The 56,941-nt window shown below is 68.7% G+C and carries 51 protein-coding genes and 7 tRNA genes (2 of these 58 cut by a window edge); 31 read left to right on the top strand and 27 right to left on the bottom strand.

The features are described from left to right. The 9 genes from EGK76_RS08065 to EGK76_RS08025 all read left to right on the top strand — a co-directional run. Positions 1-947 carry the 3' portion of an AAA family ATPase gene (locus EGK76_RS08065; RefSeq protein ID WP_123832253.1) on the top strand. The gene continues 478 nt to the left of window position 1, outside the view, so only the last 947 of its 1,425 coding nucleotides appear in the window; its start codon lies off the left edge, out of view; it ends in the stop codon at positions 945-947. Next, positions 934-2,640, top strand: a complete 1,707-nt coding sequence (locus EGK76_RS08060) for a type II/IV secretion system protein (RefSeq protein WP_233580218.1) — start codon at positions 934-936, stop codon at positions 2,638-2,640. Before EGK76_RS08065 ends, EGK76_RS08060 begins: the two co-directional genes overlap by 14 nt. Continuing rightward, positions 2,637-3,893 carry a type II secretion system F family protein gene (locus tag EGK76_RS08055; RefSeq protein ID WP_123832252.1) on the top strand — a complete coding sequence of 419 codons (1,257 nt, stop codon included), beginning with the start codon at positions 2,637-2,639 and terminating at the stop codon, positions 3,891-3,893. Before EGK76_RS08060 ends, EGK76_RS08055 begins: the two co-directional genes overlap by 4 nt. A gap of 14 nt (positions 3,894-3,907) precedes the next feature. Continuing rightward, positions 3,908-4,603: a type II secretion system protein gene (locus tag EGK76_RS08050; protein WP_199730881.1), complete on the top strand. Its 696-nt coding sequence runs from the start codon at positions 3,908-3,910 to the stop codon at positions 4,601-4,603. 9 nt (positions 4,604-4,612) lie between these two features. Beyond that, entirely contained in the window at positions 4,613-7,507 is a 2,895-nt protein-coding gene (locus tag EGK76_RS08045; RefSeq protein WP_148087425.1) for a hypothetical protein, read from the top strand. Next, positions 7,504-8,610: a type II secretion system protein gene (locus tag EGK76_RS08040; RefSeq protein WP_123832249.1), complete on the top strand. Its 1,107-nt coding sequence runs from the start codon at positions 7,504-7,506 to the stop codon at positions 8,608-8,610. The genes EGK76_RS08045 and EGK76_RS08040 overlap by 4 nt, the downstream gene beginning before the upstream one ends. 173 nt (positions 8,611-8,783) lie before the next feature. Next, positions 8,784-10,097 (top strand): type II secretion system protein, encoded by a 1,314-nt coding sequence (locus EGK76_RS08035; protein WP_123832248.1) that lies wholly within the window; start codon positions 8,784-8,786, stop codon positions 10,095-10,097. Positions 10,098-10,219: 122 nt separating this feature from the next. Next, the gene (locus tag EGK76_RS08030; RefSeq protein WP_158613465.1) at positions 10,220-11,062 is read left to right on the top strand and encodes an FHA domain-containing protein; all 843 of its coding nucleotides are present in this window, start codon (positions 10,220-10,222) and stop codon (positions 11,060-11,062) included. A 145-nt stretch (positions 11,063-11,207) separates the two neighbouring features. Then, positions 11,208-11,912 (top strand): protein phosphatase 2C domain-containing protein, encoded by a 705-nt coding sequence (locus tag EGK76_RS08025; protein ID WP_096297684.1) that lies wholly within the window; start codon positions 11,208-11,210, stop codon positions 11,910-11,912. A 17-nt stretch (positions 11,913-11,929) separates the two neighbouring features. On the opposite strand, the gene dnaQ is transcribed toward EGK76_RS08025, so the two are convergent. The 3 genes from dnaQ to EGK76_RS08010 are packed head-to-tail and all read right to left on the bottom strand — an operon-like array spanning position 11,930 to position 13,792. Beyond that, positions 11,930-12,658 carry a DNA polymerase III subunit epsilon gene (gene dnaQ / locus EGK76_RS08020; RefSeq protein ID WP_123832246.1) on the bottom strand — a complete coding sequence of 243 codons (729 nt, stop codon included), beginning with the start codon at positions 12,656-12,658 and terminating at the stop codon, positions 11,930-11,932. A gap of 11 nt (positions 12,659-12,669) precedes the next feature. After that, positions 12,670-13,116 carry a ribonuclease HI gene (gene rnhA, locus EGK76_RS08015; RefSeq protein WP_096297681.1) on the bottom strand — a complete coding sequence of 149 codons (447 nt, stop codon included), beginning with the start codon at positions 13,114-13,116 and terminating at the stop codon, positions 12,670-12,672. 22 nt (positions 13,117-13,138) lie between these two features. Continuing rightward, positions 13,139-13,792 (bottom strand): methyltransferase domain-containing protein, encoded by a 654-nt coding sequence (locus tag EGK76_RS08010; RefSeq protein WP_123832245.1) that lies wholly within the window; start codon positions 13,790-13,792, stop codon positions 13,139-13,141. 164 nt (positions 13,793-13,956) lie between these two features. On the opposite strand from EGK76_RS08010, the gene gloB reads away from it, so the two are divergent. Together gloB and EGK76_RS08000 are read left to right on the top strand one after the other, a co-directional pair. Next, positions 13,957-14,721 carry a hydroxyacylglutathione hydrolase gene (gene gloB, locus EGK76_RS08005; RefSeq protein WP_123832244.1) on the top strand — a complete coding sequence of 255 codons (765 nt, stop codon included), beginning with the start codon at positions 13,957-13,959 and terminating at the stop codon, positions 14,719-14,721. Continuing rightward, positions 14,718-15,908, top strand: coding sequence for a lytic transglycosylase domain-containing protein (locus EGK76_RS08000; RefSeq protein ID WP_096297675.1), 1,191 nt, complete (start codon positions 14,718-14,720; stop codon positions 15,906-15,908). Before gloB ends, EGK76_RS08000 begins: the two co-directional genes overlap by 4 nt. 547 nt (positions 15,909-16,455) lie before the next feature. Here the strand turns inward: EGK76_RS08000 and EGK76_RS07995 are convergent. Further along, a complete protein-coding gene (locus tag EGK76_RS07995; protein WP_123832243.1) occupies positions 16,456-18,441 on the bottom strand; it encodes a peptidyl-prolyl cis-trans isomerase in 1,986 nt (661 codons plus the stop codon). 260 nt (positions 18,442-18,701) lie between these two features. Here EGK76_RS07995 and EGK76_RS07990 point away from each other — a divergent pair, with 260 nt between their 5' ends. The 9 genes from EGK76_RS07990 to arsC all read left to right on the top strand — a co-directional run bounded on the left by EGK76_RS07990 (position 18,702) and on the right by arsC (position 25,209). Continuing rightward, positions 18,702-18,983: an HU family DNA-binding protein gene (locus EGK76_RS07990; protein WP_096297669.1), complete on the top strand. Its 282-nt coding sequence runs from the start codon at positions 18,702-18,704 to the stop codon at positions 18,981-18,983. A gap of 20 nt (positions 18,984-19,003) precedes the next feature. Beyond that, a tRNA-Val gene (locus EGK76_RS07985) sits at positions 19,004-19,078 on the top strand. A 15-nt stretch (positions 19,079-19,093) separates the two neighbouring features. Next, positions 19,094-19,170 (top strand) — tRNA-Asp (locus tag EGK76_RS07980). Positions 19,171-19,579: 409 nt separating this feature from the next. Further along, positions 19,580-19,656 (top strand) — tRNA-Asp (locus tag EGK76_RS07975). A 345-nt stretch (positions 19,657-20,001) separates the two neighbouring features. Next, positions 20,002-21,405, top strand: a complete 1,404-nt coding sequence (locus tag EGK76_RS07970; protein WP_096297665.1) for an SH3 domain-containing protein — start codon at positions 20,002-20,004, stop codon at positions 21,403-21,405. A gap of 13 nt (positions 21,406-21,418) precedes the next feature. Then, positions 21,419-22,516 (top strand): dipeptide epimerase, encoded by a 1,098-nt coding sequence (locus EGK76_RS07965; RefSeq protein ID WP_096297663.1) that lies wholly within the window; start codon positions 21,419-21,421, stop codon positions 22,514-22,516. A 131-nt stretch (positions 22,517-22,647) separates the two neighbouring features. After that, positions 22,648-23,430: a hypothetical protein gene (locus EGK76_RS07960; RefSeq protein ID WP_096297661.1), complete on the top strand. Its 783-nt coding sequence runs from the start codon at positions 22,648-22,650 to the stop codon at positions 23,428-23,430. Positions 23,431-23,569: 139 nt separating this feature from the next. Then, positions 23,570-24,856 (top strand): dicarboxylate/amino acid:cation symporter, encoded by a 1,287-nt coding sequence (locus EGK76_RS07955; protein WP_096300429.1) that lies wholly within the window; start codon positions 23,570-23,572, stop codon positions 24,854-24,856. Continuing rightward, positions 24,853-25,209 (top strand): arsenate reductase (glutaredoxin), encoded by a 357-nt coding sequence (gene arsC, locus EGK76_RS07950; RefSeq protein ID WP_096297659.1) that lies wholly within the window; start codon positions 24,853-24,855, stop codon positions 25,207-25,209. The genes EGK76_RS07955 and arsC overlap by 4 nt, the downstream gene beginning before the upstream one ends. A 7-nt stretch (positions 25,210-25,216) precedes the next feature. Here the strand turns inward: arsC and EGK76_RS07945 are convergent, their stop codons facing one another. After that, positions 25,217-26,848 carry an FMN-binding glutamate synthase family protein gene (locus EGK76_RS07945; RefSeq protein WP_123832242.1) on the bottom strand — a complete coding sequence of 544 codons (1,632 nt, stop codon included), beginning with the start codon at positions 26,846-26,848 and terminating at the stop codon, positions 25,217-25,219. Between the two features lie 213 nt (positions 26,849-27,061). Between EGK76_RS07945 and EGK76_RS07940 the strand changes: the two genes are divergently transcribed. After that, a complete protein-coding gene (locus EGK76_RS07940) occupies positions 27,062-27,328 on the top strand; it encodes a hypothetical protein (RefSeq protein ID WP_123832241.1) in 267 nt (88 codons plus the stop codon). After that, a complete protein-coding gene (locus tag EGK76_RS07935; protein WP_123832240.1) occupies positions 27,325-27,636 on the top strand; it encodes a hypothetical protein in 312 nt (103 codons plus the stop codon). The genes EGK76_RS07940 and EGK76_RS07935 overlap by 4 nt, the downstream gene beginning before the upstream one ends. A gap of 15 nt (positions 27,637-27,651) precedes the next feature. Here EGK76_RS07935 and EGK76_RS07930 read toward each other — a convergent pair whose 3' ends face one another. The 16 genes from EGK76_RS07930 to EGK76_RS07855 all read right to left on the bottom strand — a co-directional run bounded on the left by EGK76_RS07930 (position 27,652) and on the right by EGK76_RS07855 (position 42,437). Further along, on the bottom strand, positions 27,652-28,755 hold the full coding sequence (locus EGK76_RS07930) for a GGDEF domain-containing protein (RefSeq protein ID WP_123832239.1): 1,104 nt from the start codon (positions 28,753-28,755) through the stop codon (positions 27,652-27,654). Between the two features lie 31 nt (positions 28,756-28,786). Further along, positions 28,787-28,873, bottom strand: a tRNA-Leu gene (locus EGK76_RS07925). Between the two features lie 108 nt (positions 28,874-28,981). Continuing rightward, positions 28,982-29,057: transfer RNA gene (locus tag EGK76_RS07920), tRNA-Gly, on the bottom strand. Between the two features lie 46 nt (positions 29,058-29,103). Next, positions 29,104-29,177 (bottom strand) — tRNA-Cys (locus EGK76_RS07915). Positions 29,178-29,255: 78 nt separating this feature from the next. Next, positions 29,256-29,331: transfer RNA gene (locus EGK76_RS07910), tRNA-Gly, on the bottom strand. 36 nt (positions 29,332-29,367) lie between these two features. Beyond that, entirely contained in the window at positions 29,368-29,967 is a 600-nt protein-coding gene (gene pgsA, locus EGK76_RS07905) for a CDP-diacylglycerol--glycerol-3-phosphate 3-phosphatidyltransferase (RefSeq protein WP_096297651.1), read from the bottom strand. Positions 29,968-29,985: 18 nt separating this feature from the next. Then, positions 29,986-31,908 carry an excinuclease ABC subunit UvrC gene (uvrC, locus tag EGK76_RS07900; RefSeq protein ID WP_123832238.1) on the bottom strand — a complete coding sequence of 641 codons (1,923 nt, stop codon included), beginning with the start codon at positions 31,906-31,908 and terminating at the stop codon, positions 29,986-29,988. Further along, positions 31,905-33,332: a thioredoxin-like domain-containing protein gene (locus EGK76_RS07895; protein WP_123832237.1), complete on the bottom strand. Its 1,428-nt coding sequence runs from the start codon at positions 33,330-33,332 to the stop codon at positions 31,905-31,907. Before EGK76_RS07895 ends, uvrC begins: the two co-directional genes overlap by 4 nt. Continuing rightward, positions 33,329-33,826: a low molecular weight protein-tyrosine-phosphatase gene (locus EGK76_RS07890; protein ID WP_123832267.1), complete on the bottom strand. Its 498-nt coding sequence runs from the start codon at positions 33,824-33,826 to the stop codon at positions 33,329-33,331. Before EGK76_RS07890 ends, EGK76_RS07895 begins: the two co-directional genes overlap by 4 nt. Continuing rightward, complete coding sequence (gene kdsB, locus EGK76_RS07885; protein ID WP_123832236.1) at positions 33,826-34,599, bottom strand: 3-deoxy-manno-octulosonate cytidylyltransferase; 774 nt, start codon at positions 34,597-34,599, stop codon at positions 33,826-33,828. The genes EGK76_RS07890 and kdsB overlap by 1 nt, the downstream gene beginning before the upstream one ends. Positions 34,600-34,950: 351 nt before the next feature. Then, complete coding sequence (lpxK, locus tag EGK76_RS07880) at positions 34,951-35,922, bottom strand: tetraacyldisaccharide 4'-kinase (RefSeq protein ID WP_123832235.1); 972 nt, start codon at positions 35,920-35,922, stop codon at positions 34,951-34,953. Further along, positions 35,919-37,727, bottom strand: coding sequence for a lipid A export permease/ATP-binding protein MsbA (gene msbA, locus EGK76_RS07875; RefSeq protein WP_096297645.1), 1,809 nt, complete (start codon positions 37,725-37,727; stop codon positions 35,919-35,921). The genes lpxK and msbA overlap by 4 nt, the downstream gene beginning before the upstream one ends. 1 nt (position 37,728) lies before the next feature. Continuing rightward, the gene (locus EGK76_RS07870; RefSeq protein WP_096297644.1) at positions 37,729-38,178 is read right to left on the bottom strand and encodes a biopolymer transporter ExbD; all 450 of its coding nucleotides are present in this window, start codon (positions 38,176-38,178) and stop codon (positions 37,729-37,731) included. A 3-nt stretch (positions 38,179-38,181) separates the two neighbouring features. Then, positions 38,182-38,823, bottom strand: a complete 642-nt coding sequence (locus EGK76_RS07865; RefSeq protein ID WP_096297643.1) for a MotA/TolQ/ExbB proton channel family protein — start codon at positions 38,821-38,823, stop codon at positions 38,182-38,184. 27 nt (positions 38,824-38,850) lie between these two features. Next, positions 38,851-41,271, bottom strand: a complete 2,421-nt coding sequence (locus EGK76_RS07860) for a DNA internalization-related competence protein ComEC/Rec2 (protein WP_233580217.1) — start codon at positions 41,269-41,271, stop codon at positions 38,851-38,853. Positions 41,272-41,906: 635 nt separating this feature from the next. Further along, positions 41,907-42,437 carry an outer membrane beta-barrel protein gene (locus EGK76_RS07855; RefSeq protein ID WP_123832234.1) on the bottom strand — a complete coding sequence of 177 codons (531 nt, stop codon included), beginning with the start codon at positions 42,435-42,437 and terminating at the stop codon, positions 41,907-41,909. Positions 42,438-42,822: 385 nt separating this feature from the next. On the opposite strand from EGK76_RS07855, the gene EGK76_RS07850 reads away from it, so the two are divergent. The 3 genes from EGK76_RS07850 to EGK76_RS07840 all read left to right on the top strand — a co-directional run bounded on the left by EGK76_RS07850 (position 42,823) and on the right by EGK76_RS07840 (position 44,820). After that, positions 42,823-43,335 carry a DNA-deoxyinosine glycosylase gene (locus EGK76_RS07850; protein ID WP_123832233.1) on the top strand — a complete coding sequence of 171 codons (513 nt, stop codon included), beginning with the start codon at positions 42,823-42,825 and terminating at the stop codon, positions 43,333-43,335. 95 nt (positions 43,336-43,430) lie between these two features. Next, the gene (locus tag EGK76_RS07845) at positions 43,431-44,291 is read left to right on the top strand and encodes a pirin family protein (protein ID WP_123832232.1); all 861 of its coding nucleotides are present in this window, start codon (positions 43,431-43,433) and stop codon (positions 44,289-44,291) included. Positions 44,292-44,397: 106 nt separating this feature from the next. Further along, on the top strand, positions 44,398-44,820 hold the full coding sequence (locus tag EGK76_RS07840; protein ID WP_123832231.1) for a hypothetical protein: 423 nt from the start codon (positions 44,398-44,400) through the stop codon (positions 44,818-44,820). A 130-nt stretch (positions 44,821-44,950) separates the two neighbouring features. Here EGK76_RS07840 and EGK76_RS07835 read toward each other — a convergent pair whose 3' ends face one another. The 4 genes from EGK76_RS07835 to EGK76_RS07820 form a co-directional block, all read right to left on the bottom strand. Next, on the bottom strand, positions 44,951-45,805 hold the full coding sequence (locus EGK76_RS07835; protein ID WP_123832230.1) for a pirin family protein: 855 nt from the start codon (positions 45,803-45,805) through the stop codon (positions 44,951-44,953). Between the two features lie 330 nt (positions 45,806-46,135). Further along, positions 46,136-48,343: a bifunctional 23S rRNA (guanine(2069)-N(7))-methyltransferase RlmK/23S rRNA (guanine(2445)-N(2))-methyltransferase RlmL gene (gene rlmKL / locus EGK76_RS07830; RefSeq protein WP_123832229.1), complete on the bottom strand. Its 2,208-nt coding sequence runs from the start codon at positions 48,341-48,343 to the stop codon at positions 46,136-46,138. 196 nt (positions 48,344-48,539) lie between these two features. Next, complete coding sequence (locus EGK76_RS07825) at positions 48,540-49,070, bottom strand: hypothetical protein (RefSeq protein WP_123832228.1); 531 nt, start codon at positions 49,068-49,070, stop codon at positions 48,540-48,542. After that, positions 49,067-49,567, bottom strand: coding sequence for an MOSC domain-containing protein (locus EGK76_RS07820; protein WP_233580216.1), 501 nt, complete (start codon positions 49,565-49,567; stop codon positions 49,067-49,069). Before EGK76_RS07820 ends, EGK76_RS07825 begins: the two co-directional genes overlap by 4 nt. A 23-nt stretch (positions 49,568-49,590) precedes the next feature. Between EGK76_RS07820 and EGK76_RS07815 the strand changes: the two genes are divergently transcribed. The 4 genes from EGK76_RS07815 to EGK76_RS07800 all read left to right on the top strand — a co-directional run bounded on the left by EGK76_RS07815 (position 49,591) and on the right by EGK76_RS07800 (position 53,230). Continuing rightward, positions 49,591-50,163 (top strand): N-acetylmuramoyl-L-alanine amidase, encoded by a 573-nt coding sequence (locus EGK76_RS07815; protein ID WP_096297635.1) that lies wholly within the window; start codon positions 49,591-49,593, stop codon positions 50,161-50,163. A gap of 89 nt (positions 50,164-50,252) precedes the next feature. Then, positions 50,253-51,140, top strand: a complete 888-nt coding sequence (gene tesB / locus EGK76_RS07810; protein WP_123832227.1) for an acyl-CoA thioesterase II — start codon at positions 50,253-50,255, stop codon at positions 51,138-51,140. Continuing rightward, a complete protein-coding gene (locus EGK76_RS07805; protein ID WP_123832226.1) occupies positions 51,140-51,973 on the top strand; it encodes a DUF2007 domain-containing protein in 834 nt (277 codons plus the stop codon). Before tesB ends, EGK76_RS07805 begins: the two co-directional genes overlap by 1 nt. A gap of 75 nt (positions 51,974-52,048) precedes the next feature. Continuing rightward, positions 52,049-53,230 carry an RNA polymerase sigma factor gene (locus tag EGK76_RS07800; RefSeq protein WP_233580215.1) on the top strand — a complete coding sequence of 394 codons (1,182 nt, stop codon included), beginning with the start codon at positions 52,049-52,051 and terminating at the stop codon, positions 53,228-53,230. A gap of 150 nt (positions 53,231-53,380) precedes the next feature. Here the strand turns inward: EGK76_RS07800 and EGK76_RS07795 are convergent, their stop codons facing one another. After that, entirely contained in the window at positions 53,381-54,049 is a 669-nt protein-coding gene (locus EGK76_RS07795) for a hypothetical protein (RefSeq protein ID WP_158613464.1), read from the bottom strand. A gap of 148 nt (positions 54,050-54,197) precedes the next feature. On the opposite strand from EGK76_RS07795, the gene EGK76_RS07790 reads away from it, so the two are divergent. Beyond that, on the top strand, positions 54,198-54,950 hold the full coding sequence (locus EGK76_RS07790) for an arginyltransferase (RefSeq protein ID WP_123832224.1): 753 nt from the start codon (positions 54,198-54,200) through the stop codon (positions 54,948-54,950). Between the two features lie 65 nt (positions 54,951-55,015). Then, entirely contained in the window at positions 55,016-56,179 is a 1,164-nt protein-coding gene (locus EGK76_RS07785) for an endonuclease/exonuclease/phosphatase family protein (protein ID WP_233580225.1), read from the top strand. A gap of 51 nt (positions 56,180-56,230) precedes the next feature. Here EGK76_RS07785 and EGK76_RS07780 read toward each other — a convergent pair whose 3' ends face one another. Further along, positions 56,231-56,941, bottom strand: the final stretch of a protein-coding gene (locus tag EGK76_RS07780) for an AarF/UbiB family protein (protein WP_123832223.1). The gene runs 978 nt beyond the window's last position; 711 of the gene's 1,689 nt are visible here — the last part of the coding sequence; its start codon lies beyond the right edge, outside the window; the stop codon is at positions 56,231-56,233.

Here is a 56,941-nt window from a genome sequence, read left to right as displayed (position 1 = left end):
AACTGCTGCAGATCGTGCTGGCGGGCCAACCGGAGCTGCACGCTCACCTGGCCCGACCCGGCATCCGGCAACTGACCAGCCGCATCTGCACTCACGTACGTCTGGACACGATGACCGCGTCCGAACTGGATCGCTACGTGGCGTTCCGCCTGGCCGCGGCCGGCGGGTCGGACATTGAGCTCGAGCCCGCCGCCCTGGCCGCGCTACACCGTGCCAGCGACGGCAACCCGCGCCGGGCGCATCTGATCATGGATCGCTGCCTGTACGGTCTGTACGGCCATGGCGAGGGCCAGCGCCGGATCGGGGCTCCGCTGGTGCGCCAGGCCGCCGCGCAGGCGGGCGTACGTCCCCTGCACCGGCGGCCGCGAGTGCCACTGGCCCTGGCCGCGACGGTTTTCGGCGCGATCGGCTTGAGCACACTGGCTCTGCTTCCACGGGACGCCGACTCCCGCCATGCCCCTCCGCCATCGGTTGCCGCGCAGCCTGCGCAGATCGAAGCCGGCGCCCTGCCCAGTGACGAGGCGCGCTGGCAGGCATGCCTGCAGGCGTTTGCCGGACAGGCCTTCCATGTACAGCCGGTCGATGCCGCGTTCGCGGCACGCCTGTCGACACTGGATGCTTCCTGCCTGCGAAACGACGCCGGACACTGGCGTGCGGCGTGGCGCATCGGTCTGCGACCGAAAGATTTCCTGCCCGGCACCGACGAGACACCGCTACGCCGCGTGCAGGCGCTGCTCCTCACGCAGGGGCTCTACGACGGAGCCGTCGACGGCCGCTTCGGTCCCCGCATGCGCGCGGCGTTGCGCCTGTTCCAGGCCCGCCATGGACTCCCTGCCGATGGTGTGCCCGACCCTGCCACCCTCCTGCTGATCGATGCATTGCTGGCCAATGCCGGGCAGCCGCCGTCTTCCCCTTCTCCTGAATCTGTCGCCCATGTCCATGGCTGAATCCACACCGATCCGTCCGTCCGCACCTACGTCCCTGCAGAAGGAAGGCACGCGCCTGGGCGAGCTGATGCTCGAGCGAGGGCTTCTTGATGCAACCCAGCTGCAGTACGCACTGCAGAAGAACGAGGTCGAGAAACAGCGGCTCGGGCGGGTCCTGATCCGCCATGGGCTGGCCAACGAATCGGACATCGTGCGCGCGCTGGCCGAAATGAACGGCGTTGACTACGTCCAGGTCGACACGTTGACGCAGTCCGATCCGCAGGTGCTGGCGATGTTCAATCGCGAACTGTGCCAGCTGCGGCAGTTCCTGCCACTGCGTCGGGCCGACGATGCTCTGGAAGTGCTGATCGGCGACGCGGATCCGGCCACCGTGCAGCAGCTGGTCCTGCAGCGCTGCGGCCTGCGCTGCCGCTTCGTGCAGGGCGAATACGGCAAGGTCGCGCGCCTGATTCGCCACACCTATTACTTCGCACAGAATCCTGTCGAGAGTCTGCTGGAACGGGAGATCAAGCGGCTCTCGTCCGACAACGACCATGCCTACAGCCCGGAGCGCCTGCTCGATTATCTGCTGCACTACGCGGTGCGTGAGCGGACTACCGACATCCATCTGGCGCCGTCCGACGACAGCCTCCATGTGCTGTTCCGCGTGGACGGCGTGCTGCGTCCGATGTTCGCAATGCCCACTTCGCTGACCCGCCTGCTGGGCTACATCAAGCTGGCGGCAGAGATGGACATCTCCGAGCAGCGCCGGCCGCAGGACGGCAGCTTCCGTGCCACGGTGCTCGATTCGGGCCTGACCGTGCGTGTGTCCACGATCATCACCGACTCGGGCGAACGCACCGTCCTGCGCTTACTGCCCGAACACAGCGAACTCGCGGGCCTGCGCGAGCTCGGCTTCTTTCCCGAGGACGTCGCGGTCCTCGAACGTCTGTTCGCCAAGCCCGCCGGACTGGTCCTGATCACGGGACCAACCGGTTCGGGCAAGAGCTCTTCGCTGCATGCAGCGCTGCGCATGCAGTCACTGATCGAGCGCAACGTGCTGACCGTCGAAGATCCGATCGAATACCGCGTGCCTGGCGCCGGCCAGACCGAGGTCAATCGCCGCTCCGGTTACGAGTTCGGATCGGCACTGCGCCATTTCCTGCGTCACGACCCCGACGTGATCCTGCTGGGCGAGATGCGCGACGCCGAGACCGCGCAGGCCGCGCTGGAAGCCGCCGCAACCGGCCATCTCGTACTCTCCACGCTTCACGTGACCACGGTATTCGGCGTGGTCCCGCGTCTGCGTCCATTGGGCCTGGAAGCCCAGGTGATCGCCGACAACCTGCTGGCGGTTGTCAACCAGCGCCTTGTGCGCCAGAACTGCCCGTTCTGCACCCAGGAAGTGCCCTTCACGGAGGCCGAGGCCACGTGGCTCGGTGTCGCCCCGGGGGCGTCGGGCAAGCGGGGCGCCGGATGCGATCGCTGCCGCGGCAGCGGTTTCTACGGCCGCCTGCCGGTCTACGACATCATGGTCGTCGACGAAGCGCTGGCGAACGGCATCGCCGACGACGCCGGCCGCGAAGCGTTGCGCAACCTGGCGATGAACGCGGGCTTCCGCGGGATCGAAGACGTCGCACGCGCGCGCATCCTCGCGGGGCAGACGACCAGCGAAGAAGTGTTGCGCGTGGTCGGCGTGGGCCCGGCGCCATGAACGTCTATTACTACCGCCTGCTCCTCTCGAGCGGCCGCGTGCGCGCGGGAATCACCCAGCTGTCGGTCGAGCGCGACTCCTCGGCGCGGATGTGGCTGGAAAAGAACTTCGACGCAGTGGTGCTCTCGCTGGTGCGGCTGCCCGGTTGGCTCGCCGAAAGCCAGCGTTCGATCTCCCAACTGGTCAAGCCGAGCATCCGCCCCGCGGAACTCGCCGGCATGCTTCGCGACCTCGGCGTGATGACCAGCAGCGGCATCCCGATCATGGAAGCACTGCGCGCCGTGGCGAACGAGGTCGGCCAGGGCAGCGCCACCAATGCCGCGAAGCTCGCGCGCCGCCTGCTCGAGGAACTCGACGCTGGCGCATCCCTGAGCGACGGTGTCGCCCGCTATCCGGACGCGTTCCCTGAAACCGTTCGCAACCTCGTCATGATCGGCGATGAGACCGGCACGATGGACAAGATGCTGATGGAAGCGGCCGACCACGTCGAACGCATCAGCAAGATGACCGCTGACACCCGCCAGGCGCTGATCTATCCCGGTTTCGTGTTCTCGGCCATCTTTGCCGCCGGCGGTTTCTGGATCTACTACGTGATTCCGAACCTGTCGGATCTCTTCAAGCAGATGAATGCCGATCTGCCCCCGCTCACCATCGCGGTGATGGCAGGGTCGGAGTGGCTGATCGCGCATATGGGGCTCATGCTCGGACTGATGGCGGTGGCTGCCTTCGTACTCTGGGTGACGTGGCGTTACAGCCGGCCCTTCCGACGGATGATCCATTACGGCCTGCACCGGGTACCCATCGCGCGCACGATCATGAATTCCTCGGGGCTCGCGTTCTTTACCGAGTACATGGCGCTGCTGATCCGTGCGGGTGTGGACATGGTCAGCAGCCTGCAGGTGATGGAGCGGGCGATGCGCGACGAGTATTACCGCGACCGCATCATCGCGATCCGCCAGGTGCTCGAACGCGGTGACCGCATCTCCTCCGCGATGCGCCAGGTCGGCGGCTTTCCTTCGATGATGGTGCGCATGATCGCGGTCGGCGAGGAAACCGGCACGCTCGATTCGCAGTTCGGCCGGCTCTCCTCCGAATACAGCACGCGTCTGCAGCGGCTGATCACCAACCTTTCCGAAGTCATCAAGCCCGTGGTCGTGCTGCTGGCCGGCGGGATGTTCGTATTCCTGATCGTTGCCCTGCTGCTACCGGTCTATGACCTGGTCAAGCAGGCGATCGCATCGCCGCAGTTCTGATGGAGATTCGCCTCATGCAGATAGTCGTCCGCCACCCGATGCGCGGTTTTACGATCCTGGAAATGTCGGTGGTGCTGGTGGTGATCGCGCTCATCCTCGGGGCGGTGACCGTCGGACGCGACGTCTACCGCAGTGCCGTGGCCGAGCGCATCGGCAGCGAGTTCGTCCAGGGCTGGATGATCGCCTACGACCGTTACGTCCAGCAGACCGGGACGGTGCCCGGCGACGAACTCGCCAATCCCACAGGTCGTGTAAACGGATCGCCAGGAGCTGCACTGTGCGGCAACGAGTTGCGTGGCGCGATGATCGCCCGTGGCGTCGCGCTGCCACCCGGTCGCGCCGAAGGTATGGAGACGCGTCACGTTTATCAGGACAGCCGCGGCCTGCCGCGTGAGGTCGAGGTGTGTTTCATGAACCTCCCCGACTGGGCTGAGCCGGCGACCGGGACCAGCTACGCGCAGCGGCCCCGCAACGTGATGCGGTTGAGCGGCCTGACCCCTGAACTGGCCGGCCAGCTGGACCTGCGGATCGACGGGCGCATCGACGCGCGTTTCGGGCGCATGCGCGAGAGCACCCGGCACTCGATGGTGGCGGCGATCGGCAGCACGCCGGTCGACAACCCCTGGACCCTCAACGAAAGCGAAGGGATCAACAGCAACCCGGACGCCCAGGTCGCCGCAATGACCGGCTACATCCGGATGAACCAGTAACCGTCGCCCATGCAGGAGTTCGACATGGACACACCGGCGATTCCGCGCCGCGGTCATCACTTTCCACCTGCGCGCCGGGGCATGGCGGGCTTCGGCGTCGTCCAGGCTGCGCTGGCGCTGATGCTGGTCGCGGCGGTGCTCGGTGCCGGTGCGCTGGTCCTGCACGCCAAGCGTGCTCCGGCGCAAGCCAGTGGACAGGAACAGGCGCTGCGCTGGGCCGACGAGGCAGTCGCCGCCTTCGCTTCCGCCAATGCACGGCTGCCCTGCCCTTCGACGACGGTACACGGCACCGAGGACTGCAGCAGTGATCGCCAGCAGGGTTGGCTGCCGCTGCGCTCGCTGGTCGGCGCATCAGGCATCGCGCCACAGCTCGGGCCGATGGCCTACATGGTGTATCGCGGCGACGAAGGCGCGCATCTCGACCTGACCAATCCGGGCAACGCCTGGCAGCCCAGGCTCACCGACGGCACTATCCGCACGATCGCGACAACTGACGACGCGGGCGCCAGCACCAGCCGCGCCTTCGACTCGGTCAACGGTCTCGACCTGTGCAGGGCGCTGGAACTGGCGGATGCCGCGGCGCCCGACCCTTCCCGCGCGCGCATCACGGAGCCCGGCAGCGCACCGCGCAATGTGGCCTACGGCATTGCCGCTGCCGGTCCGCAGGCGGGGACCGGCACCCGCTTGGACAGCGCCAATGCCGGTACCGACGCGTCGATGGCCGCCCCCTCGCAGAACTGGAACGCCGACTACGACGATCGGGTGCGGATACGCACTTTCGATGGCATGGCGCAGACCCTGGGCTGCCGTCTGTTGTCAGGCGGATTGGCCAGCGCACCTGCCGCGCGTACTTTCTCGGGCATTCCATTCCTCGACGCTGCGGCCACGCCGGCGGCCTGGAACGTCCAGCACGCGTCGATGGACGCCTTGGCCGCCGCCGTCACCCTGCACGACAGCCTCAAGGCGCTTCAGGAGGCCAACGTCGAAACCACGAACGGGGCGGTGCTCGGCGCCGCGATGGCGCAGGCAGGCGAGGTCATCAAGGTACTCATGGCGGCAGCGTCGGTGTCCGGCGCGGTGACCAGCCTCACGAACAACGCGGCGAGCCTGGCCCGGTCGGTCGCAACCTGCATCGCATCGCTTGGCGTGATGTGCTGGGAAGTGCCGCTCAAGGCCACTGCTGTTGGACTGTCGGTCGCGTCCGTGGTGACCAGCGCCGTGGCGCTCGGCCTGAATATCGCCGCCATTCCGCCGACTGCGCTGGCTCTGGCCAAGACCGTGGAGGCCCGTGACCGTGCCAAGAACGCCGCGCGCGAGCGTCCCAGGGATCTCAAGGCCACGATCGACGATATGGCATGCCAGCTTTACGGGCGCGATCCGCCCGAGCCGCCGGACGGCAGCAGCACGCCCTACAACCCCTGCACTGCCGAAAACGACATCAGGACCGGTGCCGACGGCAAGCCGGTGCTGAAGAAAGACGAGTTCGGCGCACCGATCCCGGTGGTCGACGGGGCCGGCCGCCAGGTGTTCGACGGCGACGGAACGCCGTTGTACCACTACGAGTACATCACCGATACCGACCCCAAGGGGCTTGACGAGAAGCGGGACGAAGCGCGCACGGAATGGGAGTTCCTGCTGGCGCAGGTGACGCTGCTCGAAGAGAAGCGCCTGGCACATTGGGACGACCAGAACATGCGGGCCCGCATCGACGAGAGCGGGTCGATGAACTTACACAACGGCCGCTATCAACGGATCGTCTGCGATCACGTGGGACAGGGCAATGGCGATCTCGACGCCTCGTGCAACTCGGTCGCGCGTGTCGACGACGCGATGCAAGGCGCCTACAGCAATCGCCGAACGGACTTCTTGTGGGACCTCGCGATCGCCGACGCAGTCCAGCAGCGAGCGTACGCGGAGGCGTGGGCCAAGGCGAACCTGCGCGAGAAGGAAGTCGAGCACGAGGTCCAGGAGCTGCAGAAGAATTTCGACATGTGGTTCACCGGTCTGGATGGGCAGAAGTCACTGTTCCGGACCATGCAGGACGAGCGAGACGACGCACACCATTGTGGCGCCCGGCCGGCCACGGACCTGTCGCGTCAGAAGTGCAGGAATGCCGAGATCGCAGTCGAGTACGTGAATTCATGCCGGCGCGAAGTGCGCGATGAAACCACCGGCCTGATCAGGTTGGAGGAGGACATGGATCCCCTGTCCAACTGCCGGGCTCGCATGACCGAGCGGCTGGAAGTCGCGAAGCAGGACCAACGCGACGTTGGCCGCAACCTCGCCGCTATCGAACGCGCCTACAACAGCCAGCTCGCCCCCCGGATCAACTACCCGGCAGACTGGTTCGAGCACGCGATCGAGGAAATCCTCGATGGCGACAGGACCCGGTACGAATGGCGACGTTCGCACCGCAAGGCTTGGCCTTTCCCGGGAAGTCCAGGCCTGCCCGACGACGTCCTCCCCGGGTGGGTCAAGACGACAGTGCCTTACTACGCCCCTGAGCCCTATCGGGGTCGAGGCTCGGCCCAGATGCTGGTGACTTCCAACCTGGAACTTCGCAACAAGAAGCAGTGCGAATTCTTCGCCAGCTTGGGCTGGGACTATTCCTGGGGCGGCGACCTGCTGTTCCACGAAGGACTGTACTGCCAGCGCTATCCCTACAACCGCGCCTACTCGGACTGGTTGCTGGCGCAGAAGGGGTCGACCGAAGCCGAGAAGATCTACATCGCCCTGGTCGAGCAGTTCGACAGCCTCGAAAAGCAATACAACGACCTGCGCCGCGCCAAACAGGACGAAGCCGGCAACGTCAATGCACGCCTGGTCGGTTTCGGCGCGGAGTCCGCGCTCGAGCGTGCCGACGCGCGCGGCACGGTGGGTCCGCAACCGGTGCGGACGCCATGATCGCGCCTGCGCATCGCCAGCGCGGCGTCTCGCTGGTGGAACTCGCGGTGGGGCTGGTGATCGCCGCCCTGCTCGCCACTGTTCTACTCAGCGTGGTGCCGCTGGGTACCGAGGTGGTCGATGGCGAACGCCAGCAACAGGAGCTCGCCCGCGCTGACGAGGCGCTGCTGGGCTACCTGCGCAGCCACAACCGCCTGCCGGCCGCCGACCACGACGACGACGGCCGCGAGGACACGGGCAGCACCTTTGGCTGGTTGCCCGTCACCGACCTCGGCCTGCCCCGCCATCTGCGTATCCGCTACCAGGTCCAGCCCACGCTGGCCACGGCGCCCGGCGACGTGTTCCGTCCCCTACTGCCGCCCGATTACCGCGGCGAACTGGGCACCGCAGGCAACGGCCTGGACATGTGCATGCGTCTGCTGCTCAACCAGCGTGACGGCCTCTCGGTCGGCGGCCTGGACATGCCGGTGGCCTATTACCTGGGCCACCCCGGAGCACCGGGCCACGATACCGGTCCGCTGGACGCGGTGTGGGACCCCGCCATCCAGCCGGTGCCCGGCGCTGCGAACGCGCCCGTGCTCTCGCTGGCTGCGGGCCCGGCGGAGCTCGCCGCGCGGCTGGCATGCCCCGACCGCCTGGCGCGTGCGCAAGGCGGCGCGCAGGCGGCCTACGCTGCGTACAGCGCATACCGGATAACCAACCTCAACCGGGATTTCCGCGCATTCGACGTCAAGATCGCCCAGCTGATCGTCGACGAGGCCACGACCAGCCGCAACCTCGCGATCTACGCCCTTGCCGACGCGATCACCAGCGAAGCCGTCGCAGTCGTGCTGACCGCCGCCGGGTGGCCACCCGACAAGATGAGCATCCTGGTGGGCGCGAAATATCTCGCCTCCGGGCTTGCAGGCGCCACCCTGTCGCTGGCGCTGGCGATCAAGGGCATCGTCGATGCCGAGGCGGCGCTGAACGAGGCCAACGCCGACCTCGCCAAGCGACGCGAACATCTCGAGCTGGTCGAAACGCACCGTGAGCGCACCGAAGCCCTGTACGTCGCGGCCAGCCGCAACGCCATCGCACTCGATACCGCTGGACTCTCACAATGAACCAACCGATCGGGATATCGGGCAGTCCCACCCTGGCGTTCCCGCAACGACTCCGGGCAGGCGCATGCCCGGTGCAAGCCGACCTTCCCGCATCGCCACCCGCTCCGTCGCGACGGCATACGCGCGCGACGCGCGCCTCGCATCTCCGGCGATGCGGGGACCGCGGGCGGAGCATGTCCGGCAACGGGCGCCACCTCCAGCTCGGACTGACCCTGGTCGAACTGGCGGTCACCCTGGTGATCCTGGGTGTGATCGGCATCCTTCTGGTCCGGTGGTTGGGCATCACTGCCATGGAACGCCGTGACGACGCCCAGCGCACCGTGCTCCAGCGCGCCGACGATGCACTGCTCGGGTTCGCAGCAATCCACGGCCGCCTGCCATGCCCCGCAACCACTGGCGAAGGCCGCGAGGACTGCACCGAGGCCGGTGTCGGGCAGTTGCCCTGGCGCAGCCTCGGCCTGCCGGACGAGCGCGCTGGCCGGGTGCGCTACGGCGTGCTGCGTGGAAGGGGAAACCTGACCCTCCCCGGGTACGACCTCAACACCTTTGACGCCACCCTCGACGCCGACCTCGTCCAGCGCCGTGACCGCGCCGAGAGCCTCCAGGTGCTCCTCAACAGCCCCGATGTCACCGTCGCCCACTCCGTCCAGCCATACGACAACTGCAGTCGTCTCCCGGCTGGCGATGCCACCTGTGCGAACGCCCCGCAGCTGCACATGAACTCGCTGGATTTCTGCGAGGCGTTGCGCAGCGCTTCGCTGCTGCCGCCGAGCATCCTGTTCGTGCACACCCGCCGCGAGGACGTCCCCGAGCAGATCGCCGGCAACGTCGCCTACGCACTCGCGCTTCCCGATGCGCTGCAACCCGCCGCCGAACACATCGGCGCTTCAACGGCGTTTCACTCTCCCCGCCGGCCGTCTACGCCCGACTACCAGGACAAGGTCCTGGCCGTGGGCATCGATCAGCTGTGGACGCGGCTGCGTTGCGGCGACTCCCATGGACCGGCGGTATACGCGCACGCCAACGCCGCCGTTGCCGCCCGCCTGACCACGCCGACGATGCATAACCACCTCGAACAGCTGGAAGTCATGCGCGATCTCGCAGAGGCGATGAACTACAGCGCCGACGCCGCCATCGTCTCCGCCGTCAACGGCATTACCGGCGGCACCAGCCAGACCCTAGACACCATGTCGGAAACCTTCGAGACCTACGGCCTGTTCGGCTGGCGCGTGGTGCTGGCCAGTACCGGTATCGGCGCGGCGATTGGACAGGTGGTGGCGGCTGGTATTGCCAAGGCCAGCACCGCGTCCTACCTCGAGAAGACAACCCGGTATCGTGACGAGTTCCGCCACTTCCCGCCCTCCGCGCAGTTGGTCGAAGACGCGGTCGTGCTCGATGCCCGCCGGGCCGACATCCTCGGCGGCTTTCCTGATCCGGTCTCACGCGACGTCGCCGAGCGTTTCGATGGAACCTTGGCGGCACCATGAGCCTCCGGGACCAGGACGCTCTGCGTGGACCTGCTGACCTCCCGTCAAGGGAGCATCTGGTATCTTCCGCCGTCCTGTCGGCCACCCAGGGCGGCGTTCCGCAGGCATCCGTGAACGAGGGTATGGAAGACACCGACCAGCACACCATCGCCGTCAATGGCGCCTCCACGCTGCCGACAGCGCCCGCCTGTATCGTCGTGATCCACGGGGAAGGCTTCGGGCAACGGGTCGATATCGGCGCAGAGCCGGTCATCGTGGGGCGCTCCACCGACGCGACGCTGCGTCTTGTCAGCCCGAGTGTCTCGCGCCGCCACTGCGAGATCTGGCGGGAAGGCGACTTTTACCGCATCCGCGACCTGGGCTCGACCAACGCCACCTACATCGGCGGTCGCGCCGTGCAGGAGGCAACCCTGACTGACGGCGATCAGATCACCATCGGTGAGAGCGTCCTCAAGTTCGTCAGCCACACCAACGTCGAAGCGGTCTATCACGCCCATGTCTCACGCCTGATGTTCCGGGACCGGCTCACGGGTCTTCTGGGACGCCAGGATTTTGTTGCCGCGGCGGAGACGCGTATCGTCGCCGCCCTCGCGGCGAAAAGTGCGCTCAGCCTTGTATTGATCGACATCGACGGCATGGCGGCGCTGCAGTCGGAACAAGGTGACGAAGCTTCCGCGAGTGCGTTGACGCAGGTCGTCGGATTGCTGGAAAGCCGGCTCGAAGACGGCGATATCGCCGCGCGAATCGGCGAATGCCAGCTTGCGTTCCTCCTGGGGCGCGACCTCGCGGCCGCTCAGGACTTCGTGTCCGCGCTGCGACGCTCGATGTTCGAGGGGCGGACCACGCGCGACGAGCCGTCCGCACCACCCGTGTCGCTCCTCGCCGGGGTGGCCCAGCTGGAAGCTGGCATCAAGAGCCTCGGTGAGCTGATGAAGCAGATCCGGCTCACGGCGACAGCGACCTGAGTTGACCGCAGATGCAGACGCATGGAAACGTTCCCCGGCCGAGCGCCGGTGTGATGCCCGTCGCTTATGCTGCGCCGACCCATGCCTCCGGCGGGCCGTACCGCCGCTGCGACCTCCACCAGCTTTTTCCGTACAGGGACGACGCATGATCGAGTTCGGCCATCTGACGCACGCGGGTCTGCGCCGGGATCTCAACGAAGACACCTATTACGGCGACAGCGAGCTGGCGCTCTGGCTGGTCGCCGACGGCATGGGCGGACACGAATACGGTGAAGTCGCCAGTGCGCTCGCGCGCGAGACCATCGTCCGCGAAATCCGCCAGGGCACCTCCCTGTCCCAGGCGATCCGCATCGCCGACGAGGAGATCATCCGCGCGTCGCGCCGACGCGGCGACAGCCTGCCGATGGGCACGACGGTGGTCGCCGCCCGCGTGACCGGCAATCGTTTCGAGGTGGCGTGGGTCGGTGACAGTCGTGTCTATCTGTGGCGGGACGGCAAGCTCACGCAGCTCTCGCAGGATCACAGCTACGTGCAGGAGCTCATCGCGCAGGGCGCGATCACCGTCGATCAGGCGCGCAGCCACCCCCATCGCAACGTGGTCACCCAGGCCCTGGGGGTCACCGATCCGCAGATGCTCAACGTGGAGACGCTGTCGGGCGAACTGAACCCCGGCACGCAGCTTCTGCTGTGCAGCGACGGCCTCACCGAGGAGGTCGACGACCGGGGAATCTCGCGAGTCCTGGCGCACGCCGAGTGCAGCGCGCAGGAATGCGTGGACGGACTGGTCGCCGCCGCACTCGATGGCGGTGGTTCCGACAACGTCACGGTGATCCTGATCCGCCGGCACTGAGGGCCGGCGCTTTTGCCTCAGGCGGCCTCGGTCTCGCTCTCGGCCGCGAGCGCAGGCGCCCACAGGCTGACGCCCGCTTTCCTGCGGATCGCCTCGACCCGCGCCGCGTGCGCGGCGAGATCGTCGGCCGGAACACGTAGCGGCGGACGCGCGCCCATCGGCCGGGCCAGCACCACGTGGTGCGTACCGGGCTCGGGCTCGGACCCGCTGCCGAAGCCGATCTCGTGCTGGCCCGCGGTCAGGGCCAGATAAACCTCGGCCAGCAGCTGCGCATCGAGCAGCGCGCCATGCAGCTGGCGGTGCGCGTTGTCGACACCCAGCCGCTTGCACAGCGCGTCGAGCGAATTGCGCTGGCCCGGATAGCGCTGGCGGGCAAGCAGCAGGGAGTCTTCCACCGTCACCCGCTGCCGCAGGCTGCCGTAGGCCGGGCCGAGCAGCGCGAGCTCGTTGTCGAGGAAGCCCACGTCGAAGGCGGCGTTGTGGATCACCAGCTCCGCCCCGTCGATGAACTCGAGGAAGGCGTCTGCGATCTCGGCGAAGACCGGCTTGTCGGCCAGGAATTCCAGGCTCAGTCCGGTCACCTCGGCCGCGCCCTGCTCGAAATCGCGGTCCGGCTTGATGTACTGGTGATAGGTGCGGCCGGTCGGCCGACGCTCGACCAGCTCCACGCAACCGATCTCGACGACGCGGTTGCCCTTCTTCCACTCCAGGCCGGTGGTTTCGGTATCGAGGACGATCTGGCGCATCGGTGTCTCCATCAGGCCGCTGCGGTGCGCTGGGCGCGCGCGGCGGCGCTGGCGAGCGCGTCGACGCGCTCGTTTTCGGGATGCCCCGAGTGACCCTTCACCCACTGCCAGTCGATCCGGTGGCGCTCGCAGGCGATCTGCAGGCGCTGCCACAGATCCTGGTTCTTGACCGCGCCGCCGCCGGCCGTCTTCCAGCCGCGCCGCACCCAGTTGCGCAGCCATTCGGTGATGCCCTGGCGCACGTACTGGGAATCGGTGTGCAGCACGATCTCGCACGGCTCGCTCAGCGCTTCCAGCGCGGCGATCGCGCCCATCAGTTCCATGCGGTTGTTGGTGGTCAGCGGCTCGCCGCCCGAGAGCTCGCGCTCGATGTTCTTGTAGCGCAGCAGGGCCCCCCAGCCGCCAGGGCCCGGGTTGCCGAGGCATGCGCCATCGGTATAGATCTCGATCGACTTCATCACTGTTTCCGGAATATGGGTATCAGCCAGCTGCCGCGCCAGCCGGCAGGGCGAGCGGACGCGGACTGCGCAGGGGTGTCAGGGGCAGATGACGTTTCTGCCCGCACAGGGCATAAGCGGCCCGTAGACCCGGGCCGTTCTGGACCCCGCTCACCGGCTCGATCCGCCAACTCGGGCCGAGTCCGCTCGACACCGCATCCGGCGCGAGGCCCGCTTCACGCATCCGCCGTCGCCAGGTCAAGGGCTCGGCGCTGGCGATGCCGGTGCCGCGCCAGCGCCAGCGGTACGGGGTCAGCGGGTTGAGCACCAGCAGCCACAGACGGCCCCCGGGCGACAGGACGCGCGCGGCCTCCTCGAGCAGGCCCAGCTCGTCCTCGCGTCCGCCGATCACGTGCTGCAGCACCACGGCGCCGAACGCTTCGCTCGGCAGCGGCAGCGGCGTGCCGCACCGGACCGCGCCACGCAGGGTGTCGCCGTGACGGACCAGGCACAGCCCGCGTCCGGATGCCGACGTCGCCGGGGCCGCCGGCGCGAGCCACAGCCAGGGCAGGCCCGGGTGCGATCCCAGGACCTCGCTGACCAGCACGCGTTCGCTGTCGAGCACCGCGCGGCCGGCCGCCGTTTCGAACCAGTTGCTGGCGCTGCCGGGTTGACCGGCCGGAGTGATCACGGGCATGGTCCCGATTGTAAGGGCTCCGGGACATGCGCGACTCCGGCGCCGCGGTCTCGACCGGCGCTGCGGGCGGACACGCGAGCCCAACCTGGTCGCGAACGCGCTGGTGCTCCGCCCTGTCCCGCAGTCCTCTGCGCCGCGCCACGCCGATCACGGAGTCCGTAACGATGCGAGTGCAGCCGCTGCCCGCCTTCGACGACAACTACATCTGGACCCTGGCCGACGACTCGGGCCGGGCTGTCATCGTGGACCCGGGGGACGCGGGGCCGGTGCTCGGCGCCGCCGATGCGGGCCTGACGCCGCTGGCCGTGCTGCTGACCCACCACCACGCCGACCATATCGGCGGCGTGCCGGCACTGCTGGCGCGCTGGCCAGGCCTTCCCGTGTACGCCCCCGACGATCCACGGATTCCCCACGCCACCGCGCGGATCGGGGCCGCAAGCACCGTTCCGGTGGGCGACTGGCGCTTCGAAGTGATCGAGGTCCCCGGGCATACCCGCAGCCACATCGCGTTTTACGGGCACGGGCATCTGTTCAGCGGGGACACCCTGTTCAGCCTCGGCTGTGGGCGTATGTTCGAAGGTACGCCGGCCCGGATGCTGGCTTCGCTGGACCGCCTCGCGGCCCTGCCACCCGATACACTGGTCTGCTGCGGCCATGAGTACAGCCGCGCCAACGCCGCCTTCGCGCGGACGGTGGACCCGGACAACGCAGCGCTCCGGCGCCGCGAACAGGAGATTCTCGACATGCGCAGCGCCTCGCGCCCTACCCTGCCCGTCGCTCTTGCGAGCGAACTCGACGCCAATCCTTTCCTGCGTACCCACACCGCTGCCGTCCGCGAGGCGGTCGCGCGGCATGGGGGGTTCGACGCGCAGGACCGCGTCGCCGTGTTCGCCGGGCTGCGGCGCTGGAAGGACGGCTTCGTCGCATGAGGGCGGGTCCGATGACCCGGCTGGCCGCAGCATTGCTGATGCTGGTAGCGCCGACGACCATCCTGCATGCGGCAGACACCCCCGCCGCAGGCGCCACCCCGGGCCCCGCCCCCGCCCTTGTCCCGGCAACCACAACTGTCGCAGCAGTGCCGACACCACCGGTCACCCGCAATGGCCAGGAGGTCTACCGCCGGTTCGTCGAAGGGCTCTCGGAGCCCGATTGCAATGACGCCGCGACGGAGCGGTGGCGCGCACAGTTCGGCCATGTCCCACGCCAGCTGGCCTCCGGCGGAAACGACGTACTGCCGCTGTTTTCGTATGTGGTCGAGGAGATCCGCGCCCAGCACCTGCCGACCGAGTACGCATTGATTCCCTTCGTCGAAAGCGGCTATCGCCCCGCTGCCCGCAGTCCATCGGGACCCGCAGGGCTCTGGCAGTTCATCGCGGTGACCGCGCGCAATCACGAGATTCCGATCCGGCCGGGGTATGACGGCCGCCTGTCGCCCGCCGATTCCACCCGCGCTGCGGTGCGCTACCTCAAGAGCCTGCACGGCATGCTGGCCGGGGACTGGCGACTGGCTGTGATGGCCTACAACGCCGGCGAATACCGGGTATTCAACGCTCTCAAGCGTGCGGGACAGGAGGCGCGCGACGCGACGCCCGATTCCTTGCCGGTGCCGCAGATCACCCAGACCTACGTACGCAAGCTGCATGCGCTGTCGTGCCTGATCAAGGAAGCCGGCACGCGCGAAACCTGGATGGCGGCGATGGACCGGGAGGTGCCGGCACTGACCGCGATCCCGGTGCCCGACGGCATCCGCGACCTGGACACGCTTGCCGACCGCCACGTCACCGACGCCGCGCGGCTCAAGAGACTCAATCCCGCGCATGCCGACGGTCGCCTCGCCCGGATCGGACAGCCGGTCAGCCTGCTGGTACCGCAGTCCGCCGCCGCGCCGCCGGTGTTCATGGCCGAAGCGCCACCGGACATCGACATGCCCGCCGCCGACGCGGCGCCCGATACCGCATCGCAGGCGCAGCGCGTGCACACCGTCGCAGCGGGCGAGTCCCCCTGGTCGATTGCCAAGCGTTACGGGCTGAGCACGCAGCAGCTCCTGGGCCGCAACGCGCTGACCGCGCGCAGCGTATTGCGACCCGGCATGCTCCTGCAGATCGACGCACGCTGATCCCCGCGCGGCGCGCGCCCGGCGCCCCGAACCGTGTTGGACCCGCTGGCGTCGGCGCGCTTGAGGACGCACACACGTCGCGCCCGCCGATCGAGCTTCGATCTATGCCAGCCGTGCTTCGTCGGAGGCGCATCGCCCGGATTGGGACTGCGCGCCTCATATCGGCCTGACGCATGCGACCAGACCGCGTCCGGACCAACCGACGCACCTGCGCAGATCGAAAACGAAGTCTCCGCTCGCGCACGCGAACTCACGGCGCCCGGTCCCGTGGGGGTCCACACATCGACACCGGTCGGGCGCACGCGTCCGCGCGCGCTCGCCGTCGTCATCACCTTGGTCAGCTCGGCGCGATGCGGCTGGCTGGGCGCCGAGACCGTGCGAGTGAGCCGGTCCCAAGCACTTCATCAGGGCCTGATCGGGCGTCGTGCGCTTTCCGGGGGGCCAAGCGCACGGCTTTGCGCGACGGGCAGCCGGCGAGTGCCCCAGCCAGTGGCCGGGCAAAAAAAAGCCCGGCTTGCGCCGGGCTCTTCGATCACGGATCGCGCGCTTAGAGGCGCGCTTCGTTCACCGTGATCTTCATCTCGCGGCGCAGGCTGCGCTGCAGGACTTCCGCATCCTCGTTTCCGAGCAGGCTGCCAAGCTGCTGCCGCAGCATCTCCCGCTCCTGCTCCGAAGCTTCGTCCGGGTTTCCGGGTTCCACCTTGGTCACCGCGAACACCACGGCGCTTCCGTCGGCCAGCATCACCCGACCTGGCGTGACCGCATCACCGCTGGGCGGCGCAACGCGGAAGTAAGCCTGGTTGGCCACTGCATCGGGAACCGGCGCGCCTCGCGGAATGCCCGGCACGTCCTGCGCCTGCAATTCGCGTTCGCCCGCCAATGCCTCCAGGGACTTGCCGCCCTTGAGCTCGGCGACCATGGCGTCCGCTGTCTGCTCGGCCTGCTTGCGGGCGCGGTCGGCGCGCACCTCGGCGATGACGCGCTCACGCACCTGCTCCAGCGGCTGCGCCCGCTCGGGGGTGTGGCTGGTGACGCGAATGAAGACGGTGTGGTCCGGACCGATCTCGATCGGGTCACTGACCGTCCCGTCCTGGGTCAACGCGTCGGAGAACGCGGCCTGCACCACCGCATTGTTCGCCGCGATGCCGCTACCCGCGCCTCGCGCGAAGGGGCCGATCGTCTGGATCTGCACGCCCCCGGCAGCTGCCGCCGGCTCGAGCGACATCGGACTGCGGTTGATCTCGTCGACCACGCGACCGACCTGCTCGCTGTAGGCGCGCGAGCCGTCACTGTCGCGGACCTCCTGCTCCATCTGCTCGCGCACGTCCTCGAACGCAACCGGCTTGTCGGCGTCCACCTCGCGCAACTGCAGCACATGCCAGCCGAAATCGCTGCGGACCGGCGCGCTGACCGTGCCCGGCTCCATCGCGAACAGCGCGTCTTCGAACGCGCCGGCCATCATGCCCTTCTCGATCCAACCCAGATCACCGCCACCGTCGCGGGACCCCGGGTCGTCGGAGTTCTCACGGGCGAGCGCGGCGAAATCCGCGCCGGGCTGCTGGGCCTTGGCGGCGATTTCGGCGGCGCGCTTCTGCGCCGCCTGCTGGGTCGCCGCGTCCGCATCTGCCGGCACCTCGATCAGGATGTGCGAGGCCATGCGGCGTTCGGCGGTCGCGAAACGCGACTTCACCTGTTCGAAATGCGCACGCGCCTCGGCTTCGTCGACCTGACCATCGCCATCGCCATCGGCCGCAACGGCGCGCAACTCGATGTACTCGAGTGCGACCTTCTCCGGCTCGCGGTAACGCGCTGCATGCGCTTCATACCAGGCCTGCTGATCAGCGGCGGATACCTCGGCGCTGTCCACCGCCGGCGGCGGCACGATGACGAAACTCACGTCACGGCGCTCGCCGAGCAGACGCATCAGACGCGCCGCTTCGCTTTCGGTGACGAACGCGGTTTCCGCGATCGTCTGCGGCACCAGTGCGCGCTGCATGTCGATGCGGATGCTTTCCTGGAAATCGCGCGGCGTGCGCGGCGGCTGCGCGGACTGCAGCGCCATCTGGTAACGCTGCGGATCGAACCGCCCCTCGACCTGGAACGCGGGAATCGAGCGGATGACCTCCTGCACCTGCGCATCGCCAATGACGATATCGGCGCGCTCGGCCGCAAGACCGAGCACCGCGCGATCGATCAGTTGCTCGAGAACTTCGCGCTTGCTTTCCAGCGTCTCGAACCCGCGCGCTTCGAAAGCCTCGCCTTCCTGCTGACGGCGCTGCTCGCGCATGCTGTCGAACGCCTGGCGGAATTCCTCGGCGCTGACCTCGGTCGAGGTCCAGGCGAGCTTGCGTACCAGCCACACGTCGGGCGCGGATTTCCACCATTTCGGCGGTGCCTCCACCTTGGCGGCGTAGTCGGCATTGTTCTGGAACAGATACTGTTCCATGCCGAAGAACGCGAACGGAATCGCGAGCACCGCCACGATGGCGATGGCGATCCAACCACTGGTCTTATCTCGAAGCGCTTGCAGCATGGCTCAGGACACGGGATGGCGAGCCGTCCAGTGTACCCGCAAGATCCAGGAGACGGACGCGGGCACCCGTTCCTCGCCGCGTTGCAGCGCCACCGACGCCTGTTTGCGCTCCCCTTGAAACGCGGTCGTAATCACAAAAGGGATCGCGTACCATGCGCGCCTGACCGGCATCCCCGTCCGGACCAGCTGCGCATCGCGCTGCCGGCCGGATGTCCAGACGTAAGACACGTCGCTATCTCAAGAAGAAGAGGAACTCACTGATGGCAAACCTCACCAAGTCCGACATCATTGCTTCGGTCGCGGAGAAATCCGGCCTGTCGCGCGCCGACGCCGGCCGCGCCGTCGACGCCCTGCTCGACACCATCACCGAGGCGCTGAAGAACGGCGACGCGGCGAACTTCGTCGGCTTCGGCTCGTTCGTTGCGCGTCCGCGCGCGGCGCGTACCGGCCTGAACCCGCAGACCAAGGAAGCGATCCAGATTCCGGCGTCCACGGTGCCTGCATTCAAGGCTGGCAAGGCGCTGAAGGATGCGGTAAAGTAAGCGGCTTGATTGTTCCGCATGGGTGCTTAGCTCAGCGGTAGAGCGTCTCCTTTACACGGAGAGGGTCGGGGGTTCGAAACCCTCAGCACCCACCAAGAGTTTCAAAGCGCGGAGCGGTAGTTCAGTTGGTTAGAATGCTGGCCTGTCACGCCGGAGGTCGCGGGTTCGAGTCCCGTCCGCTCCGCCAGTTATAAGCAAACAACCCTGCAGCGATGCGGGGTTTTTTGTGTCCGCGGTTCGAGCGGGCAACAGGCTCCATGCCTGGGGCCGCTCGGGACCGGATCTGTGCTCCTGTCATCTCCACGTTGCGCGGAACAGCAGATCACGCCTCTGCAGGAGGCAGTACGCACACGCGTCGCTCGACCCGCTCGCCTGTCGCGTGCCGCGGTTATCCGGAACCGCAACGCGGCAACGCACGTTGCACTTGCCGTGGCGACCGGTCGCGCGAAGGCGCGCGCCCGCCAATGTTTGCCATGCGATCCCGGACGCCGCGGATCGCCTTCAACGCGCTGCGCGCAGGACGATTACGCGCATCGCGAAAAAAGTTGTCTTGCCCCCTTCCCAACCGCCGACTTTGATGTAGAATCTCGCGCCTTGGAGCGGTAGTTCAGTTGGTTAGAATGCTGGCCTGTCACGCCGGAGGTCGCGGGTTCGAGTCCCGTCCGCTCCGCCATTTGCAAACAGAAACCCCTGCAGAAATGCGGGGGTTTTTGTTTGTGCAACGGCTGCTCGCGCGACTGCGCAAAGCCGCAGCGCGTCTGTTGCGCACGGCACCGTTCGACCGCAGTCGCCGCATCGGGCCGATCGACTTTCAAAGGCTGTGCCCTGGCCTGGTCAGCGTGTATCGGAAGGGCCATTCGGCGCCGGATCGCCGGCCCGATGCTCCGCTCATCTGCACGACGCGCCAGGCGTGATTGCAGACTGCAGACGGATCGCGCGGTCCATCTCGGCAGGAAGCCACATACTCCACTCGTCGACCGCGGCGATACGTACCGTCGCGTTGCCAGCAGGAGCCCCGATGCGATCCATCCACCGTCCTTCTTCCCTGCGCGCGGCCTTCCATGCACTGGTGATGGCCGCCGCACTGCTGGGCACGTCCAGCGCCGTCGCCTCGGCGTCGATCGCCGCGATTCCGGGACTCGATCGCGCGATGCTTTCGCCGGCGTTCTGGGTTGCCCGCCAGCCTGCGGCAGATGCCGTGGTGCTGGATGCAGCAGCAATCGAAGCGCTGAACGCAAGAATGCGGCGCGAGGACGCGTCGATCCATACGCCGCTCGCATTGCCGGACCACCTGGACGGGCACATGGTGCGTACCTGGATCGAAGCGGTGTCGAAGCGACCGACGCAACCCCGTTTCACCACCGCGGGGCGGATCGACGACGCTGCGCTCGATGCGTGGATGGATGCACTCGCGCTCGATGAGATACCCGCCGGGGTGGCCCTGCGATTCGGCCTGGTCGTCCGCCGCGCCGACCTGCGCGCGTTCCCGACCGCGACCCGTGTCTTCAGCGAACCGGGCGACACCGACATCGACCGGTTCCAGGAGGATGCGCTGTTTCCCGGCACACCGGTCGCAGTGATGCACACAAGCCGCGACGGCGAGTGGCTGTTCGTGGAAAGCGAGCGCTATCGCGCATGGATCCGGGCGTCGCTCGTCGCGCTCGGTTCGAGAGCCGCTGTGGCGGACTTCGCCGCGCGTGCGGCGCGCGGCCCCATCGTCACCGGCGCCACCGCGCGCACCGTCTTCACGCCCGAAGCCCCGGAGGTCTCGGACGTGCAGCTGGAGATGGGCGTGCGCCTGCCCCGCGTGAACCCGGACGGCGCGACCGCACTGCACGGCCAGGTGCCGGGCTTCGGCCGGGTGATCGAACTGCCGGTGCGCGAGCACGACGGCGCGTTGTCGTTCTCGCCGGCGCTGATTCCCGCCGCGGCCGACATGGCCGACGATGCCCTCCCCCACACCCGCGCGACACTGCTCCGCCAGGCCTTCAAGTTCCTCGGCGAGCGCTATGGCTGGGGCCATGGCTACAACGCGCGCGACTGCAGTGGATTCGTCTCCGAGGTCTATCGCAGCGTCGGCATCCTGTTGCCGCGCAATACCGGCGCCCAGGCGACGAGCCCGGCGCTCGACCGCATCGAAGTCGCGCCTGACATGCCACGTTCCCAGCGCCTGCAGCTGCTGCGCGAAGCCGATGTCGGCGACCTGGTGTTCATGCCCGGCCACGTGATGATGGTGATCGGCCACGTCGGTGGCGAGCCCTGGGTCATCCACGACACTGCCGGCATGAGCGTGCGCACTGCTGGCGGCGCCGTCACGCCGCTGCCGCTCAACGGCGTCGTGGTCACCCCGGTGACACCGATGCTGGCCGGCGATCGCGGCAGCGTGGTCGATCGCATGACCGCCATCCAGCGCGTACGCTGAGCCGGAGCAACCGATGAAGATCACCGACATCACCCTTGGCATGCTCCGCGTGCCGCTGAGTACGCCGTTCAAGACCGCGCTGCGGACGGTCGAAAGCGTCGACGACATCATCGTCTCCATCCATACCGACAGCGGCCATGTGGGCCACGGCGAGGCCGCGCCTACGGCGGTCATCACAGGCGACACTCATGGCGCGATCGTCGCGGCGATTTCCACCGTCATCGCTCCGCGACTGATCGGCCGCGAGGTCGCCGACCTCAACGCACTGACGCACCTGGTGCAGACCGCGCTGGCGCGCAATACCAGCGCCAAGGCCGCGGTCGAGATCGCACTCTATGACCTGTTCGCGCAGCTCCACGGCGCACCGCTGTACCGGATCCTCGGCGGTGGGAACCCCGTGCTGAGTACCGACATCACGATCAGCGTCAACGACGTCGACACGATGGTCGCCGATGCGCTGTCCGCGGTGCGCCGCGGCTACGAATCGCTGAAGATCAAGATCGGCACCGATCCTGCAAAGGATCTGGAACGGGTCCGCGAGATCCATGCGGCGGTCGACGGACGCGCATCACTGCGCCTGGATGCCAACCAGGGCTGGACTCCAAAACAGGCGGTCCGGGCAATACGCCAGCTCGAGGACGCAGGTATCCATGCCGAACTTCTGGAGCAGCCAGTCAAGGCGCACGACCTCGCAGGCATGAAGTTCGTGACCGACCGCGTACACACTCCGGTCATGGCCGATGAAAGTGTATTCGGCCCCGTCGAGCTGATCGAATTGATCCGCATGCGCGCGGCCGACATCGTCAACATCAAGCTCATGAAGTCCGGCGGCCTGTCGAACGCGATCAAGCTGGCCGACATTGCCGGGCTGCATGGGATGGACTGCGCGATCGGCTGCATGATCGAGACCGGCATCAGTGTCGCCGCAGCGGCGCATCTGGCGGTCGCCAAGGCCGACATCATCACCAAGGTCGATCTTGACGGTCCTTCGCTGTGCGCATGGACTCCGGTGGAGGGCGGCGTGACATTCGACGGCCCCCGGATCTCGATCGCGGATGCGCCCGGCCTTGGCATCCGCGCGATCCGCGGCCTTGTTGCCCTTCAGGACTGAGGCGCGCTGTGTCCGCGCGGCCGCCGCGCATCGATCTGCCGGCGATGCGCAAACCGGCAGTCGCACGCGGCGTTCGACGCACCGCCGCATCTGCACCACCATGCCGGGGCCGACAGAAAAAGGACATCCACATGCTTCGCCTCCACCGCAACGCCGCATTGCTCGCCCTGTCGCTGGCGAGCCTGCTGCTCGCCGCGTGTTCGTCCACCTCGACCGCAACCGCTGATTCACCGCTGGCCGGCGCCGGACAGCTGGTCGTGGTCACAGCCATGGACTGGGATGCACCGCAGGCGCGTCTGCAACGGTTCGAACGCGAAGGCGACGGCGACTGGCGGCCGGTGGGCGACGCTGTGCCGGTGATGCTTGGCCGCAGCGGCAGTGCCTGGGGGCTCGGCCTGCACCCCGCGCAGCCCAGCGGCCCGCAGAAGCGGGAAGGCGATGGCCGCGCGCCCGCGGGCGTGTTCGCGATCGGCCAGGCCTTCGGCTATGCGCCTGAAGGCGTCGGCGCCCTGCCCTATTCGGCGATGGCGGCTTCGCATTACTGCGTCGACGTGTCCGGCTCGCCGCTCTACAACCGCATCGTCGATGCACGGACAGTCGGCGCCGACGCAGTGGCCGGTGCGAGCGAGCACATGCGGCTGGACCTGCACAACGATGGCGACACGCGCTACCGCCAGGGATTCGTCATCGAACACAACGCGTCCGGCATTCCCGATCATGGCAGCTGCATCTTCGCCCATCTGCTGCGTCGCCCCGACGAGACCACCGCAGGCTGCACCGCGATGGACGATGCCGCGATGGACGCGCTGCTGCGCTGGCTCGATCCGGCGCGCACGCCGCGCTTCGTCCTGCTGCCCGATGCCGAATACGCGCGCCTGCAGGCCACTTGGCAACTGCCGACACAGCCGCGCTGAGCCAGAGCCGCCTGCAGCGCGCGTCGCGACGCCTCGCCCGCCGGCAGTCGCTTCCGACGCGATGCAGTGATCCGCACAACGCGCGCCACCGCGGCCTGCACATGGCATGCTGCCGACGCCTGCCGCGAACGCCCGGACCATGACCGAAACCCCACCGCCCCGTCCTGCCGCCTCTGCCTCGGCCCGGGTGCTGCTCGCGCTGATCGCCGGCGCTGTCGCCGGACTTTCGCTGGCTGCGTGGGACGCGGACACCGCGATCCGGGTCGCCGATGCGGCCCAACCTGTCGGCCGTCTGTGGCTCAATGCCCTGCAGATGACTGTCGTGCCCCTGGTCGCTGCGCTGGTGATCGTCGGAATCAACGCCGCGGCCGATGCGGCCGCATCCGGACGCAACGCGCGCGTTGCGATGATGGTGTTCGCGGTGCTGCTGCTGCTCTGCGGCACCTTCGCCGCGATCGCCGCCCCTGCGTTGCTGTCGCTGGTGCCGCGCGACGAGGCACTGGTGTCGGCGTTCCGCGCCGCGATCCAGTCGCCCGAAGTGCTGCCGCAGGCGCCCTCGTTCGGCGTCTGGATCACCAGCGTGATTCCCAGCAATGCACTGGCCGCCGCGGCCGCCAGCGCGATGCTTCCGCTGGTGGTGTTCTCGATGTTCTTCGGCTTCGCACTGACGCGCCTGGAACCCGGGCGCCGTGAGCGTCTCCTCGAACTGATCCGCAGCGTCGGCGACGCCATGGTCGTGATCGTGCGGTGGGTGCTGTGGGCGGCTCCGCTCGGCGTGTTCGCGCTGGTGTTCTCGGTCTGCGCCCATGTCGGCCTCGGCGTGCTGACCGCACTGGGCTACTACATCGGGCTGCAGTGCGTGCTGTACGTGTCGATCACGCTGCTGATGTATGTCGTCGCGGTGACAGTGGCCGGCGAGCGCCTGCGCAGGTTCGCGGCCGCGCTGCTCCCGGTGCAGGCGATCGCCGCGAGCACGCAGTCGTCGCTGGCCTCGCTGCCGGTGATGGTCGACAGCGCGCGCCACCGGCTCGGCTATCCGCTTGCGGTGACGTCGCTGGTGCTGCCGATGGCGGTCTCGCTGTTCCGGATCGCGAGCCCGACGCAGTATCTGAGCGTCGTCGTCTTCATCGGCTGGATGTACGGGGTGGAGCTCGGTCCGGCCCAGCTTGCGGTGGCGGTGGCGCTGAGCCTGGTCATCAGCATGGGGTCGGTCGGCCTGCCGGGCCAGGTGAGCTTCATGACCAACAACCTGCCGGTCACCCAGGCAATGGGCCTGCCGGTGGAACCGCTTGGCGTGCTGCTCGCGGTCGACACCATTCCCGACATCTTCGCCACCGTCGCCAACACCACGGGCGACGTCACCGCAACCGCTGTTGTCGCCAGGCGCGGCGGCTCCGGTACCACATCCACAGATCCAGGCGCATGAGCGACGATTACCTGCTGTTCCACAATCCGCGCTGCTCGAAGTCGCGCGCCGCGCTGGCGCTGCTGGGGATGCGCGGCATCACGCCCCGTCTGGTGCGTTACCTCGACACGCCGCCCGGCGCCGACGCCCTGCGTCTTCTGCTGCGTCGCCTTGAGCTGCCGGCGCGCGACCTGCTGCGCAGCGGAGAAGCGGCCTACGCTGCCCTCGGGTTGAATGACCCCGCGCTCGACGAAGACGCCATCATCGACGCGATGGCCGCGCATCCGGAGCTGATCGAGCGCCCGGTCCTCGTGCGCGGCGAACGTGCCGTGATCGGGCGTCCCACCGAGCGGCTGCTCACCCTGCTCGATTGAACAATCCTCAACGCGCGCGTTTGGCCACGTGCATGGCAGACGCCTGCGCAGGCGGCGCAAAACTGTCGGCTCGCGCCAACGGCCAGAACGCCCTGAACACCGCATGCTCGGGTACGCCGTCGAGCAGCTCGCCGGGTTCCAGGAAACGGTAGAGCGCGGCAAGCGAACGCACTTCGGTGGGCGAGACACGCCGCAGGATGTGTTCCGGTCCGATCTGCATCGGATGTTCCAGCCCCGCCGCACCGATCATGTCGCGCAGCGCGCGCAGTGTGTTCTGGTGGAAATGGAATACGCGCTCGGCCTTGTCGGGGACATCGAGAAGACGCCAGCGGGCCGGATCCTGGGTGGCGACCCCGGTGGGGCAGCGGTCGGTATGGCAGCTGCGCGACTGGATGCAGCCGAGCGCGAACATGAAGCCCCGCCCCGCGTTGCACCAGTCCGCGCCCATCGCCATCGCACGTGCGATGTCGAAGCCGCTGGTCACCTTGCCCGCCGCGGCGACGCGGATGCGGTCGCGCAGGCCGATGCCGACCAGGGTGTTGTGCACCAGCATCAGCGCTTCCTGCAGCGGCAGGCCGACGTGGTTGATGAATTCCGAAGGCGCCGCGCCGGTGCCGCCTTCGGCGCCGTCGACGACGATGAAGTCCGGCAGGATGCCGGAGTCGAGCATCGCCCGCGCGATGCCGAACCACTCCCAGGGATGGCCGATGGCGAGCTTGAATCCGGTCGGCTTTCCGCCCGCCAGCGTCCGCATCCGGTCGATGAATTCCAGCAGGCCCAGCGGCGTGGAGAATGTGGTGTGCGCCGCGGGCGATTCGCAGTCCACGCCGACCGGAATCCCGCGGGTCGCGGCGATCTCGGCCGTCACCTTGGCGCCCGGGAGCAGGCCGCCGTGCCCCGGTTTGGCACCTTGCGAGAGCTTCAGCTCGATCATGCGCACCTGCGCTTCGGCCGCGTTCCGCGCGAACGCATCCTGGTCGAACCGCCCCTGGGCATCGCGGCAGCCGAAGTAGCCCGAGCCGATCTCCCAGACCAGGTCGCCACCGTATTCCCGGTGGTAGGGCGAGATCGCCCCCTCGCCGGTGTCGTGGTAGAAGTTGCCGCGCCTGGCGCCCTGGTTCAGTGCGCGTATCGCGTTGGCCGACAGCGAGCCGAAACTCATTGCCGAAATATTGAACACGCTGGCCGCATAGGGCTGGGCGCGCTCGTCACCCACCGGTATGCGGAAGTCGTGCGTGGCGGCGTGCGCGGGCACCAGCGAATGATTGATCCATTCGTACTGCGAGCCGTACATCGGCAACTCACTGCCGAACGGCACCACGTCGCTGACGTTTTTCGCACGCTGGTATACCAGCGCGCGCTGCTGCCGCGAGAACGGCACCTCGTCCTGGTCGTCCTCGATGAAGTACTGGCGGATCTCCGGACGGAAGGCTTCGAGCCCGTAGCGGAACCGCGCCATCAACGGATACGTCCGTCGCAGGGTCGCGCGCCGCTGCACGATGTCGATCGTACCCAGCGCCACCAGCACGAGCAGCGGCACCGTGGCGAGCGACCAGCCCAGCGAGTGCCGGGTCACTGCCAGCAGAGCCGCGGCAAGCGCCAGGACAACGCAGCTTGCATACGCGAGATAACGGACCATCATGCTCCCTTGCTGAGATCGGGCAGTGACCCGACCGGCCATCCTCCACCGAAAGCGGTGAAAAGACGGTGCCTGCGGGCAACATCATCGACGCGCGGCTGTTGACGGTCGTCGGCGTGTAACCGGGCAACTGCCGCTGAATGAATGATGCCACTGCAGCCGCTTCACGGCGGTTTGGCAGGCAGCTGCCTATGGTCATCGCGAACTCCCGCAGTGCCGAAAAACATCATGTCGCAGCGTCCATACAACCCGATGGTCCTCGCGGAAATGACGCGCGCCGTGCAGGCGGAAAGACCGGATGCCGACTGGCATGAACTCGAGCCGTTGCTTCGCGCGGCGTGGGAGCGGGTTCCGCGCATGTCCGACTGGGAGCACGTGCGCGACATCGCTGCAGCACATTACCGCCTCGGACTCGGCATCCCCGATGCAGCTCCTGTCGTCACCATCGGCGCCGGTTCGCTCCCCGGAGCCTTGCCATGATCTCCGCGCGCGCGGTGTGGCGGCTCGTGATGCTGCCGGTCTACATGCTGATCGCAGGCGCCGTGTTCGCCCTGGCACTGCGCAATACGGCGGGTTCGATCCTCTCGCCGCTGGCCTCGCTTGCGCCCTGGGCCATGCTGCTCGCCGGCATTCTCGCCCTCCTGTCCATCATCGGCGGCCCGTTGCGCTGGCGTCGTCGCCTGGCTGCGGTGCGCCATGGGCATCCGAGCCGCGCGCGCGAATGCCCGCAGCGGCGTGTCCACGAGTGGGAAAACGAGCCGGATGCGCAGCCGGCTGCCCGTAGCTGATCGGCGCCGAGGCGCCTATAGAGGCTTGGCAATGCGGACAACGTCACCGCCGTCGCGCTTGGCGAGATACAGCGCTGCGTCGGCGCGACCGAACCAGTCCTGCCAGTCGCGCTCTGTCGAGAGCATCGCGCCGCCGACCGCCACGGTCACCGGACCGCCCGGCGCGGCCAGCCTTGAGGACACTGCTGCACGCACCCGTTCGCCTGCGCAAGACAGGGCATCCTCCGACCCGATCGGCAACAGCATGACGAATTCCTCGCCACCGAATCGATAGACGGAATCGCCCTGCCGCAACTCCTCGTCAAGCAGCGCAGCCAGCTCGATCAGCACCACATCGCCTGCGGCATGTCCGTATGTGTCGTTCACCGCCTTGAAGCGATCGATGTCGAGGACCAGCAGACCCATGCGGCCCGCCTGCCCGGTAGCGATTGCGTGGCGCAGATCCGCTTCCAGCATGCCGCGATTGGGAATGCGGGTCAGCGGGTCGAGGCTGGCGAGCAGTTCGAGCGAATCGCCGTACTGGCGCGTGCGCCGTGCAAAGGTATGCGCGAACCCGAAGACCAGTGCCCAGGTGACAAGCGTGCTGAGCTGGTGGGGGCCAGCTTCACGCAGAAGCGTCACCGATGCGACCCAGAGCAGCCCCAGTCCGCTCCAGGCGGCGACCCGTATCGGGGCAAGATAGAAATTGGTCATCAGCACGAGATAGACCCAGCCATGCGCAGCCGCACCGATGGTCACGCATGCAAGGCCGGCAAATCCCGAATTGATGGCCACCAGCCATCCGCCGGCACGCTCGGTGTACTGCCCGCGCCAGACGCGACGCAGGATGATCGTCAGGGTGACGACCACGGCAGCATCCATCGCAGCGGCCACCCACTCGCCACGCGTCAAGCGCCAGACCAGGAAACTGACGAGCACGACCGCCGTGACCGATCCCAGCATGGTGATGATTGCCAGGCGCAGATCGTGCCTGAGTCTTGAGATCAAGTTGCGTCCATCCCGGAGCACCGCATGCTCCCCGTCACGGACCGCAGTAGGCCCGCCGTCGACCCTAGGCGCGCAGGCCTGAACAGGGAAGCAAATTGTGCTGCGCATGTGTCGAACGCTGCCGGCCGTCACGTCGCGAAGGTCGAATCGACCGACATCGCGATGGTGCCCGGAGCCGGAATCGAACCGGCACGACCTTGCGGCCGACGGATTTTAAGTCCGGTGCGTCTACCAGTTTCGCCATCCGGGCAGGCGGTCGACAGCGTGCCGCAACGCGCCGCGGAATGGAACCGCCGCGTTTTCCCGCACGGTGCAGAAACGCAAAAAGGCCCCGCATCTGCAGGGCCTTTCGTGAAACTGGAGCGGGAAAAGGGGCTCGAACCCTCGACCTCAACCTTGGCAAGGTTGCGCTCTACCAACTGAGCTATTCCCGCTTGGAACCGAATTGTAACCCGCCTGCGACCTGGGTGGTGCACCGGCTGGAGGCCTGGGTCGGAATCGAACCGGCGTACACGGATTTGCAATCCGCTGCATAACCACTCTGCCACCAGGCCGGTGACCCCGCCGCACAGGTTTTCAGCCTGCCGACAAAACGAAACCCCGCATATCGCCCGGGGCAACGTGTTTGAAACTGGAGCGGGAAAAGGGGCTCGAACCCTCGACCTCAACCTTGGCAAGGTTGCGCTCTACCAACTGAGCTATTCCCGCTTGGGAGGCGAAATTCTACCCGTCGCCGCCGGTGTGTCAATACTTGTTCTTCTCCGCGGCACGCATGATCGGCCATGCCGCGCGCAGATACAGCAGGCCCGACCACAGGGTCAGGATCGCCGCGATCGCGAGCAGCCAGTCGCCGACGATGAAGATCTCGCGGCCCAGCCACGGCAGCGGGCGCGGCGGCTGGTCGGGCGTCACCGAATACAGCAGGCACAGCAGCGCGATCATCTGCGCGATCGTCTTGATCTTGCCGATCGCCGCGACGCGCACGGTCGAACGCTGGCCGAGCTCGGCCATCCATTCCCGCAGGGCCGATACCGCGATCTCGCGGCCGACGATCACTGCCGCCCACAGCGCCATCCAGGGCGTGGGGTGGCCCTGCACGATCAGGAACAGCGCGACGGCCACCATGAGCTTGTCGGCGACCGGATCGAGGAACGCGCCGAATGCCGAGTACTGCTCGTAGCGACGCGCTATCCAGCCATCGAGCCAGTCGGTGATCGAGGCGAACGCGAAAACCAGCGCGGTCGCGAAGTTGGTCCACTGGAACGGCAGGTAGAACACCAGCACCAGCACCGGGATCAGCATGATCCGCATCAGCGTGATCCAGGTGGGAATCGTGAATTTCATCGGACGCCTGTGGGGGATTCAGTCAGGTCCGGCGCCAGGGCCGGGGTCAAGCCCGTGTAGGGTCGCATAGATGCGTTGTGCAAGCGCCGCGTTGACGCCTTCGACCTGGGCAATCTGTTCGGCACCAGCCGCCTTCAGTCCGCCCAGACCGCCGAAATGCTTCAGCAGGCTGGCGCGCCGGCGTGGCCCGATGCCGGGGATGTCTTCGAGGCGGCTGGTGGTACGCGCCTTCTGGCGCCGGCCGCGATGGCCGGTGATGGCGAAGCGGTGGGCCTCGTCGCGCACCTGCTGCACCAGCTGCAGGCCGGGCGAGGCTGCGCCGGGCTTGAGCGCGCGGCCGTCGGGCAGCAGCAGGGTCTCGTCACCCGGCTTGCGCGCTTCGCCCTTGGCCACGCCGACGAGACAGATGCCGGTGATCCCCAGCGTGTCGAGCACGGCGCGCGCTTGCGCCACCTGGCCTGCACCGCCATCGATCAGCAGCACATCGGGCAGGATGCCCGCGCCTTCTGCCGTGACCGGCGGGTCGGTGCCGGAATCCGCAGCGGCCACCTCCGCCGCGCGCGCCTCGGCCGCCTTGCGGAAGCGCCGCGTCAGCGCCTGGTGCATCGCCGCGTAGTCATCGCCGGGTTCGATGCCGGCGATGTTGTAGCGCCGGTACTGGCCACGCACGGGGCCTGCCGCATCGAACACCACGCACGACGCCACGGTGGCCTCACCCATGGTGTGGCTGATGTCGAAACACTCGATGCGCTGCGCGGGCCGGCTGAGCCCGAGCATCTCGCGCAGCGACTCCGCGCGCGCGTTCTGCGCAGCCTGGCTGCTCATTTCGGTCGCGAGCGAGATCTCGGCGTTGCGACGCGCCAGATCGACGTAGCGCGCGCGGTCGCCGCGCACGTTGTACTTGATCTGCACGCGTCGTCCGCCGGCCTCGCTGAAGGCCTGCTCCAGCAGCGGAACGTCCTCGATCGCGCGGTCGAGCACGATCTCACGCGGCGCCGGCTGCTCGGCGTAATGCTGGGAGACGAACGCGGCCAGCACTTCGGCCGGATCGTCGCTGCCGTTGGTGCGCGGATGGAAGGCGCGTGTGCCGAGGTTGCGGCCGTCGCGGAACGACAGCAGCAGCACGCAGGCCTGGCTGCCCTGCATCGCCACGGCCAGCACGTCGAGCTCGGCAACCTTGCCGTCCACGTACTGGCGCGCCTGCATGCTGCGCATGTTGCCGAGCAGATCGCGCAGCCGCGCAGCCTCCTCGAAATTCAGCGCTTCGGCTGCCGCCTCCATGTCGCGGGTGACTTCCTGCGTCAGCTCGTCGCTGCGACCGTCGAGGAACATCGAAGCCCGCCGCACGGCATCAGCGTAGTCCGGCGCGGAAATCAGCCCGACACAAGGCGCGGTGCAGCGTCCGATCTGATGCTGCAGGCACGGCCGCGAGCGATTGCGGAACACGCTGTCCTCGCAGTTGCGCAGCTTGAACAGCTTCTGCATCAGGTTCAGCGTCTCGCGCACCGCGGTCACCCCGGGGTACGGGCCGAAGTAACGGCCGGGGACGTTGCGCGGCCCGCGATGCACGGCGATGCGCGGCCAGTCCTCGCTCGTCACCAGCACGTAGGGATAGCTCTTGTCGTCGCGCAGCGAGACGTTGTAGCGCGGCTTGAGCGACTTGATCAGCTGGTTCTCGAGCAGCAGCGCCTCGGCCTCGGTGCGGGTCACCGTGGTCTCCATGCGCGCGATCTGCGCGATCATCGCCATCGTCCGCGTGACCTTGGGCGTGGCGTTGAAATAGCTCGCCACGCGCTTGCGCAGATCGCCGGCCTTGCCGACGTACAGCACGGTGTCGTCGGCCGCATACATGCGATAGACGCCCGGCGCAGTGCTGAGCCCCGCGACGAACGCCTTGCCGTCGAACACTGCCTTGCCGCCGCTGCCCTGCGATCCGGTCATTCGCCTATCGGAACATGGCGGACGGCGCCGCTGGCGGGATCAAGCCGCAATACCGCGTGAGAATCGGTATCGGCAATCCATACGGCGTCGTTGCCGATCGCCAGCCCGGCGGGCGCATGCAGGCGCTGCGGCAGTTCGCAGGTCGTGAGCTCGCCGCCGCCCAGACGCAGCCGGCGCAGGCTGTCGTTGCCGGCGTCGGCGATCCACAGCACTGGCGCGTCGGGCTCGAGTGCGAGCGCCTGCGGGTTCTGCATGCGCGCATCGGTGCGTGGGCCGTCGACGCAGCCGAACTGCCAGGGATCCTGGCCGACGAGCGTCGACACGGCGCCGGTACGGGTGTGCACGCTGCGTATCGCCGAACCGGCCGCGTCGCAGACATACAGCGTCTGCTGCACGCAGGCCAGCGATACCGGCTCGGCGAACGATGCCATCGCGCCGATGCCGTCGATCACTGCCAGCCTGCCGCTGCCGGCGAGCAGCTCGACACTGGAACGGCCCAGATCGAGCCGCCAGATGCGGTTGTCACCGGCGCAGGCGATGAAAAGCTTGTCTCCCGCCAGCACGATGTCGCGCGGCTGGTCGAGCGCGATCGCCCGCGGATCGGCAAGCGGACCCGCGACCGTCGTGCCGGGTCGCCCCGCGCCGCAGATCGTCGCGATGTCGCCGGTGCGCAGTTCGATGCGGCGGACGGAATGGTTGCCGGTATCGGCCACGTAGAGCACATCGCGTTCGACATGCAGCCCGTGCGGGCGGGTGAACGCAGCCAGCTCCATCGGGCCATCGATGAAGCCGGGGCTGCCGCTGCCGAACTGGCGCAGGATGCGGCCGCTGGTATCGCACTCGAGTACGCGGTGATGGCCGCTGTCGGCGACGTAGAGATAGTTGCCCGACAGCGCCAGGCCGACCGGAAACCGCAACGGCAGCGGCGGCTCGCCGCTGCGGCGCAGACGGACCGGATCGCCGTTGACCGCCTGTGGCGTGAGTTCGTCGGCCAATGCACTCACGCTTGCGTCGAGCGCGCGGATCCCGCCCTCGCCGACGATGCGTTCGCGCACCCGCCCCTCACCGTCGATCAGCACGACCGTCGGCCAGGCTTCGATGCCGTAGTGCTGCCAGAGCGTCCAGTCCGGATCGTGCGCAACCGGAAATTCGACCTGCTGGCGATGCACGCGCTTGGACGCGCGCCGCGCGTCACGTTCGGCGTCGAAGCGCGGCACGTTCACCGCCACGACGTTGAGCCGCTCGCGATGCCGCGCACGCAGATGACCGAGATCCGCAAGACATTGCTGCGACCATGCCGAACCCAGGTTCACGAAGGCCAGGGCACACACCTTGCCCCGCAGCTGCGTCATCCGCAGGGGGTCGCTCAGGTTCAGCCACTCCAGGCTGGCCGGGAACTCGGATGCGATCGCGGCTTCGGTCATGAACGGATTATGCGCGAACCGCGGGCGCCAGGCGCCAGGCGGCGGTGACGCTCGACGATGGCATCCGCTGCCTCGTCGACCAGGGACCAGACCGTCTCGAAGCCGGCGGCGTCGCCCGTGTAGGGGTCGGGGATATCGCCACCGCCCTGCCCCGCCCAGTCGAGCAGCAGCGCCGCCTGGGCAGACGCATCCGCCGGCCGCCGCGATTGCACGATGCGCAGGGTGCTGGCATCCGCGCACAGCAGTGCGTCGAACGCGCGATAGTCGGCTGCCTCCAGCGTGCGGGCACGCAGTGCGGCGATATCGACGCCGTGCCCGGCGGCGCAACGGATCGCGCGCGGGTCGGGCGCGTCGCCGGCGTGCCAGTCCCCGGTGCCACAGGAATCGACGTCCATCACCTCCGCCAGTCCGGCCGCTTCGATCCGCGACCGCAACGCGCCCTCGGCCATCGGCGAGCGGCATATGTTGCCCAGGCACACCACCAGCAGCCGGATCATCGCAGCAGCGCCGCCAACCGGGCCTCGGCGCGGGCGAGATCGTCGGATGTATCGACGCCAGGCGGAAAGGCCTCGGGCGCAATACCCACCGCGATCCGGTGTCCGGCCTCCAGCACACGCAACTGTTCGAGCATCTCGATCTGCTCCAGCTGCCCCGGCGGCATCGCCGCGAACCGCTTCAGGAATCCCACGCGATAGCCGTAGATGCCGATGTGCCGCCACCAGTCGCCTGCGGACATCACGTCCCGGCCGAGGGCGAACGCATCGCGCGGCCATGGCACCGGCGCGCGGCTGAAGTACAGGGCATCGCCGCTCGTCGCGCGCACCACCTTGACCGCATTGGGATCGAGCAGCGTCTCGACATCCCCGATCGGCGCGCACAGGGTCGCCAGATCCACGCCCTGCCGCCCGGCCAACGCCGCAACCGCACGGACTCCCGAGACCGGCGCGAAGGGCTCGTCGCCCTGCAGGTTCACGACCACGCGATCGTCTTCCCAGCCTGCGATCGCGGCGCACTGGGCAAGCCGGTCGGTACCGGAGGGATGCTCCGGGGCGGTCATGGCCACCTGCACCGGGGTGCCCTGCAGCGCATCGCGTACCCGGGCGTCGTCGGTGGCCACCCACACTTCGTCAGCCCCGGCCGCCAGCGCGCGGCGCGCGACGTGCAGCACCAGCGGCTCCCCCGCCAGCGACTGCAGCGGCTTGCCGGGCAAGCGGGTGGAGGCATAACGCGCGGGGATGGCGACGACGAAACCGGAGGATGTGCTCATCCGGCGATTGTCCCAGATCGGACGTGACCGGGCCGACCGGCTACGGGAGCGCGCTGTCACCGACGTTGCGGAAGACTGCGAAGCATTGACGCCGCGCGTTCTGCTCGGGAACCGCGCTCCCACCTCTCCCCGCCCGTTGCGAATCGGCAGCCCGCGGCGCAGGCCGGCACGACATGGTGTCGGAGTCGTAGCTGTGCCCCGGACCGCCGGTCCGCGTGTGGCGGCGCGCGCGTCGGCCCGGCTGCGAACCTTCGCCCCCGATCAGACACTCTCAGGCGCCAGACAGGCCGGCCTCGGCCTGCGCCCCCGGAAGCGGACGGGATTCGCTGCGGCCCGGCGGCGACCGCGACTTCAGCGCAGCTTCGCCAGCCGGTCCAGCAGCGCGATCCAGAACGCCTCGGGCAATTCGCCGTATACCGGAACGCTGAAGTGGCGCTCGCCGGCGAAGCGCATGCATTTCACCGCGTCCTTCTCGGTCATCAGCACCGGCAGATCACTGCCGAAGCGCAGGTCCTCGGGTGTGTAGCGATGATGGTCGGCGAACGCATGCGGGACCACGGCGATGCCATGGCTGCGCAGGGTGTCGAAGAAGCGTTCGGGATCGCCGATCCCCGCGACGGCATGCACACGCTGGCCGGAGAAACGCGACAGCGGCAGCGCGCGACCACCCAGCAGCGGCAATGCCTGCCCGGTCGCGAGGCGCATCGGCCACTCGCCGAACGCGGCCTCGATATCGCCGGCACTGCCGACGTTGAGCACGCGGAAGTCGCAGCGCGCACTGCGCGCGGCGGGCTCGCGCATCGGGCCCGCGGGGATCAGCAGGCCATTTCCGTAGCGTCGCTTGCCGTCGATGACCTCGATCTCGACGTCGCGCTGCAGGCGGTAGTGCTGCAGCCCGTCATCGCAGACCACGATGTCGCAGCCGGCGCGTATCAGGGCGACGGCGGCGGCCACGCGATCGGCGTCCACCCGTACCTTGGCACCGGTGCGCGCGGCGATCAGCACCGGCTCGTCGCCGGCCAGCACCGGATCGGTCACCGGCTCCACCCAGCGCGGGTTGCGCGCAGCGTCGCGGCCATAGCCCCGACTGGCGACGCCCGGCGTCCAGCCGGCCGCACGCAGACGTTCCACGACGGCGATCGTCAGCGGTGTCTTGCCGCTGCCGCCGGCGATCAGGTTGCCGATCACCAGCACCGGCCGATCGACCTTGCGCGTGCGCAGCAACCTGCGCCGCATGCGTGACGCCGCCCCGTACACACGGGCCAGCGCCCGCGCATGCAGCGGGGGGCGGCTGCCGTCGAACCAGTACTGCGGTGCCTTCATCCGGCCTGGTCTCCGCTCTCGCGGAACTGCATCCGGTGCAGACGGGCATACAGGCCGTCCTGCGCGAGCAGTTGCTGGTGCGTGCCCTGCTCGACGAGGCGACCGTGATCGAGGACCAGCACCTGGTCGGCATGCTCGATCGTCGAGAGCCGATGCGCGATGACCAGCGTGGTGCGGTCGGGCATGAGGTGCTCGAGCGCATCCTGCACCAGACGCTCGGATTCCGTGTCCAGCGCCGCGGTCGCCTCGTCGAGGATCAGGATCGGCGCGTCCTTGAGCATCGCCCGGGCGATGGCGAGACGCTGGCGCTGGCCGCCCGACAGGCGGCCGCCGCGGCTGCCGATGCCGCTGTCGAGCTTCCTGGGCAGCTTCTCGACGAACTCCATCGCATTCGCATCGCGGATCGCCGCATCGAGCGCCTCGGGCGAGACGCCCGCCATCTCCCCGTAGGCCACATTGGCGGCCACGGTGTCGTCGAACAGCATCACCTGCTGCCCGACCAGCGCGATCTGGCGCCGCACGTCCGCCAGCCGGTAGTCGTCGATCGGATGGCCGTCGAGGAGGATCTCGCCCTCGACCTGCATGTAGAAGCGCGGGATCAGCTTGATCAACGTGGACTTGCCGCTGCCGGAGCGACCGACGATCGCGGTCACCGTGCCGGGTTTCGCCACGAAACTGATGTCCTGCAGCGCCGGTTCCGACTGGCCGGGATAGCGCGCGCTCACGTGGCGGAACTCGATCTCGCCGCGGGCCCGGCCCAGCGGCAGGCTGCCGGTGTCGCGCTCGTCTTCGGCATCGAGGATCTCGAACAGTCGCTCGGCCGAGGCCACGCCCCGCTGCAGCATGTTCTGCACGTTGGTCAGCTGCTTGAGCGCGGGAATGATCGCCATCATGGCGATCATCAGCGCGACGAAGCCGCCGGCGGTCAGGCGCCCCTGCGAGGCTTCGTAACCGGCAATGACGATCAGCAGCGCCAGGCCCACCGAGCCCATCAGCTGCACCACGGCCGACGAGATCGCGCGCGTCGCCTCGACCTTGAGGTTGAGGCGCATGTGGGCGTCGGCGACTGCGCGATAGCGCGCGTTCTCGGCCGCCTGCGCGCCGTAGATCTTCACTTCCTGCTGGTTGCTCAGCGACTGGTCGGCCGCCTGCAGCAGCAGCGCCGAGCTGTCCTGGATGTTGTGGCTGACGCGGCGGTAGCGACGCGCGACCTTGCCCATGATCCACGACAGCGGCGGTGCGATCACGAGGATCGTCAGCGTCACCTGCCAGCTGGTCCACAGCATCACCACGAGCGAGGCGATGATCTGCAGCGACTGCTGGATCATCACCTTGGCTGCATCGACCGCTGCCTGCGAAACCTGGTCGGAATCCGAACCCAGCCGCACCAGCATCGACGGCACCGGCTCGGCATCGAAGCGCATGCCCGGCAGGCGCAGATACTTGCCCAGTACGCGCACGCGCAGGTCGCGGGCGATGCCGCGGCCGGCCTTGGCCATGTTGTAGTCGGCGAGATAACCCGCGATGCCGCGCATCACGAACAGGCCGATGATCGCCGCCGGCAGCCACAGGTTCAGGCCTGCGTTCTCGCCGACGAAGGTCTCGTCGATGATGGGTTCCATCATCTTGGTGAAGGCGCCGCCGGCGATGGCCTCGATCAGCATCCCGGCCAGCGCGACCGCCAGCAGCCCCCGGTAATCGGTGGCGAACTTCAGCAGCCTGCGATAGACCGGCCAGGCGCGGTCGGCGCGCGCGGGGCCGGGGGTCGGCGCTTCGCGCTGCGCCTCATCCACGACGGTATTCATCTCACTCCTCTTGCGTGGCGGCGGCAGGCGCTGCCCCCGTCTGTGGCGCGGTCGCATTGGCGATGCGCTTGAAGCCGAGCTGGCCCAGGGCATCGTAGGCGGTGACGACCGCCTGCCAGGGCGTACGCGCATCGGCGCGCAGCAGCACGGTGCGTTCGCGATCGTCGCCGGCGACTTCGGCGATTGTGCGCTTGAGCGATTCGACGTCCGTGCGCAGCGCTTCGCGGTCGTCGACGAAATAACGGCCGTCGGCATTGATCAGCAGGCTCAGCGTCCCGTCCTGGGCATCGCTGCGCTCGCCGGTGGCCTGCGGCAGCTCCAGCTTGAGCACCGACCGCGTGTCGAAGGTGGTGGTGATCACGAAGAAGATGATCAGCACCAGGATCACGTCGATCAACGGGACCAGGTTCAGTTCGGGATTGTCCTCGGCCCGGCGGTCGCGGATACGCATGCGTCAGCCCTGCACCGGTGCCTGCACCTGCGCGCCGCGGCGGTTGCGCGGATCGATGACATCCATCAGCGCGATCGCCTCGTGCTCCATCTGCACGATGTGGCCGTCGATGCGGGCGCGGAAGTGGCGGTGGAACATCAACGCCGGCACCGCGACGACCATGCCCGCAGCAGCGCACACCAGCGCCTTGCCGATGCCGCCGGCCAGTTGGCTGACATCGCCGACGCCGTGGTCCATCACCCCCAGGAACATCTGGATCATGCCGACCACCGTGCCGAACAGGCCCAGCAGCGGCCCTGCGGCGGCAATGGTGCCAAGGGCATTGAGATAGCGTTCCATGCGATGTGCCACATGGCGGCCGACATCCTCGACACGCTCGCGGATTTCCTCGCGGGGCCGGTTGCGCACGTCGAGCGCGGCGGCGAGCAGGGCACCGAGCGGCGAAGTGCCCCGCAGCGATTCGATGTGCGCCGGATCGAGCGTGCCGCGTGCGGCCCAGGCGCGGACTTCCGCGCCCAGCCCGGGCGGGAGCACCGCCTTGCGGCGCAGGGCCCAGAAGCGCTCGACAATGATCGCCAACGCCACGGCCGACAGCAGCAGCAACGGCAGCATCGGCCAGCCGCCGGCCTTCACCAGTTCGAGCACGCCTACCCCTTCGGCCGATGGCCGTCTTCAGTCCGGCGAATAGGATAGCCCAGCCTGCACGGCGCCCCCGGACCTCGCAGCGCGCACGTCCGCCTGCTGCACGGCGTCCCAGAGCCGCCAGCGATGCGTCCGCTGCTGGACGACAGCGGGGCCACCGGCCTGCAGCCGCAGCCGGGTCGCGCCGCCACCGGCGGTGGTGCCGACGGCGGCTCCGGCCTCGCGCCAGCGCGTGACGACCGCTTCGTGCGGATGGCCGAAGCGGCTGCCATGGCCGGCCGACATCACGACCACCCGGGCACCGCTGGCCCGCACAAGGGCCGGATCGGACGAAGTCCGGCTGCCGTGGTGCGCGGCCACCACGATGTCGGCTGCGAAGGCTTCCGGCTCGCGCCGCACCAGCAGCCGTTCGACGACCGCGTCGATATCGCCCGGCAGCAGCGCTGCGCCATGGGCGGTCTCGACCCGCAGTACGCAGCTCGACGGGTTGCGGAACGCCGGGAAATGCAGGTCCGGGTGCAGGAAGCGGAACCTCACGCCATCCATCTCCCATCCGCCGCCAGCCAGGCACGGCGATGCGCCCGGCACGCGATCCCATTGCGGGGTGAACACCACCGGCGCGGCGAAGCGTCGCTGCACCGCGCCGAAGCCGCCGGCGTGGTCGGCGTCGCCATGACTGACGACGATCGCATCGAGCCGGCGCACCCCGAGCGCCTGCAGCGCCGGCACCACGACCCGCTCGCCGGCGTCGTAGGCCTGCGGTACCGCGGGGCCGGTGTCGTAGAGCACCGCATGCCGCGCGGTGCGAATGAGCACTGCCAGCCCCTGGCCGACATCGAGCACCGCCAGTTCGGCCTCGCCGTGGCGCGGGAGCTGCCGGTCCGGCCACAGCAGAGGCAGCCACAACAGCATGGCGAGTCCCTTGCCCGGCACGCCATGCGGAAGCAGCATCCAGAACGCCGCCAGCATTGCCAGCGGGAGCGCGAGCCAGTGCGGCTCGGGCAACCACCACAGCGACAACTCGCTTGCGGCCAGGCGGTCGAACAGCGGCCATGACAGGTCGAACGCCCGGCCCGCGGCGCGCCAGGCCCAGTCGCCCGCGCCCGCATGCAGGGCCTCCAGTCCGGTGCCTACGAGGGCCAGGGGCACCACCACGAGGCTCCACCAGGGAATCGCCACCAGATTGGCGAGCGGCCCGGCCAGCGAAGCCTGGCCGAACAGCACCGCAGTGAGCGGCAGCAGGCCGATCGTCGCCACCCACTGCGCCGCCACCAGGGCACCCAGCTTCGAGCGTCCGCGCGCATCGGGCAGGCACCAGACCAGCCAGGCGACACCGGCAAAGCTGAGCCAGAAGCCGGCCGACGACACCGCCATCGGATCGACCAGCACCACGGCCGCCGCCGCATAGGCAAGTGCATCGGCGACGCGCAGATTCCGGCGCGCCAGGCGCGCCACCACGACCACCGCGATCATCAGCACGGTACGCACGGTGGGCAGCTCCCACCCGGCCACCGCCGCATATACCGCGCCGCCCGCCAGCGCGACCAGGGCCGCCGCCTGGGGGCGCGGCAGGGCGCGGCCCAGCCACGGCAGACACCACCACGCGCCGGTCGCCAGCAGCGCGAAGAAACCCGCCACCATGCCGACGTGGAAGCCGGAAATGGCGACCAGATGGGTCAGCCCGGTGGCGCGCAAGGCCTCCCAGTCCAGATCGCCCAGCCCGCGCGTGTCGCCGATCGCCAGCGCACGCACGAAACGCGATGCATCGCTCGGCACAGCGCTATCGATGCGTTCCGCCACGACGTCACGCCAGGCATCGACGCCGCTCCCGGCAGCGATACGTTCGATCGGCTCACCCGCGCGCACGTAACCGACCGCGGACAGCCGGCTCGCCATCGCGCGTTTCTCGCTGTCGAACCAGCCGGGATTGCGCAGCCCGCGCGGCGCGCGCAGACGCACAGTGAACGCCCAGCGGCTGCCTGCCGAAAGCAACGCCCGGCGCGAATCAGGGCCTTCGCGACGGTCGTCGTACCAGGACAGCCGCAGCAGCCGACCGCGCAAGGCGGCAGGCACGGCGGCTCCGCTGTCGACCCGGAATACGAACGCGGTGCGCTGAGGCTCATGCACCGGCAGTTCGACGACCTGCCCGCTGATCGCGAAATCGCCACGCTCCATGGTGGCCGGCAATTGCACGGACAAGGCATGCGCCGCATGCAGTCCGCACAGGGCCACGCCGAACACCAACGCGCCGGCCAGCCTCCCCAGGCCGCGCTGCCGGACCCATGCCAGCAGTGCAATCGGCAGCGCCAGCGCCATCAGCCACCACGGCGGCAATCGCGGCAGCTGCAGGCACAGGCTGGCCCCGAGCACCAGCGCCACCGACACCGCAAGCCCGATGCCCGGCGTCAGCGCGCGGATCATGCGCCGGGCCACCGGTGATGCGGTTCGCATGCGCCAGCGCCCGCAGCCGGCAGGAACCCGCTGTGGATCATGGGGGTCGCGACGCGGCTCGGGATGCCGCCGCAGATCGGCCTCGTGACGGACCCGGCCCGGCCGGGATGCGCCAGCAATGCGTGGATGCCGTGCACGAGCTCGGATAGACCACGCATGGAGGCGCGCTGCAGGCGATGTCCACAGCTCCGCGCGGACGGGCGACGATCGCCATTGCCCGAGGATGAACCCGCGGTACCGAACCATGCAGGCCAAGCCGGACCGAACATGCATATCGCTCCTGCCCGCCCCCGAAAGTGCCGCGCCGGCAAGGCAGAAGCATCTGCTCCAGCCCGACTCGGTCGAGGGACGCGCCCTCCTCGCTTGCGTCGCAACACGCGCACCGTCCTGTGCCGGATGACACGCTCAGGCTAGATCCAGCCCGGCGCATCCGCTTGCGACAGACGGTCGACCCGCCGTCGGAAATCCCCGCTGGGGCGCCGCCGCTTGTATTGCTTTGCTCAGCGCTTTTTGACGGACATCACCGGACATCACCGGACATCGCCCGCGACGCATCGCCGCCGCGCCCGCTACGCGCAGACGCACGCAGGGCCGGCAATGCCGGCCCTGCGTGGCGACGCCGATCGCAGAAGCGATCAGAAGTCGTAGCGCACCTGGACCTGGGCCATGTTGGTGTGCCCTTCGTCGAGGTTGAAGCGGCTGTACTCGCTACGCAGCGCGACCTTGTCGTTGAAGCGGTACTGCAGGCCCACGCCAGCGGTCGGATCGGTGCCGTGGTCCTTGAAGCCGAACGGGCCCACGTGCGTCGAGGTATCCCAGCGGCTCACGCCCGCCTTGGCGTAACCCGAGAACTTCTCGGTAAAGGGGAGCGTGCCCACCAGGCTCAGCGACACCGCGTTGGCGGCGACTGCATCCTTGTGCGCGCCCACATCGGCCTTGCCGAAATCGGTGTAGGCCAGCTCGGCACCGAAATTCGGATGGAACTGGTAACCACCGAACAGCTGGTATCCGGTGTCGTGGTCATCCACCGCCCGGGCGTTGAAATCGGCCCGGCCCACGCCGGCACCGCCATAGAAGCCGATGGGTTCGGCCGCCTGGGCGGCGACGGACGCGGCACCCAGAACTACGGCGAGGACAGAGGTGGCGAGGAATTTGTTCTTGCTCATCGCTGATCACTCCTGTTGGAAATCACCAATCGCTTGGTGCCCGAAAGATGGGGTGACCACCTCACAACCAAATGGCGAAATCCGGCAAGGAGCGTTGCGCCCGTGAAGATAATTTCATAATCACAAATACGAATTTTTCGCCGCAAAAATCGCCGTGCGCCGCAGGGGGCGACGGCAGCTGCGTTCGGCGGACGTGTCGCCGGACGACGCCATCCGTGGACGTCGCGCCTGCGCCGGATACACGAACGCACGGCCGAGAAGCCCCCAAGGCTGGGAGCCCCGCAGAGAACCTGCAGCTTTCCTTCGCTCCATTCGTCCAGCGCTCGCAGGAGCGCCCTGCCTATAAGCTGCCCTCGATATGCGCCGTCCCGATCGAGTCAGTCGAATGTCCCCAGACGCCCCTGCCGTGCGCAGCTTCGTGCCGGCCGCCGATTCGCGTGCCCGCGTGCTGGTGCTCGGCAGCATGCCGGGACTTGCATCGCTCGATGCCGGGCGCTACTACGCCCACCCGCGCAATCTGTTCTGGCCGATCGTCGGCGCGCTCTTCGGCTTCGACCCCGGCCTGCCCTACGCGGAGCGGATGCGCCACCTGGGCGACGCGGGCGTGGCGCTGTGGGATGTCATCGGCGAATGCGTGCGGCCCGGCAGCCTGGATACGCGGATCCAGGCGGCCAGCGTGGTTCCCAATGATGTCGGTGCTTTGCTGGCGCGCTATCCGTCGATTACCCGCCTGCGTTTCAACGGCGCTGCGGCGGAAACGCTGTTCCGCCGGCATGTGCTGCCAACACTCACGTCGATGCCTGATCTGCAACGCCTGCCCTCCACCAGTCCGGCGCATGCCGCGATGGACTTCGATGCCAAGCTGGCGGCGTGGCGTGCGGGCCTGGCCCTGGCCTGAGACGCGGGTCCAGCGCAACGAATCGTCCCAGTGGAGGGTCCTCGCCGGAATCGGTGCGCTGGCATGCTGGCCTCCTTCCGTATCGCTGGACAGCCATGACCTTGCTGATTTCTCCCCGCAGCCACGACCTCGGCGGCTTCGAAGTACGCCGCGCAGTGCCCACCCTGCAGGCGCGCAGCGTCGGGCCGTTCGTGTTCGTCGACCACATGGGCCCGGCGATCTTCGAAAAGGGCGCGGGCATCGATGTACGGCCCCACCCGCATATCGGCCTGGCAACAGTGACCTTCCTGTGGTCGGGCACCATCCATCACGCCGACACGCTGGGCTATTCGCAGGACGTGAGCGCCGGGGACGTGAACTGGATGACCGCCGGCCGCGGCATCGCCCATGCCGAGCGCACGCCGCTGGCGCTGCGCGAAGGCGAGCACCCGCTGCACGGCATGCAGACCTGGGTGGCACTGCCCAGGAGCCATGAGGAAACGGCGCCCGAATTCCATCACCACCCGGCCTCGACACTGCCGCAATTCCGCCGCGACGGTGCATTGGTACGGGTGATCGCGGGTCGCGGGTTCGGCGAAGAGTCGCCGGTGCGGGTGTTCTCCGACACGCTCAATGTGGCGCTGGATCTGGATGCCGATGGCGAGTTGGTGCTCCCGCCATCGCACGCCGAACGTGCGCTTTATGTGCTCGAAGGCGAGGCCCAGCTCGATGGCGCCGACGTGCCGGCCCGCCATCTGGCGGTGCTCGACGCGGGGGCCCACGCGAGACTCCGCGCGAAGACGCCACTCAAGGCGATGCTCTTCGGCGGTGAGCCGCTCGATGGCCCACGCCATCTGTGGTGGAACTTCGTGTCCTCGTCCAAGGAGCGTATCGAACAGGCCAAGGACGACTGGCGCGCAGGGCGTTTCGGCAGCGTGGCGGGCGATCCGGAATTCATCCCGTTGCCGGAAAGGTGACGTGAGTCACACAACAGACCTCACTTGGCCGGGCACGCCGGCGTATGGTCTTGATTCGTGTCACAGGGGGACAACGACCATGCTTCCGATCCGACCGCTCGCGCTGTTGGGCGCGCTGCTCTGCGCCGGGGTGGCGCAGGCCCAGACCGCCAACGATTGCCCGCAATTGCCGCCCGATTCCAGCGTGCGCTGGGAAGCGCAGCTCGGACCCGATTTCGTGTTCTGCCGAGCAGTCGACGCGAACGGGAACCAGGCCTTCGCGGTGACCCTGGGCCGCACCGCAACGTTCAAGCCGCGCCGTGTCGACCGGACGGGTGGTCGGGTGACCATCGACGGCAATCCGACCTGGTGGCACGCGCCCGACAACGATCTGATGACCGGCACGATGGTGCGCGAGACACTGCTCGAACTGCCCACCGGCGACTACGCGCACATCATCGTGCGCGCGAACGACGAGGCGGCGCTGGCACGCTCGCTTCGGGATGCCGAGGCGCTGCATTTTTCTGACGTGCGGCTGGGCAGCAAGTAGACGCCCGGTAAGTAGACGCTCGATCGGGGGTGCCGGCCCGTCTTCTGCGCTTGTGCAGCGGCGGTGCGGGCGCACGGGACGCCGCCCAGCCGACCTGCCCGCCCCGGACCTGGGGCCGGGCAGCGTGCGCTCAGAAGCGTCCCTGCTGGAAATCCACGAACGCCTGCATGAGTTCTTCGCGGGTGTTCATGACGAAAGGCCCGTGGCGCGCAACCGGTTCGCGCAGCGGCCGACCCGCAACCAGGATCAAGTGCGCGCCGGCATCGCCGGCGTGCACGGCCAGGCGCGCGCCGCCGCCGAGCACCGCCAGCTCCTGCGACGAGAGCGTGCGTGCCGCCTCGCCCTCGCCCACATGGACATCGCCTTCGAACGCATAGGCGAATGCGTTGTGTCCCTCGGGGAGTCCGTATCGCCAGCTCGCACCGGGCGCCAGGGTGATGTCGAGGTAGATCGGATCCGTTGCCGGCTGTGCAATCGGGCCCTCGACACCGTCGACCACACCGGCGATCACCTTCACCGAGACGCCTTCACCGGCCGCGACCACCGGAATGCGCTCCGGCGCGAATTCCTGGTACTTCGGCGCGGTCATCTTGTCGCGGGCCGGCAGGTTCACCCACAGCTGGAAACCACGCATGCGTCCGGCTTCCTGCTCGGGCATTTCCGAATGCACCAGCCCCCGCCCCGCCGTCATCCACTGCACGCTGCCGGGCACCAGCAGCCCCTCGTTGCCGTGGTTGTCGCGATGGCGCATGCGTCCGTCGAGCATGTAGGTCACGGTCTCGAAGCCGCGATGCGGATGGTCGGGGAAGCCGGCCAGATAATCCTCGGCGTGATCGGTGCCGAACTCGTCGAGCAACAGGAACGGGTCGAGATCGGGCAGTTCGGGCGTGCCGATCACGCGCGTGAGCTTGACGCCCGCGCCATCGCTGGCGGGCATGCCACGCACGTGGCGGATGATCCGGGTGGCGGCAGTGGTCTCGGTCATCGGGTGACTCCTGTCTGGACTGAGCCCAAAGATGCGTCTATCGCGGCGGGATTCCACTTGCGCAGGTGGAACGCAGGTTTCCGCCATGCAGCAACGCCGTATTGCCGTCGATGGCAGCGAGCGGGCGGGGCTTGCCGGCTCCGGACCGGAAGAGCGACATCGGTCCGGCGCCTGCTCCATCTGCCGCAGGGGCTCGACGCTGGCACGCCGCGGGGCCGGGGCCACCGCGCTGCGATCAGCGGCGGCCGTCAGCGCGCAGCACGGTTGCGGCAGAGCCGGTCGCGCGGAGGCGATGGCGGATCACCGGTGCGGAACGGGGAATTCCCCGCCTCAGCGCGCGGTGAGGCGCCAGGCGCGATGGATGCGCGGGTTGCGTTCGAAGTCCGGCGCGATGGTGGCCGCGGTGATGTCCTCGCAGTGGGCGAAGGCGCCCACCGCTTCGGTGTCGAGCTTGAAGCGGCGGAAGTTGTTGGAGAAATACAGCACGCCGCCGGGCGCAAGGCGCGCGACCGCGGCTTGGAGCAGGCGCACGTGCTCGCGCTGGATGTCGAAGTCCTTGGCACGCGCAGAGTTCGAGAACGTCGGCGGGTCGCAGAAGATCAGGTCGTACTGCGCCGTCTCGGCTTCCAGCCACTGCAGGGCGTCCGCCTGTACCAGACGATGCTTTGCGCCGCCGAAGCCGTTTGCGGCGAGGTTGTCGGCGCACCACTGCAGGTAGGTGCCCGACAGATCGACGGTGGTCGTGGTGCGCGCGCCGCCACCGGCCGCGTGCACGGTCGCCGCGCCGGTGTAGCCGAACAGATTGAGGAAGCGCGTATCGGCCGCCTCCTCGGCGATGCGCAGGCGCATCGGGCGATGATCGAGGAACAGGCCGGTATCGAGATAGTCGAACAGGTTCACGCGCAGGTGCACGCGGCCTTCGTCGACCAGCAGGAACTCGTGGCGCGCATCGAAGCGGCCGTACTTGCTGCCGCCCTTGCCCTTCGAACGCGTCTTGACCGCAATGCGTTCGCGCGGGATGCGGAACACGTCGCGCGCGGCGGCGAGCACCTCGCCGAAACGCCGCCGCGTCACCGCTTCCGGAATCTCGGCCGGCGCCGCGTACTCCTGGATGTGCAGCCACAGCGGCGTACCGTCTGCGCCGGCGTCCGCCTCGGACTGGATGTAGACATCGATCGCGGCCGCGTATTCGGGCAGGTCGGCGTCGTAGACGCGGTAGCAGGTGACGCCTTCGCGCTCGCGCCAGGCCTTGAACTTGCGCAGGTTCTTGCGCAGGCGGTTGGCGACCATCTTCGCGCCTTCGCCCAGTTCTTCCGGGGCTTCGCTGGCGCCGCGCTGCGGCGGGCGCACCGGGTCGCAGACGATCAGGCTGCACTCGATGGCACCGTTGAACACCTGGTATTTCTTTTTCGCGCGCAGGCCGGTCGCGTGCGCGAGCTCGGCATCGCCGCACAGCAGGCTCGCACGCCATTCGGGCACCGCGCGCGCAAGCGCGTTGCCGAGCGTGCGGTACAGCGCGGGATCCGCCGCCAGGCGCGCGTCGTAGGGCGGATTGCAGACCGCCAGACCGCGCTTCACCGAGTCGGCGAGTGCGGGGTCTTCCTGCGAAGCCGGCGGCACGGGCGCCTGCAGCGTCGCGATGTCGCCGATCTGCCAGTCGATCGCCTCGCGCAGGCCGGCGGCCGTCGAGTTCTCGCGCGCGGCGTGGATGGCGTGCGGGTCGAGGTCGCGACCGAAGAACACCGCGCGCAGGCGCTCGCGTCCATTGCGCTCGCGTGCGAGCGCTTCGTCGCACAGCGTCTGCCAGTGCGCGCTATCGAAACCGAGCCAGCGGCTTGGCGCGCGACCCGCCGTCGCCGCACCGCCATCGCGCGACAGGCCCGGCGCGACGTCGGCGGCCATCAGCGCGCCTTCGATCAGCAGCGTGCCGCTGCCGCACATCGGGTCCAGCAGCGCGCCGCCCTCGTGGTAGAGGGCCGGCCAGCCGCCGCGCATCAGCACCGCGGCGGCGAGATTCTCTTTCAATGGCGCTTCGCCCTGCGCACGACGCCAGCCACGGCGGTGCAGCGGGCCACCGCCCAGATCGACCGACAGGATCGCGCGCCCCTTGCGCACCACCAGGCTCAGGCGCAGGTCGGGCGCTTCGACGTCGACATCCGGCCGCGCTCCGGTCGCTTCGCGCAGGGTGTCGACGATCGCGTCCTTGACCCGCTGCGCGGCGTAGCGCGCATGCGTGATGGCGCTGCCCGAGACATGCGGATCGATCGCCAGCGTCATCGACGGATCGAGATGCGCGGTCCAGTCGACCGCGCGGGCGCCGGCATACAGCGCGTCCTCGTCCTCGCAGGCGTAGTCGGCGATCGGCCACAGCACGCGACTGGCCAGGCGCGACCACAGCACCGCGCGCTGGGCATCGTGCAGCGTGCCCTCGACATTGGCGCCCGCGGTGGTGGCGGTGGCATGCGCGCAGCCGAGTGCGAGCAACTCGTCGACGAGCAGATATTCGAGCCCCTTGGGGCAACTGGCGAAAAATTTCATGGGAACCTGGATCGTGCTTGGAAGCCGCCGCCGCTGCCCGGTGGTGCCCGCCGTATGCGGAAGCTCCCGGGTGTGCGTCGTGCCGCTGCGATGGACGCCGCTGGGGCGCTGAATGACCAGCCTTGCGGCTGCGGAAAACCGGCCCGGGCGTGGGCGTCGAAAGGGAGTCTAGAGTGTGTGCGGACCGCGCTGCCGGTCAAAGCGAGCGCAGCAGGGCCGCGAATGCATCCGCGGACGCGTCCACATGCGCGGTCAGGCGGTGGTTGTCGTCGACCAGCAGCAGCCGGCCGCGACGGGCGCAGGTCCAGCCGACGACGTCGCTTGCCGGAATCAGTTCATCGCCCCAGCCGTGCACCACCGAAAGCGGCACCGCGGCCGCCTGCAGCGGATGGGCGGCGTCCAGCCGGACCGGTGGCGCCATCAGGAACAGACCGGCGACCGGCACCTGCAGCGACACATGTCCGGCGATCCAGGCGCCCAGGCTCGAGCCGGCCAGCACCACCGGGCCGCGCGACGCGGCATCCATCGTCAGGCGCAGCAGCCGCTCGACGCGCGCGGCGACATCGCCGAGCGGGCTGACCTCGCGCCTGCCGTCGAGATCGGTGTAGTCGGGCCGTTCATGGCTCCAGCCCAGGCGATCGGCGGCCGCGGCGAGCGCGGTGACCTTGGTCGCGTCCGGCCCGCTTTCGAAACCGTGCGAGAGGATGCAGTGGCCGCGCGCGCTCATGCGTCCACCCACGCGACCGTATCGCCGAGCTTCAACGTGCCGCCGTCGATCACCCGCGCGCACAGGCCGCCCATGCCCCGCATCGCGTTGTAGCCGCCGACGCCGAGCGCCACTTCCATCTTCGAGCAGGGATCGCAGGGCGACGTGCCTTCGAGGACGACCTCACCGATGCGGAAGCGCCTGCCCTTGAGCGCGATCAGCGGAATGCCCGAAACCACGAGATTGCGGCGCAAGGTCTCCGGCAGGACCTGGTCGTGACCGCTGAGCGCGGCGATCGCCGGCAGATGCTCGGCCTGGATGAGCGTGACCCCGCGCTTGCCGCTGCCGCCGATATAGCGGTCGCCATCGAGGCCGGCGCCGGCCACCGCCAACGCCGATTCGACGGCGCGGACCGGCATGTCGCGGGCGGGACGCAGACCGATCCACTCGACCCGGCCAGCGCGCGGAAACTGCGTCATCAGGGCGTGCAGGGCGGACTCGGGCGGCGGATTTCTCATGCGTGAATGCTAGCATCCGCGCCATGTCCGCCCCCACGTCCGCGCCCCGGATCGCGCTTCAACCGCTGCCCTATGCGGGCCTTCTGGCAGAACGCGAGGTGTCCGACATCACCCTCGTGGTCATCCACTGCACCGAGCTTCCGGACCTCGCCACCGCGCGCGAATACGGCGAGCGCGTGCTCTACGACTCGGGCACCGGCGCCAGCGGCCACTGGTACATCGACCGCGACGGCAGCATCGTCGAATACGTGCCCGCGACGCGCGTGGCCCATCACGTGCGCGGGCACAACGCGCACTCGGTCGGCATCGAACTGGTCAACCGGGGGCGGTTCCCGCACTGGTACGACAGCCGGCACCAGGCGATGGACCAGCCCTATCCTGCCCCGCAGATCGGCGCGCTCGGCGAACTGCTGGCGCATCTGCGCGCCACCCTGCCGGCACTGCGCGGGATCGCCGGCCACGAGGATCTGGACCTCGAGCGCGTCGCCGCCAGTGATGATCCGGCGCGGACCGTGGCGCGCAAGCGCGATCCGGGCCCGCTGTTCCCGTGGCAGGACGTGCTGGCGCGCGTGCCGCTGACCCGCATAGGCGCCTGAACGCTGCCTGCGGTGCGCCGGGCGGGGCCACCTATAATTGTCGGCTGGCGCGCTCCTGCGTCGCCGCTCCCTCCAGCACGGCTCCCGCGATGACTCCGCCCGTTTCCGAACTGATCGACCTGCTGAGCCTCGAGCGCCTCGAGGACAACCTGTTCCGGGGCCAGAGCCGCGATATCGGCACCAAGTACGTGTTCGGCGGCCAGGTCCTGGGCCAGGCGTTGTCGGCTGCGCAATCGACGATGTCGACCCCGCGCCCGGCGCATTCGCTGCATGCCTACTTCCTGCGCGCCGGCAATGTGGATGCACCGATCGTCTACGACGTCGACCGCACCCGCGATGGCGGCAGCTTCTCCGTGCGCCGGGTCACTGCGATCCAGCACGGCAAGGTGATCTTCTTCTGCGCGGCCTCGTTCCAGGAGGAGGAGACCGGCGCCGAGCACCAGCTCTCGATGCCGGAAGTGCCCGCGCCCGAGGACATCGAGCCGCAGGATCCGCCGCCGGCCGCGGTACTGGCCACGCTGCCGGTCAAGGTGCAGCGTTGGCTCGACCGCAGCGGCCCGTTCGAATTCCGCCACGTCTACCCCCGCGACGAATTGCGCCCGCCCAAGCGGCCGCCCTTCCAGCAGATGTGGTTCCGCCTGACCGACCCGGTCGGCGACGCACCGGCGCTGCATCGCGCGCTGCTGGCCTATGCCTCCGACTTCCAGCTGCTGGGCACGGCGACCTTTCCGCACGGGATCAGCTACTACCAGCCGAGCGTGCAGATGGCGTCGCTCGACCATGCGCTGTGGTTCCACCGTCCGTTCCGCGTCGACGACTGGCTGCTGTATTCGCTCGACAGCCCCAGCGCGCAGGGCGCGCGCGGCCTGGCACGCGGGCAGATCTTCGACCGCGCCGGGCGCCTGGTCGCCAGTACCGCGCAGGAAGGCATGATCCGTGTCCGCGCGGACGCGACCGCAGCATTGAAGGCCGACTGATGCGTCAGGTCTTTTCCAGCCCCAGGCTCGAGAACGTCGAACGCGTCGCCCAGCTGCTGCGCGATGCCGGCATCGAGGTGCAGATCCTCAACGGGCGTTCCTACAAAGGCAACCGGCGCGGCACCTTCAGCTATCGCGAGGATGCTGGCGGTCCCAGGCCCGCGGTCTGGGTCACCCGCTCCGACGAACAGCCACGCGCCCGCGAACTGCTGCGCGAGGCCGGACTGCTGCAGAGCCAGCCGTCGGCGCGCAGCTACCTGCAACATGCCGACGTGGTGTTCGCACCGGCCACGCAAACGCCGCGCCGCGGCATGTCGCGCGCGGCCAAGGTCCGCTACACGCTGCTCGGCGGTGCAGTGCTGGTGGTGGCCCTCTCCTGGCTGGCAAAGCCCGGCGACGAGACTACGGTCGAGTCCCCGGCGGCGCCGCCGGTGGCCGCCGAACCGGAGACCGTGCTGGACATGGTCCCGCCAACGGTCGAGGCCACGGTCAACCGCGTCCCGGTGCCGCGCGCACTGGCCACCCTGGTGCTGGCCGATGCACTCGCCTCCACGGCCGGACCGGTCTGCGTGGCCGTCGATGGCACCACGCCGCCGGCGCCGCTGATCGCCGAACTCGAGCAGGTCTATCCCGATGTCCGCCCCGCATCGGCCTGCGCCGGTGGCGACGGCCAGGCGGCGTGGCTCGAGGTGTCGAACTACCGGACCGACGGTTCGGGCGTCGGCACGCTGGAGCTGGTCCGCGGCGGCACCGACGCTGCGCAGGGCCTGGTCAGGCGCACGCTGAACGTCCGCCGGGACGGTCACGACTGGCAGTTCCAGGCCGTCGACTGAGGCATCATCGCGATGCCGGTCACATCCGGCATCCGGGTCGCGTCGTGTATGGCGACCTGTCCGCAAGGAGCACCCTTGAACGCCATCGCCGCCGACGTGGGCCTGGAAGCCCGCATCCATCTCGAGCTACCCGCCGCGCGCGCTGGCGACCAGGCCGCGTACGGGCGCATCGTGCAGATGAGCCAGAACGCGACGACCGCGATCGCGCTGGCGATCACCCGCGACGTGCAGGCCAGCCAGGACATTGCCCAGGAGGCCTATCTCAAGGCCTGGCAGCAGCTCGGCCGGTTGCAGAACGCGACCAGCTTCCTGCCATGGCTGCGGCAGATCACCCGCAATCTGGCCCGCGACCATCTGCGCGCGCGCCGCAACCGCTTCGTCGCCGGCGAAGCTGCGGACATCGCGATTGCGCAGGCGGCCGATCCGGATGGCTGCCCGATGCAGCGGATCGTCGACGACGAGAGCGGACGCATCGCTGCGGACCTGATCTCCGAGCTCCCCGACGACAGCCGCGAAGTGCTCCTGCTCTACTACCGTGAGGGCGGCAACTCGAAACAGGTCGCCGCCCTCCTCGGCCTGTCCGATGCCACCGTGCGCAAGCGGCTGTCGCGCGCGCGTCGCAGCCTGCGCGAGGACCTGATCGGGCGGTTCCGCGATTTCGCCGAGGGTTCCGCGCCCGGAACGGCATTCACCCTGCTGGTAACCGCAGGTCTGGCGACCTTCGCCAAACCTGCCGCCGCCGGGACGATCGCGGGCGCTGCGGCCGGGGGCGCGCTGGGGGCGAGTGTCGCCGGGAAAGCGGCGCTGGGCAGCGCCAGCGCGTTGGGCGTGGCAGGGGCGTCACTGGTGTTCGGCGGACTGACGCTGTGGCTGAGCCGGAAGATGGTGGCCCGCTATGCCGACACCGAGGCCGAACGGATTGCGATCCTCAGGCTCTACGACCGGTGGTTCATCTGGGGGTCTTCGGCTGGCGCGCTGCTGGCGATTGGCATCGGTCTGGTCGCGGGCCTGGGGCAGGTGTCGATCGGGTGGATGTCGATCGCGATGCTGATCGGGATGCTCCCCTACAACTACCCGCTGCTGACCAGCATGCCGCGGCTGATGAATCCCCTGATCGCCCGTGACATCGCGCGCGACCCGAAGGGCGGCGCCCGCCGCGCGCTCGGCTATCGCCTGATGTTCGGCACCAGCGGCCTGATCCTGACCAACCTCGGTCTGGCGGGCACCCTGCTGATCCTGTGGTTGAGGACCGCCTGAACAAGCACGCCGAAGGCAGCTGCGGACGCGCGCTCACTGCATCGCTGCACCCTGACCGCAGGACGCCGCCGAACGCAGGTCGCGCGCCTTGCAGGACACAAAAAAAAAGGCCGCGCACTGCGCGGCCTCTTCTTCCAGCTCGCTGGCAACTCAGCGCTGCGGGCGCGACGGACGCACTTCTTCCTTGCTCAGGAAGCCGTCACCATTTTCGTCCATCCAGGCAAACCGCTGGGCAAGACGCGGCATCTTCTCGGTCACCTCGACACGGCTCAGCTTGCCGTCACTGTTGAGATCCGCCTCACGGAACTTCGCATCGAAGCGGCGCTCACCCTCGGCGCGGCGCTCGGCCGACTTCGCGACGTGCCATGCGCGTAGCTCGCCACGCGTCAGTGCGCCATCCCGATTGCTGTCGATGGCGTCGAAATTCGCCACCAGATCGAAGCCACGCGCCTTGTCCGGGCGCGGACCACCTGCGTCGCGCTGCGGCCGCTTCCCTGCCTCGCCACGACCGGGCCTGCGTTCGGCATCGCCCCGCTCGGCGCGCTGCGCCTGATGGGCCTGACGACGCGCTTCCCAGGCCTGCTGCCCGGCCTGCGCCTCGGCACGGCTGATGCGGCCGTCGTTGTCGGTGTCGAGCCGGGCGATCGCATCGATGCGATCGCCGCCGCGCGGGGCCCCGTGGCCGCGATGGCGCTCGCCATGGTGCTTGGCGACATCGGCACCGGCTGCAGGCGCCTGCGCCGCGACGGCACCCGCCGTGGTGATGGACAGCGCCGCCAGCAGCGCGGTTGCGATAAGCGTGGTCTTCGTTGTCTTCATGGATGTCTCCGTTGGATGCGGCGCGGTGCCGCCTTCTGCAGGGATCAACGTCCTCACCCCCGCCGGCGTTGACTGCGGCCGCATCGGGTTCAGTCGCCAGCAGGGAGCGGGTCGCGCCGCCTGCGACCCCCATGGGTATCCTGAGCGCATGCCCAGCGCCACGCCCCCGATCGCCGATACCGGCCCCGACGCGGGCGATCTGCGGCTGTTCCACACCGCCGTGCACCCATGCGGGTACTGGCCCGAGCGCGAGGCGCGCGACCTGGTGCTCGACCCCCACGACCCGCGCCTGGGTCAGGTGTATCCACAGGCGCTGCGCTGGGGCTTCCGCCGCTCCGGGGACATCGTCTATCGGCCGCATTGCGCCACCTGCCGCGCCTGCATGTCGGTGCGCATCCCGGTGGACGCGTTCGCTCCGAACCGCAGCCAGCGCCGCACGGCCGCACGCAACCTGGATATCGAATCGCGCGTCGTCGCAGCCGAGCGCAGCGACGAACGGCTCGCGCTCTACCGGCGCTATCTCGCCGCCCGTCATCCCGCCGGCGGCATGGACGATCACGGCGCGAGCGAATTCGACCAGTTCCTGATCGGCACCTGGAACGACGGCCGATTGCTGGAACTGCGCCTCCACGGCCAGCTCGTCGCGGTGGCGGTGACCGATCTCGTCGACGACGCACTTTCGGCGGTCTACACGTTCTACGAGCCCGAACTCGTGTCACGCGGGCTCGGCACACTGGCGATCCTCCGGCAGATCGCCTGGGCCCGGCGCGAGGGCCGGCGCCACCTGTATCTTGGCTACTGGATCGATGGACACCGCAAGATGACCTACAAACGCAATTTCCAGCCGCTCGAGGGCTTTGACGGCCTGCTGTGGCGCGCCCTTCCCGAGCTCGCACGTTGAGCCGCGTCATCGGCCTGGCCCTGCTCGTCGTCGCGCTACTCGCGCTGCTGGCCGCCTGTACCCGCGTGGCGCTGCAGGGCGCGGCGCCCGATGCAGCGCCTGCGGCGCATGCGCCGGACGTACTGCGCATCGCCACCTACAACACCTCGCTCTACAGCAACGAAGCCGGCGGCCTGATCGAACGCCTGCAGGGCGACGACGACAACGTGCACAAGATCGCAGCGGTGTTGCAGCAGGTCCGTCCCGACATCGTGCTGCTCAACGAATTCGACTACGTCGCCGATGGCAGCGCCGCCGATCTGTTCCAGCGGCGCTGGCTCGAACAACCGCAGCCCGGCGGTGGCGAACCGCTGCACTATCCCTACCGCTACCTGGCACCGGTCAACACCGGCGTGCAGAGCGGGCTGGATCTCGACAACAACGGCACCGTCGGCGGAGACGGCCGCGACCGCGGCAACGATGCCTGGGGCTACGGACTGCATCCCGGCCAGTACGGCATGCTGCTGCTGTCGCGCTATCCGATCGATGCCGCGGCCGCACGCACCTTCCAGCTGCTGAAATGGAGTGCGATGCCGGATGCGCAACGCCCGCGCCATCCCGATGGCCGCCCGTTCCATCCCGATGCAGTCTGGTCGCAACTGCGGCTGTCGTCGAAATCGCACTGGGACGTGCCGGTGCACGCGCCCGGCGGCGTGATCCACGTCCTCGCCTCGCATCCCACCCCGCCCGCTTTCGACGGGCCGGAGAAGCGCAACGTCGCCCGCAACCATGACGAGATCCGTCTGTGGACCGACTACATCTCCCCGGGACCGCACCCGTGGCTGTGCGACGACACCGGCCGCTGCGGCGGGCTTGCTGCCGACGCGCGCTTCGTGATCCTGGGCGATCTCAACAACGATCCGGTCGACGGCGCCGGCGACCACGCCGCGATCACCGAACTGCTCGAACATCCGCGGGTAATGCGCATGGCCACCCCGCGCAGCGAAGGCGCCCTGGAGGCCGCCGAAGCCGACGGCGGCGCGAATGCCCAGCATCGCGGCTCGGCCGCGCACGACACCGGCAGCTTCGGGCCGCGGGTGGGGAATCTCCGGCTCGATTACGCGCTGCCGTCCGTGGGACGGGCCCTGGTCGGCAGCGGGGTGTTCTGGCCGCGCAGCGACGCTGCGCATGCGCAGATCATCGACGGCACCGACCATCGCCTGGTGTGGGTGGACCTGCAGTCCGAGTGAGCGCGACGGAGGCCGGCGCTCGCTACATCGCCGCTGACGCGCACTCCGCGGTCAGCGGCGTCGCCCCGAGCGCCAGATCGCCAGCAGGATCCCGAGCCCGCCGAGCCCGGCGCCGACGAAGCCGATCACGCCCAGCGCCATCAACCAGCGGTTGGGCGAGCCTGTGCCGACGCTGTGCATCACGATCGAGGAGCCGATGATCAGCGCGGCGATGACCACCCCCATCGTCAGGCGATTCGCCGCGCTGTTGACCTGGGCGCCAAAGGACTGGAGCGAGGTCACCTCGATCTGCGCGCGCAGGCGTCCATGGCGGGCACTGCGCAGGAGATGACGCAGGTCCCTTGGCAGGTCGGCCATCAGGTCCAGCGCCGCCGCCAGTGACCGACGCCCGCGCGCGGCCAGGGCGCGCGGAGAATGCCGGCGCCACATCAGCCGGGTCAGCCAGGGCTGCGCCGCACCGGCCATGTCGAACTCGGGATCGAGCTGGCGGCCCAGGCCTTCCAGCGTGAGCAGCGCCTTGATCAGCAAGGCGAGATCGGGCGGCAGCATCAGGCCATGGCGACGCAGCAGGCCGGTCACCTCGCCCAGCATGGTCGCCATCGGCAGTTCGCGCAGCGGCAGGCCCCGGTACTGGTCGACGAGACTGTAGATCTCCGCGTGCAGTCTGGCCTCATCGACATCGGCGGCATCGGTCCAGTCGAGCAGTACATCGCAGGCCATCTGCGCCTGCTGGAATACCAGGCCGTAGACCAGGCGTGCGAC

This window comes from Luteimonas sp. 100069, from assembly GCF_003813845.1.
Classification (GTDB): domain Bacteria; phylum Pseudomonadota; class Gammaproteobacteria; order Xanthomonadales; family Xanthomonadaceae; genus Luteimonas; species Luteimonas chenhongjianii.
The sequence above is the reverse complement of the archived record's forward strand: the minus strand, read 5'-3'. Positions and strand labels throughout refer to the sequence as shown.

Coding starts and splice junctions, on each gene's coding strand:
- EGK76_RS07870 (WP_096297644.1), bottom strand. CDS start 38,178: ATGCGTATCCGCGACCGCCGGGCCGAGGACAATCCCGAACTGAACCTG.
- EGK76_RS07990 (WP_096297669.1), top strand. CDS start 18,702: ATGGCAAACCTCACCAAGTCCGACATCATTGCTTCGGTCGCGGAGAAA.
- uvrC (WP_123832238.1), bottom strand. CDS start 31,908: ATGACCGGATCGCAGGGCAGCGGCGGCAAGGCAGTGTTCGACGGCAAG.
- EGK76_RS07820 (WP_233580216.1), bottom strand. CDS start 49,567: ATGAGAAATCCGCCGCCCGAGTCCGCCCTGCACGCCCTGATGACGCAG.
- EGK76_RS07825 (WP_123832228.1), bottom strand. CDS start 49,070: ATGAGCGCGCGCGGCCACTGCATCCTCTCGCACGGTTTCGAAAGCGGG.
- rlmKL (WP_123832229.1), bottom strand. CDS start 48,343: ATGAAATTTTTCGCCAGTTGCCCCAAGGGGCTCGAATATCTGCTCGTC.
- EGK76_RS08025 (WP_096297684.1), top strand. CDS start 11,208: ATGATCGAGTTCGGCCATCTGACGCACGCGGGTCTGCGCCGGGATCTC.
- msbA (WP_096297645.1), bottom strand. CDS start 37,727: ATGAATACCGTCGTGGATGAGGCGCAGCGCGAAGCGCCGACCCCCGGC.
- EGK76_RS08035 (WP_123832248.1), top strand. CDS start 8,784: ATGTCCGGCAACGGGCGCCACCTCCAGCTCGGACTGACCCTGGTCGAA.
- EGK76_RS07845 (WP_123832232.1), top strand. CDS start 43,431: ATGACCTTGCTGATTTCTCCCCGCAGCCACGACCTCGGCGGCTTCGAA.
- EGK76_RS08040 (WP_123832249.1), top strand. CDS start 7,504: ATGATCGCGCCTGCGCATCGCCAGCGCGGCGTCTCGCTGGTGGAACTC.
- EGK76_RS07995 (WP_123832243.1), bottom strand. CDS start 18,441: ATGCTGCAAGCGCTTCGAGATAAGACCAGTGGTTGGATCGCCATCGCC.
- EGK76_RS07805 (WP_123832226.1), top strand. CDS start 51,140: ATGCGTCAGGTCTTTTCCAGCCCCAGGCTCGAGAACGTCGAACGCGTC.
- arsC (WP_096297659.1), top strand. CDS start 24,853: ATGAGCGACGATTACCTGCTGTTCCACAATCCGCGCTGCTCGAAGTCG.
- EGK76_RS07795 (WP_158613464.1), bottom strand. CDS start 54,049: ATGAAGACAACGAAGACCACGCTTATCGCAACCGCGCTGCTGGCGGCG.
- EGK76_RS08030 (WP_158613465.1), top strand. CDS start 10,220: ATGGAAGACACCGACCAGCACACCATCGCCGTCAATGGCGCCTCCACG.
- EGK76_RS08045 (WP_148087425.1), top strand. CDS start 4,613: ATGCAGGAGTTCGACATGGACACACCGGCGATTCCGCGCCGCGGTCAT.
- tesB (WP_123832227.1), top strand. CDS start 50,253: ATGACTCCGCCCGTTTCCGAACTGATCGACCTGCTGAGCCTCGAGCGC.
- EGK76_RS07860 (WP_233580217.1), bottom strand. CDS start 41,271: ATGCGAACCGCATCACCGGTGGCCCGGCGCATGATCCGCGCGCTGACG.
- EGK76_RS07955 (WP_096300429.1), top strand. CDS start 23,570: ATGACCGAAACCCCACCGCCCCGTCCTGCCGCCTCTGCCTCGGCCCGG.
- EGK76_RS07790 (WP_123832224.1), top strand. CDS start 54,198: ATGCCCAGCGCCACGCCCCCGATCGCCGATACCGGCCCCGACGCGGGC.
- EGK76_RS08010 (WP_123832245.1), bottom strand. CDS start 13,792: ATGCCCGTGATCACTCCGGCCGGTCAACCCGGCAGCGCCAGCAACTGG.
- pgsA (WP_096297651.1), bottom strand. CDS start 29,967: ATGAAATTCACGATTCCCACCTGGATCACGCTGATGCGGATCATGCTG.
- gloB (WP_123832244.1), top strand. CDS start 13,957: ATGCGAGTGCAGCCGCTGCCCGCCTTCGACGACAACTACATCTGGACC.
- EGK76_RS08060 (WP_233580218.1), top strand. CDS start 934: ATGTCCATGGCTGAATCCACACCGATCCGTCCGTCCGCACCTACGTCC.
- EGK76_RS07965 (WP_096297663.1), top strand. CDS start 21,419: ATGAAGATCACCGACATCACCCTTGGCATGCTCCGCGTGCCGCTGAGT.
- EGK76_RS08050 (WP_199730881.1), top strand. CDS start 3,908: ATGCAGATAGTCGTCCGCCACCCGATGCGCGGTTTTACGATCCTGGAA.
- EGK76_RS07815 (WP_096297635.1), top strand. CDS start 49,591: ATGTCCGCCCCCACGTCCGCGCCCCGGATCGCGCTTCAACCGCTGCCC.
- dnaQ (WP_123832246.1), bottom strand. CDS start 12,658: ATGCGCCAGATCGTCCTCGATACCGAAACCACCGGCCTGGAGTGGAAG.
- EGK76_RS07945 (WP_123832242.1), bottom strand. CDS start 26,848: ATGGTCCGTTATCTCGCGTATGCAAGCTGCGTTGTCCTGGCGCTTGCC.
- lpxK (WP_123832235.1), bottom strand. CDS start 35,922: ATGAAGGCACCGCAGTACTGGTTCGACGGCAGCCGCCCCCCGCTGCAT.
- rnhA (WP_096297681.1), bottom strand. CDS start 13,116: ATGAAGTCGATCGAGATCTATACCGATGGCGCATGCCTCGGCAACCCG.
- EGK76_RS07835 (WP_123832230.1), bottom strand. CDS start 45,805: ATGACCGAGACCACTGCCGCCACCCGGATCATCCGCCACGTGCGTGGC.
- EGK76_RS07960 (WP_096297661.1), top strand. CDS start 22,648: ATGCTTCGCCTCCACCGCAACGCCGCATTGCTCGCCCTGTCGCTGGCG.
- EGK76_RS07935 (WP_123832240.1), top strand. CDS start 27,325: ATGATCTCCGCGCGCGCGGTGTGGCGGCTCGTGATGCTGCCGGTCTAC.
- kdsB (WP_123832236.1), bottom strand. CDS start 34,599: ATGAGCACATCCTCCGGTTTCGTCGTCGCCATCCCCGCGCGTTATGCC.
- EGK76_RS07850 (WP_123832233.1), top strand. CDS start 42,823: ATGTCCCCAGACGCCCCTGCCGTGCGCAGCTTCGTGCCGGCCGCCGAT.
- EGK76_RS07970 (WP_096297665.1), top strand. CDS start 20,002: ATGCGATCCATCCACCGTCCTTCTTCCCTGCGCGCGGCCTTCCATGCA.
- EGK76_RS07855 (WP_123832234.1), bottom strand. CDS start 42,437: ATGAGCAAGAACAAATTCCTCGCCACCTCTGTCCTCGCCGTAGTTCTG.
- EGK76_RS08055 (WP_123832252.1), top strand. CDS start 2,637: ATGAACGTCTATTACTACCGCCTGCTCCTCTCGAGCGGCCGCGTGCGC.
- EGK76_RS08000 (WP_096297675.1), top strand. CDS start 14,718: ATGAGGGCGGGTCCGATGACCCGGCTGGCCGCAGCATTGCTGATGCTG.
- EGK76_RS07895 (WP_123832237.1), bottom strand. CDS start 33,332: ATGACCGAAGCCGCGATCGCATCCGAGTTCCCGGCCAGCCTGGAGTGG.